The organism is Kribbella sp. NPDC006257, from assembly GCF_040613535.1.
Taxonomy (GTDB): Bacteria; Actinomycetota; Actinomycetes; order Propionibacteriales; family Kribbellaceae; genus Kribbella.
Genome location: NZ_JBEXSJ010000005.1, coordinates 1 through 57,399, shown reverse-complemented (window position 1 = coordinate 57,399; position 57,399 = coordinate 1). Strand labels below are relative to the sequence as shown.

Annotated in this window: 51 protein-coding genes (1 of these 51 only partly in view); 29 read left to right on the top strand and 22 right to left on the bottom strand. The window is 67.7% G+C overall.

Annotated features, from left to right (window positions below; genetic code table 11):
* On the top strand, positions 1-239 hold the 3' end of the coding sequence (locus ABZ004_RS08060) for a hypothetical protein (protein ID WP_355679045.1). Its footprint begins 862 nt before the window's first position; the window shows 239 of its 1,101 coding nt (coding positions 863-1,101); its start codon lies beyond the left edge, outside the window; its stop codon occupies positions 237-239.
* Here ABZ004_RS08060 and ABZ004_RS08055 read toward each other — a convergent pair.
* Complete coding sequence (locus ABZ004_RS08055; protein WP_355679044.1) at positions 227-3,121, bottom strand: BTAD domain-containing putative transcriptional regulator; 2,895 nt, start codon at positions 3,119-3,121, stop codon at positions 227-229. The two genes, ABZ004_RS08060 and ABZ004_RS08055, sit on opposite strands and share 13 nt — an antisense overlap.
* Before the next feature lie 94 nt (positions 3,122-3,215).
* Here ABZ004_RS08055 and ABZ004_RS08050 point away from each other — a divergent pair, with 94 nt between their 5' ends.
* From ABZ004_RS08050 to ABZ004_RS08040, 3 genes are read left to right on the top strand one after another with little or no spacing between them, the layout of a single operon-like run.
* The gene (locus ABZ004_RS08050; RefSeq protein WP_355679043.1) at positions 3,216-5,210 is read left to right on the top strand and encodes a PEP/pyruvate-binding domain-containing protein; all 1,995 of its coding nucleotides are present in this window, start codon (positions 3,216-3,218) and stop codon (positions 5,208-5,210) included.
* Complete coding sequence (locus tag ABZ004_RS08045) at positions 5,207-6,418, top strand: MFS transporter (RefSeq protein WP_355679042.1); 1,212 nt, start codon at positions 5,207-5,209, stop codon at positions 6,416-6,418. The genes ABZ004_RS08050 and ABZ004_RS08045 overlap by 4 nt, the downstream gene beginning before the upstream one ends.
* Positions 6,415-7,761, top strand: coding sequence for an ATP-grasp domain-containing protein (locus tag ABZ004_RS08040; RefSeq protein ID WP_355679041.1), 1,347 nt, complete (start codon positions 6,415-6,417; stop codon positions 7,759-7,761). Before ABZ004_RS08045 ends, ABZ004_RS08040 begins: the two co-directional genes overlap by 4 nt.
* A gap of 6 nt (positions 7,762-7,767) precedes the next feature.
* On the opposite strand, the gene ABZ004_RS08035 is transcribed toward ABZ004_RS08040, so the two are convergent.
* Complete coding sequence (locus tag ABZ004_RS08035; RefSeq protein WP_355679040.1) at positions 7,768-8,361, bottom strand: hypothetical protein; 594 nt, start codon at positions 8,359-8,361, stop codon at positions 7,768-7,770.
* A 15-nt stretch (positions 8,362-8,376) separates the two neighbouring features.
* Positions 8,377-9,390: a LacI family DNA-binding transcriptional regulator gene (locus ABZ004_RS08030; RefSeq protein WP_355679039.1), complete on the bottom strand. Its 1,014-nt coding sequence runs from the start codon at positions 9,388-9,390 to the stop codon at positions 8,377-8,379.
* Positions 9,391-9,562: 172 nt separating this feature from the next.
* Here ABZ004_RS08030 and ABZ004_RS08025 point away from each other — a divergent pair, with 172 nt between their 5' ends.
* From ABZ004_RS08025 to ABZ004_RS08005, 5 genes are read left to right on the top strand one after another with little or no spacing between them, the layout of a single operon-like run.
* The gene (locus ABZ004_RS08025; protein ID WP_355679038.1) at positions 9,563-10,510 is read left to right on the top strand and encodes an ABC transporter permease subunit; all 948 of its coding nucleotides are present in this window, start codon (positions 9,563-9,565) and stop codon (positions 10,508-10,510) included.
* On the top strand, positions 10,507-11,415 hold the full coding sequence (locus tag ABZ004_RS08020) for a carbohydrate ABC transporter permease (protein WP_355679037.1): 909 nt from the start codon (positions 10,507-10,509) through the stop codon (positions 11,413-11,415). Before ABZ004_RS08025 ends, ABZ004_RS08020 begins: the two co-directional genes overlap by 4 nt.
* A gap of 11 nt (positions 11,416-11,426) precedes the next feature.
* Positions 11,427-13,058 (top strand): extracellular solute-binding protein, encoded by a 1,632-nt coding sequence (locus tag ABZ004_RS08015; protein ID WP_355679036.1) that lies wholly within the window; start codon positions 11,427-11,429, stop codon positions 13,056-13,058.
* 10 nt (positions 13,059-13,068) lie between these two features.
* Positions 13,069-14,121, top strand: a complete 1,053-nt coding sequence (locus tag ABZ004_RS08010; RefSeq protein WP_355679035.1) for a Gfo/Idh/MocA family oxidoreductase — start codon at positions 13,069-13,071, stop codon at positions 14,119-14,121.
* Positions 14,118-15,257, top strand: coding sequence for a Gfo/Idh/MocA family oxidoreductase (locus tag ABZ004_RS08005; RefSeq protein ID WP_355679034.1), 1,140 nt, complete (start codon positions 14,118-14,120; stop codon positions 15,255-15,257). Before ABZ004_RS08010 ends, ABZ004_RS08005 begins: the two co-directional genes overlap by 4 nt.
* A gap of 545 nt (positions 15,258-15,802) precedes the next feature.
* Here ABZ004_RS08005 and ABZ004_RS08000 read toward each other — a convergent pair.
* The 3 genes from ABZ004_RS08000 to ABZ004_RS07990 form a co-directional block, all read right to left on the bottom strand.
* A complete protein-coding gene (locus ABZ004_RS08000; protein ID WP_355679033.1) occupies positions 15,803-17,140 on the bottom strand; it encodes an FAD-dependent oxidoreductase in 1,338 nt (445 codons plus the stop codon).
* Between the two features lie 7 nt (positions 17,141-17,147).
* Positions 17,148-18,029, bottom strand: coding sequence for a diiron oxygenase (locus tag ABZ004_RS07995; RefSeq protein ID WP_355679032.1), 882 nt, complete (start codon positions 18,027-18,029; stop codon positions 17,148-17,150).
* Positions 18,030-18,113: 84 nt separating this feature from the next.
* Positions 18,114-18,941: a M55 family metallopeptidase gene (locus ABZ004_RS07990; RefSeq protein WP_355679031.1), complete on the bottom strand. Its 828-nt coding sequence runs from the start codon at positions 18,939-18,941 to the stop codon at positions 18,114-18,116.
* A 248-nt stretch (positions 18,942-19,189) separates the two neighbouring features.
* Between ABZ004_RS07990 and ABZ004_RS07985 the strand changes: the two genes are divergently transcribed.
* The 4 genes from ABZ004_RS07985 (at position 19,190) to ABZ004_RS07970 (ending at position 22,494) form a co-directional block, all read left to right on the top strand.
* A complete protein-coding gene (locus ABZ004_RS07985; protein WP_355679030.1) occupies positions 19,190-20,506 on the top strand; it encodes a hypothetical protein in 1,317 nt (438 codons plus the stop codon).
* A 34-nt stretch (positions 20,507-20,540) separates the two neighbouring features.
* Positions 20,541-20,936 carry a helix-turn-helix transcriptional regulator gene (locus tag ABZ004_RS07980; protein WP_355679029.1) on the top strand — a complete coding sequence of 132 codons (396 nt, stop codon included), beginning with the start codon at positions 20,541-20,543 and terminating at the stop codon, positions 20,934-20,936.
* A complete protein-coding gene (locus ABZ004_RS07975) occupies positions 20,933-21,604 on the top strand; it encodes a hypothetical protein (protein ID WP_355679028.1) in 672 nt (223 codons plus the stop codon). Before ABZ004_RS07980 ends, ABZ004_RS07975 begins: the two co-directional genes overlap by 4 nt.
* Positions 21,605-21,759: 155 nt before the next feature.
* A complete protein-coding gene (locus tag ABZ004_RS07970; RefSeq protein ID WP_355679027.1) occupies positions 21,760-22,494 on the top strand; it encodes a DUF4184 family protein in 735 nt (244 codons plus the stop codon).
* A gap of 1 nt (position 22,495) precedes the next feature.
* On the opposite strand, the gene ABZ004_RS07965 is transcribed toward ABZ004_RS07970, so the two are convergent.
* Positions 22,496-22,855: a YciI family protein gene (locus tag ABZ004_RS07965; RefSeq protein WP_355679026.1), complete on the bottom strand. Its 360-nt coding sequence runs from the start codon at positions 22,853-22,855 to the stop codon at positions 22,496-22,498.
* 1,325 nt (positions 22,856-24,180) lie between these two features.
* On the opposite strand from ABZ004_RS07965, the gene ABZ004_RS07960 reads away from it, so the two are divergent.
* From ABZ004_RS07960 to ABZ004_RS07945, 4 genes are read left to right on the top strand one after another with little or no spacing between them, the layout of a single operon-like run.
* The gene (locus tag ABZ004_RS07960) at positions 24,181-26,841 is read left to right on the top strand and encodes a P-loop NTPase fold protein (RefSeq protein ID WP_355679025.1); all 2,661 of its coding nucleotides are present in this window, start codon (positions 24,181-24,183) and stop codon (positions 26,839-26,841) included.
* A gap of 21 nt (positions 26,842-26,862) precedes the next feature.
* Complete coding sequence (locus tag ABZ004_RS07955) at positions 26,863-28,656, top strand: extracellular solute-binding protein (RefSeq protein WP_355679024.1); 1,794 nt, start codon at positions 26,863-26,865, stop codon at positions 28,654-28,656.
* A complete protein-coding gene (locus ABZ004_RS07950) occupies positions 28,653-29,165 on the top strand; it encodes a hypothetical protein (RefSeq protein ID WP_355679023.1) in 513 nt (170 codons plus the stop codon). Before ABZ004_RS07955 ends, ABZ004_RS07950 begins: the two co-directional genes overlap by 4 nt.
* 41 nt (positions 29,166-29,206) lie before the next feature.
* Complete coding sequence (locus tag ABZ004_RS07945) at positions 29,207-29,704, top strand: GNAT family N-acetyltransferase (RefSeq protein ID WP_355679022.1); 498 nt, start codon at positions 29,207-29,209, stop codon at positions 29,702-29,704.
* Here ABZ004_RS07945 and ABZ004_RS07940 read toward each other — a convergent pair.
* The gene (locus tag ABZ004_RS07940) at positions 29,691-31,406 is read right to left on the bottom strand and encodes a sodium:proton antiporter (protein ID WP_355679021.1); all 1,716 of its coding nucleotides are present in this window, start codon (positions 31,404-31,406) and stop codon (positions 29,691-29,693) included. The two genes, ABZ004_RS07945 and ABZ004_RS07940, sit on opposite strands and share 14 nt — an antisense overlap.
* Before the next feature lie 116 nt (positions 31,407-31,522).
* Here ABZ004_RS07940 and ABZ004_RS07935 point away from each other — a divergent pair, with 116 nt between their 5' ends.
* The 7 genes from ABZ004_RS07935 (at position 31,523) to ABZ004_RS07905 (ending at position 37,150) form a co-directional block, all read left to right on the top strand.
* Positions 31,523-31,903 (top strand): cupin domain-containing protein, encoded by a 381-nt coding sequence (locus ABZ004_RS07935; protein WP_355679020.1) that lies wholly within the window; start codon positions 31,523-31,525, stop codon positions 31,901-31,903.
* Entirely contained in the window at positions 31,900-32,316 is a 417-nt protein-coding gene (locus tag ABZ004_RS07930) for a hypothetical protein (protein WP_355679019.1), read from the top strand. The genes ABZ004_RS07935 and ABZ004_RS07930 overlap by 4 nt, the downstream gene beginning before the upstream one ends.
* A gap of 33 nt (positions 32,317-32,349) precedes the next feature.
* A complete protein-coding gene (locus ABZ004_RS07925; RefSeq protein ID WP_355679018.1) occupies positions 32,350-34,125 on the top strand; it encodes a hypothetical protein in 1,776 nt (591 codons plus the stop codon).
* A 136-nt stretch (positions 34,126-34,261) separates the two neighbouring features.
* On the top strand, positions 34,262-34,972 hold the full coding sequence (locus ABZ004_RS07920; protein ID WP_355679017.1) for a flavodoxin family protein: 711 nt from the start codon (positions 34,262-34,264) through the stop codon (positions 34,970-34,972).
* Positions 34,973-35,042: 70 nt separating this feature from the next.
* Positions 35,043-35,684, top strand: a complete 642-nt coding sequence (locus tag ABZ004_RS07915) for a sigma-70 family RNA polymerase sigma factor (RefSeq protein ID WP_355679016.1) — start codon at positions 35,043-35,045, stop codon at positions 35,682-35,684.
* Positions 35,681-35,914: a zf-HC2 domain-containing protein gene (locus ABZ004_RS07910; RefSeq protein ID WP_355679015.1), complete on the top strand. Its 234-nt coding sequence runs from the start codon at positions 35,681-35,683 to the stop codon at positions 35,912-35,914. The genes ABZ004_RS07915 and ABZ004_RS07910 overlap by 4 nt, the downstream gene beginning before the upstream one ends.
* Positions 35,915-35,929: 15 nt before the next feature.
* Positions 35,930-37,150: a cation:proton antiporter gene (locus ABZ004_RS07905; protein ID WP_355679014.1), complete on the top strand. Its 1,221-nt coding sequence runs from the start codon at positions 35,930-35,932 to the stop codon at positions 37,148-37,150.
* Positions 37,151-37,155: 5 nt separating this feature from the next.
* Here the strand turns inward: ABZ004_RS07905 and ABZ004_RS07900 are convergent, their stop codons facing one another.
* From ABZ004_RS07900 to ABZ004_RS07890, 3 genes are all read right to left on the bottom strand, one after another.
* Positions 37,156-38,085: a GTP-binding protein LepA gene (locus ABZ004_RS07900; protein ID WP_355679013.1), complete on the bottom strand. Its 930-nt coding sequence runs from the start codon at positions 38,083-38,085 to the stop codon at positions 37,156-37,158.
* Between the two features lie 81 nt (positions 38,086-38,166).
* A complete protein-coding gene (locus ABZ004_RS07895; RefSeq protein ID WP_355679012.1) occupies positions 38,167-39,669 on the bottom strand; it encodes a HAMP domain-containing sensor histidine kinase in 1,503 nt (500 codons plus the stop codon).
* A complete protein-coding gene (locus ABZ004_RS07890; RefSeq protein WP_355679011.1) occupies positions 39,669-40,346 on the bottom strand; it encodes a response regulator transcription factor in 678 nt (225 codons plus the stop codon). The genes ABZ004_RS07895 and ABZ004_RS07890 overlap by 1 nt, the downstream gene beginning before the upstream one ends.
* A gap of 115 nt (positions 40,347-40,461) precedes the next feature.
* Between ABZ004_RS07890 and ABZ004_RS07885 the strand changes: the two genes are divergently transcribed.
* The 4 genes from ABZ004_RS07885 to ABZ004_RS07870 all read left to right on the top strand — a co-directional run bounded on the left by ABZ004_RS07885 (position 40,462) and on the right by ABZ004_RS07870 (position 44,463).
* Positions 40,462-40,806: a hypothetical protein gene (locus ABZ004_RS07885; RefSeq protein WP_355679010.1), complete on the top strand. Its 345-nt coding sequence runs from the start codon at positions 40,462-40,464 to the stop codon at positions 40,804-40,806.
* A gap of 104 nt (positions 40,807-40,910) precedes the next feature.
* Entirely contained in the window at positions 40,911-42,110 is a 1,200-nt protein-coding gene (locus ABZ004_RS07880) for an MFS transporter (protein WP_355679009.1), read from the top strand.
* Positions 42,111-42,425: 315 nt separating this feature from the next.
* Entirely contained in the window at positions 42,426-43,367 is a 942-nt protein-coding gene (locus ABZ004_RS07875; RefSeq protein WP_355679287.1) for a DUF389 domain-containing protein, read from the top strand.
* Between the two features lie 136 nt (positions 43,368-43,503).
* Positions 43,504-44,463: a hypothetical protein gene (locus ABZ004_RS07870; protein WP_355679008.1), complete on the top strand. Its 960-nt coding sequence runs from the start codon at positions 43,504-43,506 to the stop codon at positions 44,461-44,463.
* Between the two features lie 5 nt (positions 44,464-44,468).
* Here ABZ004_RS07870 and ABZ004_RS07865 read toward each other — a convergent pair whose 3' ends face one another.
* The 9 genes from ABZ004_RS07865 to ABZ004_RS07825 form a co-directional block, all read right to left on the bottom strand.
* Positions 44,469-44,843, bottom strand: a complete 375-nt coding sequence (locus tag ABZ004_RS07865) for a hypothetical protein (RefSeq protein WP_355679007.1) — start codon at positions 44,841-44,843, stop codon at positions 44,469-44,471.
* 80 nt (positions 44,844-44,923) lie between these two features.
* Positions 44,924-46,573, bottom strand: a complete 1,650-nt coding sequence (groL, locus tag ABZ004_RS07860) for a chaperonin GroEL (protein ID WP_355679006.1) — start codon at positions 46,571-46,573, stop codon at positions 44,924-44,926.
* A 10-nt stretch (positions 46,574-46,583) separates the two neighbouring features.
* On the bottom strand, positions 46,584-47,609 hold the full coding sequence (locus ABZ004_RS07855) for an NAD(P)-dependent alcohol dehydrogenase (protein WP_355679005.1): 1,026 nt from the start codon (positions 47,607-47,609) through the stop codon (positions 46,584-46,586).
* The gene (locus ABZ004_RS07850; RefSeq protein WP_355679004.1) at positions 47,606-48,340 is read right to left on the bottom strand and encodes an iron-sulfur cluster assembly protein; all 735 of its coding nucleotides are present in this window, start codon (positions 48,338-48,340) and stop codon (positions 47,606-47,608) included. Before ABZ004_RS07850 ends, ABZ004_RS07855 begins: the two co-directional genes overlap by 4 nt.
* Complete coding sequence (locus ABZ004_RS07845) at positions 48,337-49,371, bottom strand: amidohydrolase family protein (RefSeq protein WP_355679003.1); 1,035 nt, start codon at positions 49,369-49,371, stop codon at positions 48,337-48,339. The genes ABZ004_RS07850 and ABZ004_RS07845 overlap by 4 nt, the downstream gene beginning before the upstream one ends.
* A gap of 6 nt (positions 49,372-49,377) precedes the next feature.
* On the bottom strand, positions 49,378-49,713 hold the full coding sequence (gene mimD, locus ABZ004_RS07840; RefSeq protein ID WP_355679002.1) for a propane 2-monooxygenase effector subunit MimD: 336 nt from the start codon (positions 49,711-49,713) through the stop codon (positions 49,378-49,380).
* A 2-nt stretch (positions 49,714-49,715) separates the two neighbouring features.
* A complete protein-coding gene (locus ABZ004_RS07835) occupies positions 49,716-50,822 on the bottom strand; it encodes an aromatic/alkene monooxygenase hydroxylase subunit beta (RefSeq protein ID WP_355679001.1) in 1,107 nt (368 codons plus the stop codon).
* 1 nt (position 50,823) lies between these two features.
* Positions 50,824-51,858, bottom strand: a complete 1,035-nt coding sequence (locus tag ABZ004_RS07830; protein ID WP_355679000.1) for an FAD-binding oxidoreductase — start codon at positions 51,856-51,858, stop codon at positions 50,824-50,826.
* A gap of 77 nt (positions 51,859-51,935) precedes the next feature.
* Complete coding sequence (locus ABZ004_RS07825) at positions 51,936-53,573, bottom strand: hypothetical protein (protein ID WP_355678999.1); 1,638 nt, start codon at positions 53,571-53,573, stop codon at positions 51,936-51,938.
* A 140-nt stretch (positions 53,574-53,713) separates the two neighbouring features.
* Here ABZ004_RS07825 and ABZ004_RS07820 point away from each other — a divergent pair, with 140 nt between their 5' ends.
* Positions 53,714-55,423 (top strand): helix-turn-helix domain-containing protein, encoded by a 1,710-nt coding sequence (locus tag ABZ004_RS07820; protein ID WP_355678998.1) that lies wholly within the window; start codon positions 53,714-53,716, stop codon positions 55,421-55,423.
* Here ABZ004_RS07820 and ABZ004_RS07815 read toward each other — a convergent pair.
* Complete coding sequence (locus tag ABZ004_RS07815) at positions 55,405-56,145, bottom strand: NAD(P)-binding domain-containing protein (protein ID WP_355678997.1); 741 nt, start codon at positions 56,143-56,145, stop codon at positions 55,405-55,407. The genes ABZ004_RS07820 and ABZ004_RS07815 overlap by 19 nt on opposite strands.
* Entirely contained in the window at positions 56,142-57,170 is a 1,029-nt protein-coding gene (locus ABZ004_RS07810) for an LLM class flavin-dependent oxidoreductase (RefSeq protein ID WP_355678996.1), read from the bottom strand. The genes ABZ004_RS07815 and ABZ004_RS07810 overlap by 4 nt, the downstream gene beginning before the upstream one ends.
* Positions 57,171-57,399: the final 229 nt, after the last annotated feature.

The following is a 57,399-nucleotide window of genomic DNA, read 5'->3' as shown; positions in this document are numbered from 1 at the left end:
CGCTGATGCTCGGCGAGTGGGGTATCGACGAGCAGTCGATCGGCACCAAGTCGAAGGCCGGCCTGATCTCCGGTATCCAGGCCAGCCTCCGCCAACGCCCCCAGCTCAAGGCCCTCGTCTACTGGAACGAGAGCCGCGTCGACCCGATCGGCGAGACCCGCCTCGACTCCTCCCCCGCCGCCGAGAAGGCCGCCCGCGCCGTCTTCTCCAAAGGCTCGCTCAAACGTCAACTCGGCTGACCGTCAACCGCACCGGCCGATGGCATTGATCGGCCGGTGCTGTGGTGCTCCTCCAGTTCGGCGAGGTGTTGCTGGAAGGCGGCCTCGAACTGGGCGTCTCCCCTGGCCCGCGCCTTCTCGACCACGGCCCGGATGATCTCGCGACCGCTCTCGAAGTCGCCGTTCGCAAACGCCAGACTCGCCTTCGCCGGGCGCAACTGGACCTGGACGGGCCACGGCTCGACCTCGAACCAGCTCTCCACCTCGGCGATGAGCTGAGCTGCTTCGGCCACCCGGCCTCGACGGATCGCGACCCTCGCCAGCACGGCCGTCGGCCAGGCGAGGTGGTAGTAGCTCGACACCGACCGGAAGTTGGCCATCGCCTGGCGAAGCAGCTGTTCGCTCTCGTCCAGTTCGCCGAGTTCCAGCTTGATCTCGCCCAGGATCGACAGGTCCTGCCCCACCGACATGGTGCCGGGCACGGAGATCTCCAGCACCTTCTCGAGGGTCGCCACGGCCCTGGTGTAGTCGTGCAGATCCGTGTAGCCGGAAGCCATGTGACGCAGTACGACGGGACGCATCAACTCCAGCTCGCCCGATGCGTCGACGATGGCCAGCGCCCTGGCGCAGTACCCGAGCGCCTCCTCCGTTGCCCCGGACCACCGGGCGCCGTGATTCATCTCCAGCAGAGCTCGCAGCTGCAGGTCCGGCGAACCCGATCGGTTCGCCAGTTCGAGGAGTCGCTCTCCCTCTCGCAGCATCTCCAGCGGAGGGCGGTGATAGGCGTGTGTCACCGCGATCTCCGTCCGGACCGCGAGCTCGAACGGCCCGGTCACCCGCAGAGCATCCCGGGCGGCCTCCAGCACTGCGATTCTCGGCTCGAGTTGCTCCGACGCCAGGTAGTAGTTGTTGACGTGCAACGCCAGCAGCCCGGCAAGTTCGATCTCGCCGGTCCGGACCGCGGCGAAAGCGGCCGCATTGATCAGCTGCCACGAACGACTGAACCAGGACGTCGGGTCGTCGGCCAGCACCTGCTCGGCCCCGGGCAACGTCGGCCTGTCCGGAACGGAGAGATGAGCAGTCAGCGTCAAGCCGTGGTTCAACTTCTTGTCCGCCAACGCCGTCAGCCGATGAACAGCCGCCAGGTAACGCTTCCGTGGCGCATCCCCGTCACCCGCCTGGGCAAGCCGCTCGGCCGAATAGGACCGGACCAGGTCATGCATCTTGTACTGCTGATGACCAACAGGCTCGACCAGACCGAGATCGATCAGCCGGCCGAAGGTCGCCACGCCGGCCGGTTCGTCGCGGTCGAGCAACGGCGCCGCCACCCAGGAGGGGAACTCCGTGACGCCGATCAGCGACAGGCAGTCGAAGAGCCGACGCGCGTCCGGGTCCGCCAGGGTCAGCGTGCGATCGAGACTCGTCCGTACGGCGAGGTCGCCGGCGACCAGCGAGTCGAGGCGCTGCTCGTCGTCCGCGAGCGCACCGACCAGCGTCTCCAGTGCGTCATCACCGGACAGAGCCAGCCGGGAACCAACGATCCGCAAGGCCAGCGGCAGTCCGGCACACTCCCCCGCGACCGTGTCGACCGTCGCCTTGTTGTCGCGCAGAGTCCGGCCGATCAACTGGGTGAGCAGGCCGCGGCTCGTCGCTTCGTCGAGCGGGGTCACCTGCCGGTGCGAGGCCGTCGTCAACTCGCGCAGTGGCCGTCGCGAGGTCACGATGGCGGCGCACCGAGGGCCTGTCGGCAGCAGTGGTTCCACCTCGTCGACATCGAGCGCATCGTCCAGTACGACGAGGATGCTGCGCTCCGCAGTCCGTTCCTGGAACAGTCGGGCCCTGTCCTCGACCGAGTCCGGAACCGGCTTCACTCCGAGAGAGCGCAACATCCGTCCGAGCAACGTCCCAGCCGGTACCGCTGTCCCGTCCACATCCTGCAGCCGCGCGAACAACTGTCCATCGGGGAAGGCTTCGGCGACCAGATGACCGATCCTCGTCCCGGCCGCCGACTTGCCGACTCCGGCACCGCCCCACAGGCAGTAGACCGGCGCCCGATCGAGGTCGGTCCGCGTGAGTTCGGCGGTGCCCTCAGCCAGCAGGTCGTCCCGTCCGAGCAGCAGCGAGATGTCCACCGGCAGCTCTCGCGGAACGTCGTCGCGAACCTGAGCTGACGCTCGTTGCAGCAAACTCGGGTCGTCCCGGAGGATCGCGAGCCGCAGTCGGCGTACGGCGGGCGCCGGGTCGAGCCCGAACTCGCCGGCCAACCGGTCTGCCAGCTCGGAGTAGGCGGCGAGCGCCTCGGCCTTCCGACCGGCCCGGTAGAGCGCCGTCATCCAGGCGACCACCAGCCGCTCCCGCAACGGAGACGCGGCGACCAGACCGGCCAGCTCGGTCGCCAGCGACTCGTGCCGGCCGGCCGCGAGGTCGGCGGCGATCCGGTCTTCTTCCGCAGTCCGGAGTTCCTCTTCCAGACCGGCGCACAGCCGCTCCCGCGCGTCACCGGACACCAGGTCGGCGAGCGGCTGCCCGCGCCACAGATCGAGCGCCGTCCGCAAACCGTCCGCCCGCTCGACCGGATCCGCCGTACGCCGCGCTTGCTCGGCCAGCTGCCGGAAGCGAACGAGGTCCACGGTCTCCGGATCGACCTCGACGGCGTACCCGGCGGAAGTCCCCCGGATGCGGAGCCCGGCCTTGCGCAAACGGGACACGTACACCTGGACAGCCCCGCGCGCATCGCTCGGCGGATCGTCCGGCCACAGCAGGTCGACGAGCTCCGCGACGCTGACCAATTCATTTGCCTTGAGCAACAAAGCCGCCAGCAGCAGCCGTTCCTGGCGGCGCAGGCCACGCACCTCGCTGTCGCCGTCGGAGATTTCGAAGGCTCCCAGCAGCCGGAATTCCATACGCCGCACTGTAGTGCGCGAGTGGGGTGATTGTGCTCACAGAGGGTTACGCAAACTACCGTGGGTGGCCGCCTTCACCTTATTGTGATCTCTCGTGTCTACCGCCCCTACACACCAAAAGCTGACCGCTGTCGTTCCCTCTCTTCCCGGTGATCGCCTTACCCTGGTTGATTTCTCGGGCCTCGCCACCACCGTGGCGGGCTACCCCTACGTGAAGCTCGTACTGGATCAGGAGACGGCCACTGTCCACCTGATCGACGGTGCCGAGCGGATGCTGCATGTGCAGTACGTCGGGGAGCGGATCCTCGGGATGACCCGCGCCGAGCTGGCCCGGAACCTGGATGCCTTCAACGACTCCGTCTACCGCGCCGACGACCGCCGGTTCCTGCTCGGCACCCTCGCGCTGCACGACCGCCCGGAGTACGGCGGGCTGTTCTTCTCGCTGGAGACCGTCGAGGTCGACACCATGGGCGCCGACCTGCTCCGGTCGTTCTACCGCACGGTTCGCACGCTGGTCGACGATGCCGTGCCGGTGCTGCTGAAGCCCGCGAACCACTTGCAGGAAAGCTTCCTGGTCGACGACATCCCCCGGATCCTCGCGCACGAGTTGTACTCGACCGCGTCGTACGTGCCCCTGAACCCCGGTACGACGACCGGCCGGCTACGCGTGCTGACCTCCGAGGACGCCTATCGCGCCGAGCCCGTTCGCTGGCACGACATCCTTGTGATGGAACGGATGCCGGACGACATCCCACGCGTCTCGGGACTGATCAACGCCCGGCACACCACCCCGCTGTCGCACACCAACGTGCTCGCGGCCGGCTGGGGCATCCCCAACGCGATCCAGCTCGGTGCGCTCACCGATCTCGCCGACCTGGACGGCCGCTGGGTCGAGCTGGTCGTGGACCCGGCCGCCGCCGAGCTCGCGGTGCACCCGATCGACCGACCCGAGTCCGTCGACGCCGGCCCGCCGTGGGCCGTCACGCAGGTCGACATCGGCAAGCCCGACCTGGCCGCCGCGCAGATCCTTCCGCTGGAGCAGCTGCGCTCGACCGACGCCCACCGGTTCGGCACCAAAGCGGCGAATCTCGGCGAGCTGACCGCCGTACTGCGGGACGGATCCCCTGACTGGCTTGGGTTCTACGAGGCGCCCCGACCACCGCGGCCGCATCTGCTCGAGTATCTCGCCCGGCACCTGGGGGTGACCGGCACCGACACTGCCGAGTTGTCCCAGGCCGCGAGCCGGCTCGTCAAGGAGCACGTCGTCGTGCCGCGCGGGATCGCGCTGCCGTTCGCGTTGCAGCAGCAGTTCCTGGAGTCGTCGCCCGCGGTCCAGCAGACCATCGGCAAGCTGAAGATGGCGCTCGCACTCGGCGGCGAGATCGACGAGCTCTGCGCCGAACTGGGCGGCCTGATCCGTAGTACGCCGCTGCCGGCCGAGCTGCGCACGCTGATCGAGGACGCCGTACTGCGGCATCTCACCGGGGCCGGCCGGGTCGTCGTCCGGAGCTCGTCCAACGCCGAAGACCTGATCGGCTTCTCGGCCGCCGGGATCTACGAGTCGGTGCCGTCGGTGGAGTCGGTCGAGGACGTCGTCGAGGCGATCCAACGGGTCTGGGCCTCGCTCGTCACGACCCGCGGCGTGCTGCTCCGCGACGAGGCCGGGATCGGGCTCGACGACTGCTTCATGGGGGTCGTCATCCAGCAGCAGCTCGACGGGCAGCTCGGTGGCGTGATGGTCACCGCGAACCCGCTGGATCGCCGCGACTTCCGCTCGGTCCTGCTGAACCTGGTCCGCAACTCGGCCGACGACAGCTCTGTCGACGATGTGGTGTCCGGCACCCGGGACCCGCTGCAGCACCTCTACAACACGATGGAAGGCGGCAGCCGTACTGTCGCTCTCGGTGCCGAGGCGACCGACGTGGACGACGCGGCCAAGGTGACGCTCGGCCGGCTCGCGCTGATCGGACGCCTGCTGCAGGCGCACTTCGCTGATGGTGATGTCGATGCTCCGGTGGATGTCGAGTGGCTCGTCGACGGCGACCGGATCGTGCTCTTGCAATGCCGTCCTTACCAGCTCGCCGCGTGACCCCGCGGACTCCCGGAGCGACGCGGGTCATTCGTCGCTACAACGCCTTCCAGCTGTTCGCCGGACTGCTCTGGTGGCTGCCGGTCTTCTATGTGTTCCAGCGCTCCGCCGGGCTCTCGGACCAGCAGATCTTCTCCATCCAGAGCATCTTCTACCTGGCGTTCTGCCTGCTCGACATCCCGACCGGGATGATCGCCGACCGGTTCGACTACCGGCGCTGCCTGCAGGGCGGCGCGACCATCCTCGTGGTGGCGAACCTGATCCCGGTCTGGCAGCCGACCTTCGCCGGGTTCCTGGCTCAGTTCCTGCTGATCGCCTTGGCACACTCGCTGTTCTCCGGAGCCGGGAGCGCCTATCTGTACGAGTACCTGCAGCGAACCGGCAACCAGACGGCGTACCAGGGGGCTGAGGGATCGGCCCGGGCGTGGACGCTGATCGGCCGGATCGTGTGTCTGCCCGCGGCCGGCTTCCTGACCGCGTGGTGGGGTCCGTCGGCGTACGTGCTGTCGGCGGTGACGTGTGGGATCGCGACCGTGATCGCCTTCGGCTTCCCTCGGCTTCCGGGCATCGAGTCGCACAAGGTCGAACCGGTGCTGCCCGCGCTCGCCGGTGCGTTGAGGTCGCTCGCCTCGTCGACGCGGTTGATGCTGCTGATGGCACAAGGGATCGCGATCTTCACCCTGGTCAGGATCGGGCAGGCGAACCTGTTCCAGCCGATCCTGGAGTCCAAACACCTGCCACTGCACTGGTTCGGCGTACTGATGGCTGCGACGACCGTCTTCGAGGTGGCCGGCGCGGCGCGATCCGCAGTACTGGCTCGTTTCGGCCAGATCCGCGTCGTACTGGCGCTGACCGTGCTGATGGCGGTGGCGCTGGCATCAGTCATCCCGCTGGGCCTGGTTGGCACGATGGTCTGCCTCGCGGTGTTCTCGCTCGCGTCCGGCCTGGCCTTCCCGGTGCAGCGCAAGCTGGTCAACTCTGCCATCACCGAACCCGCGCGCCGGGCCACGCTGCTGTCGGTCGAGTCGCTCGCCGACCGCGCGGTCTGCGCGCTGGTGGTCTTCATCCTGGGCGGATTCCTCGCCCGCGGCGCGATGCCGGCCTTCCTGGTCCTGCTCGCGGCCGCCGTCACGGTGGCGATGGTCGTCCTCGCCGTACTGATCAATCGGAGCCGCGACCGCGCGGCCGTCAAGGAGAACCTCGCGTGAAGAAGATCCTCTACGTCTACGTCAAGGGCGGCGCTCCGCTCGAGACCGCGTTCCCCCGGATCGCGGCCTGCGGGGAGCTGCACGTGCTGGCATTGTCGCCGCTTCCCGAAGCAGCCAAGGAGCTCTGGGAACCTTGCTGTACGTCGATCACCGTGCATCCCGGCGGCCTGACTCCCGGCGAACCGGTCGTGTCGGCGATCGTGGACTATGCCCGTGAGCTGGGTGCCGACGCATTGTTCACGCTGTCCGAGTTCGCCGTACTGGCGGTGGCGAACGCGGCCGACCGGCTCGGTCTGGCCGGTGCGGGTCCGGGCATCCGGGTGGCGCGCGACAAGCGGCTGATGCGGCAGGCCTGGCAGGCCGCCGGAGTCCCGATTCCCCGGTTCCGCCGGGTGGACTCGGCCGCCGATCTGCACGGAGCGCTCGCGGCGCTGACTCCGCCGCTGTTGCTCAAGCCTGCTTGGGGTGCCGGCTCCGTGGCCCAGCTCGTGCTGACGTCATCTGCTCAGGTGGACGCCGCCTGGGCGGAGATCGAGGAGGCCCTCGAGCTGGGCGGCCAGGTCGGCATGAACGAGCTGTACGAGCAGAACACCGACGCCGACCGGCTGGTCGAAGAGATCATGGACGGCACCACCGAGGGCTGGTACGACGAGCCCGGGTACGGCGACTACCTGAGCGTCGAGGGCATCGTTGCCAAGGGCAAGTACCACGCACTGGCGATCACCGCCAAGCTGCCGACCGTTCCGCCGTACATCGAGGTCGCCAGTACGTCGCCGTGCGTGCTGCCCGAGCACCTGCAGCGCAAGATCGAGGAAGTCTCCCGGCGGGCGGTCGACGCACTCGGCCTGGACACCTGCGGCACCCACACGGAGCTCAAGCTGCGCGCAGACGGCGAACTGGTGGTGATCGAGGTCGGCGCCCGGTTCGGCGGCCTGCTCACCACCCGCCAGGCCGAGATCGTCTTCGGCCTCGACCCGATCGGCATGCTGATCCGCCAACAACTCGGCGAAGAGGTCGAGTATCCGCCGGCCATGCTGGTCGAGGGTGGCCGCGCGGCCGCGTCGGTCGCTGTCGTGCCGGCCAATGCAGCCGGTACGCCGTGGCGGACGCAGCCGCTGTGGCACCCGGAGCGGGTGGACTGGTCCACGTTGCTCTCCCCCGGCAGCACGATCGAACCTGTGCCGGCCTTCATGTTGCCGGCCGGCACGCGGGTGCCGGCGTTCGATCCGTCGGGCGGCTCGCGCAACTGGCTGGGCGTGTTCCTGCTGACCGCCGTGGACGCCGCGACCCTCCAGCGCGACTGCCGCGCCATCCTCGACGGGCTGGAAGACGCCCTTCGCTAGGGGCTGTCAGGGCAGGAACAGGCGCCACACCGGCAGGTACGCCGGGCGACCGGGCTGTCCGGTCAGGTAGCCGGTCAGCCCGGCGTTGTCCGCGGCCGTGATCTCGGTCGGCGTCTCGCCTTCGTAGAACGACCGGCAGGGTGCGGCCGCATCCCGGCCGCGTTCGAACAAGGCTGGTGCCGGCTTGGCTTCCGCCGTACTGCGTGGGGTCAGGATCCGGTCGCCGAACAGTTCCCAGGCGAAGGGTTCCGGCTCGGCCCAGGCTTTGTCGACGTACGCCTTGGTCGCGGCAGCCCGCTCCGCATCGGTGGCACCCCACTCCGGCGGCACATTGGTGATCAGACCGATCGGTACGCCGAGCGCGCGCAGCAGCCGAAGGTGGTGCAGTGCACCGGGCATGTAGGTCATCTGCCCCGGCACCGTGGTGTTCACCAGCGTGTTGCCGAGATCGAACCAAACCACCGAGCAGACCGGTCGATGCTCTACGGCCGTCGCGGAAGCAGCGGCCGTCGCGGGAGCGGCAGCAGTTGCCGGAGCCGCGGGCAGGAGGAAGGTGGCGGCCGCGCCGAGGGCGACGGCCAGCCGGGCGAGGGATTTCACTGTGCCTCCGGAGAACTACTGGGCGGTGGGAGGTGGTGCAGTGGACTCCCGGAAGATTAGCCGGTTGATGTCCCGGCTGGGCGGCTCCGGCAGCGGGTCGCCCTGGATCTCGGCCAGCAGATGGTGGATCGCATACCGCCCGCGCGCCTCGCGATCGATCGCCACCGTCGACAGCGACGGGCTCGAGAACCGGCCGAACTCCTCGTCGTCCCAGCCGAACACGCTGAGATCGCGCGGCACCTGCCAGCCGCGGGCGAGCGCGCCGCGCACCACTCCCAGCGCGACGCCGTCGTTGCCCGCCACCACGGCGGTCACGCCGCAGTCGTCCGGCAGGCTGGTGATCGCGTCGTACCCGGACTGGGCCGACCAGTCGTCGCCGCCGAGGACTCCGAACGAGCGCAACCCGAGCTCCTCGATCGTCTGGAGGTAGACGCTCTTGCGGTTGCGGGCCGACGTGTGGGTCTGCGCACCGGCCACGTGCAGGAACGTCCGGTGGCCCAGCTCGCTGAGATGCTGGATGATCGCCCGGACCTCGGCGGCGTTGGCGAGCTCGCCTTTCCCGCGCAGATGATCGTCGTAGATGTCGCTCTCGACGATCGGCACCCGGCGCGACCGGCGGCCTGTCCGGCCGATCGAGGAAATCGCCAGAATTCCCTCCACCTGGCCGGATTCGGCCAGGTCGTCGATGCGATCGGCGCGCACCTTCGGGCCACCCTCGATGCTCACGACTTCGACCTGATAACCCGCCTTGTGAGCCGTCTCGAAAGCCGCGGCGAGCAATCTCCCGGGGAAATAGGGACCGGCGGCGAGGACGATCGCCAGCCGGTTGGTCTTCCGGGTCCGCATCGACCGGGCGACCAGGTTCGGGCGATAGTCGAGGGTCTTGATGGCGAATTCGACTTTGACCCTGGTCTTCGGTTTCAGGCTGTCCTTGTCCTGCAGATATCGCGAGACCGTGGTGTGCGAGACCCCGGCCAGGCTGGCCACCTGATGAATGGTCGCCGGTCGTTTCGGCGCTGCTCCTGCCACCTGTCCTCCTCGCGGCCGCACCGGTCACCCGGCGGCGTACGAAGGTTAACACCGTCCGGCCCGGCCGCGACGGATCCGGGGCCGAGGGGTTGACACCCTCCGGAGGCTGCGGTTAAGTACCGGCTCAGAAGTGGATCGATCACTTTTTATAAGGATGGTCCAAGGAGAGCCCGTGACCCGTCTCGACATTGCTTCACCGCCACGCGGCAAATTGTCGATGCTCGCCCGATTACGCCGCGACTACCCGGTTCTGTTGCTCGCTATTCCTGGCATGCTGGTGATCTGCGCGTTCCACTACTACCCGCTCTGGGGTAATGTCATTGCTTTCCAGGATTACCAGCCCTATTTGGGTGTGAGCCAAAGTCTCTGGTCCGGTCTCGGGAATTTCCGGACCATCGTCGACGGCGATCCGGAATTCCTGAACGCGGTCAAGAACACCTTGATCCTGACCGCGATCCAGACGGTGATCGTCTTCCCGGCACCGATCGTCGTGGCACTCGTGCTGCACAGCCTGTTGTCGAACCGGCTCCGCCAGCTCGTCCAGACGATCCTCTACGTCCCGCACTTCATGTCCTGGGTGATCGTGGTCGCGGTCTTCCAGCAGGTGCTCGGCGGGACCGGGATGATCAACAACTGGCTGCGCAGCCACGGGTACGACCCGATCCATGTGATCGGCAACGTCGACGCGTTCCGTGCCCTGCTCACCTCGCAGGTGATGTGGAAGGACACCGGCTGGGCGACGATCCTGTTCCTGGCCGTCCTTTCCCAGGTGGACCGCTCGCTCTACGAAGCCTCCGCCGTGGACGGCGCCGGCCGCTGGCGGCAGACCTGGCACATCACGCTGCCCGGTCTGAAACCGATCATCATCTTGCTGCTGATCCTGAAGCTCGGCGACTCCCTCACGGTCGGATTCGAGCAGATCATCCTGCAGCAGCAGGCGGTCGGGGTCGATGCGAGCGAAGTGCTCGACACCTTCGTCTACAACAACGGGATCATCGGCGGCGACTGGGGGATGGCAGCCGCGGTCGGCCTGGTGAAGAGCGTGGTCGCGCTGACCCTGGTGCTGGCCGCCAACAAGCTCGCGCATCGCCTGGGTGAGGAAGGGGTGTACCGCGGATGAGTCACTCCAAGAGCCAGGTCCTGGTCGGCGGGATGCCGATGCCGGGCCGGGCGGAGCGCATCATCAAGGCCGTCTTCCTCACCGTGATCTGCGCGGTGGTGGTGGTCCCGTTCATCGGGGTGATCTCGACCAGCCTGGCATCCCCCGAGGAGGTGGTCCGGGCCGGCGGGTATGTGATGTTCCCGAAGCACGGCATCGACCTTTCGGCGTACCGGTCGATCCTGTCCGGCGGGACGGTGACCCAGGCGCTCGTGGTGAGCGGCTTCATCACCGTGGTCGGGACGACGCTCGCGTTGCTCCTCACCTGCACGCTCGGCTGGGCCCTGAGCCGGCGGGGAACGTTCGGCAACAAGCCGTTGCTGCTGCTCGTCCTGGTCAGCCTGCTCTTCAATCCGGGGCTGATCCCGAGCTACCTCGTGGTCCAGCAGTTCGGGCTCCTGAACAGCTTGTGGGCCGTCATCCTGCCGGTCTCGGTGAGCGCATTCAACGTGATCGTGGTCCGGGCGTACTTCGCCGGGCTGCCCGCGGCGGTGCTCGACTCGGCCCGGATCGACGGTGCGTCCGAGTGGAAGTTGTTCTGGCACATCGGGCTGCCGCTGTCCAAGGCGGTCGTCGCAGTCGTCGGCCTCTTTTACGGCGTCGGTTACTGGAACAGCTTCTTCGGCGCCCTGCTCTACCTCAACGACAGCAGCAAGTGGCCACTGCAGCTCGTACTGCGGACCTACGTCGTGAACGGCGTCGAGATCGGCGCCCAGGACCTTGGTTCCGCGGGCGAGGCACTGCCACCCCAGACATCCATCCAGATGGCGATCCTGATGATTTCGGTGGTCCCCATCCTGTGCGTCTATCCGTTCATCCAGCGGCACTTCGCCAAGGGCGTGCTGACCGGAGCCGTGAAGGGCTGAGAGGTTTCCAGATGACAATCGACAATCCACGGCTGACCAGACGGACTTTGCTGGCCGGGGCCGGCGCGATCGGCCTGGCCGGCTGCTCCAACTCCGGCCGCGGCGGCACCGGCGCCGGCACCGATCCGGCGAGTCAGTCGAAGATCAAACCGACGTACATCCGGTACGCCGGGGTCAAGCCGGACCTGTCGGGCGCGGAGTACAAGATCCCCGACGCGTTCAACCGCTACCCGGCCAACCCGGTGAAGGCCATCAGCCAGGCACCGGGTGACGGCAAGCCGATCAATGTGCTGACCTTCACGAACACGCCGATCCCGCCGAAGCTCGACCAGAACCGGTTCTGGCAGCAGCTCAACCAGCAGGTCGGTTCGCCGCTCTCGATCAGCCTCACACCCTCGGTCGACTACGCGCAGAAGTTCGCCACCGCGGTCGCCGGCGACCAGCTCGGCGATATCTTCCTGGTCGGCGCAGTGCCCCAGGTCGCCCAGCTGCTGGCGTCGAAGGCGGTGGATCTGACCCCACACCTGTCCGGCGACAACATCAAGAAGTACCCGCACCTGGCGAACCTGCCCGAGGTCGCCTGGAACGCGACCATCTTCGGCGGCAAGATCTACGGTGTACCGATCTCGCGCGGAGCCATCAGCTCCCAGGCGCTCTACTGCCGCGGGGACATCCTGGAGAAGCAAGGGCTGAAGGCGGAGGTCAAGAGCGCCGACGACTTCATGGAGCTCTGCAAGCAGCTGACCGACAAGCGGCAGAACCGGTTCGCGCTCGCTGCCTCGCCGACCGTGTTCGTGCGGAACATGTTCGAGATCCCGAACAACTGGAGCGAGAACGGCAACACCGTCGTCAGCTACCTCGAACACGAGGCGCACGAGGAGGTGTTCGAGATCCTCCGCAAGCTGTGGGCGGCCGGCTACATGCATCCGGACGCCTTCTCCGGCCAGAACCAGGACATGAAGGTCAGGTTCACCAACGGCACCAGCCCGTTGGTCCAGGACACGTTCAGCGCCTGGCCGAGCTATCTGCAGACCGCAATCACCAAGGAGTCGCAGATCGCCATCGTCGCGCCGCCGAAGCATGACGGCTCGGGACCGGGCCGGATCTGGCTGGGCGCTCCGGTCATCGGTGCTCCCTCGATGGGCTTCACGGCGATCAGCAAGAAGTCCGAGGCCCGGGTCGAGACGCTGCTGGCGTACCTGAACTTCCTCGCCGCGCCGTTCGGCACCCAGGAGTACCTGTTCCGCAAGTTCGGCAGCCCGGGGATCCATCACACCGTCGTGAACGGCAACCCGGTGCTGACCGAACGCGGTTTCAGCGAGACCCAGCTCGGTCTGCTGTACCAGGCCGATGCGCCGTGGACGATCTTCCTGCCCGAGCGCGAGGGCAACAGCGAGGCCGAGTTCAACGCCATGAAGCAGATCTGCCCGCCCGCACTCGTCGACCCGGTCGCCGGCCTGTACTCGGACACCAACATCCGCAAGGGGCCGCAACTGACCGCCGACATCAACCAGGTCACCAACGACATCATCCAGGGCCGCAAGCCGGTCTCCGCCTGGGCGGCCGCCGTGAAGAAATGGAAGAGCGGCGGTGGTGACAAGATCGCCGAAGAACTCGGCCACGCCCTCGCTGCCTCTCGCTGAAAGGATCATCTTGACCTCCTATTCCACCGTCCGGTTCGCCGCCGTCGGTCTCGACCACGCCCACATCCACGGCCAGATCGCCGGCCTGATCAAGGCCGGCGCGGAGTTCGTCGCGCTGGCGACCGACGACCCGTCGGCGGCGATCGCGGCCGACGTCCGGCAGCGGTACCCCGACGTCGAGGTCGTCGCCGATCCCGACGAGCTGGTGACCCGGGACGGGATCGACCTGATCGTCACCGCCGCCGTACCGGACCGCCGGGCCGCGATCGCCGTCGCCGCGTTGCGATCGGGCAAGGACGTCGTCGCCGACAAACCCGGCTGCACCACCTTCGACCAGCTGGAGCAGATCGAGAAGGCGGTCGCCGAGACCGGCCGGTTCTGGTCGGTGACGTTCTCCGAGCGGTTCGAGGTGCCGTGTGTGCTCAAGGCCGGTGAACTCGTCCGTGCCGGGCGGATCGGCACCGTCGTACAGACGCTCGGCCTCGGTCCGCACCGGATCGGTGACCGGGCGCATCTCGGTGGCGGCGCCGGCCGGCCCGACTGGTTCTACGACAAGTTCCGGTACGGCGGAATCCTGGTCGACATCGCCTCGCACCAGATCGACCAGTTCCTCTGGTTCACCGGCGCCCGGACGGCCGAGGTCGTCGCCAGCACGGTCGGGAACTTCGCCAACCCGGACGACCCGGGGTTGCAGGACTTCGGCGACCTGTTGCTGCGCAGCGACAACGCGCAGGGCTACATCCGGGTCGACTGGTACACGCCGGCCGGACTGGGGACCTGGGGCGACGGCCGGCTGATGATCCTCGGCACCGAGGGCTACATCGAGCTGCGCAAGTACATCGACATCGCAGGGCGCGATGGCGGTGACCATCTGTTCCTGGTCAATCAGGAGGGTACGCAGTACATCGACTGCTCGGACGTCGAACTGACGTACTTCCCCGACCTGATTCGCGACGTGCAGGAGAGGACCACGACGGCGGCACCGCAGGAGCACACCTTCGAGACCATGCGGCTCGCACTGACCGCACAACAGCAGGCCGTACTCCGGGGAGCCGCCAAGTGAAGGTCGCCATCGTCGGTGCCGGAGGCATCAGTCACCGCCATGCCGAGGCGTATGCGAGCACCGGCCGGACCGAGCTCGTCGGTGTCAGCGACATCGTGTTCTCCCAGGCCGAGGCGGTCGCTTCGAAGTTCGGCTCCACGCCGTACGCCGATCTGTCGGAGCTACTCGCCAAGGCCGACCCTGACCTGGTGTCGGTGACGACACCGCCGGGGAGCCATGCCGCTCTGGCGCTCCAGATCCTGGCTGCGGGCAAGTCGGTTCTGCTGGAGAAGCCACCGGTACTGAGTCTTGCTGAGATGGATGCTGTCGCTGAGGCCGAGCGGTCGAGTGCCGGCTCTGTCTATGTGGTCTTCCAGCACCGGCACGGATCGGGTGGCGTCCGGGCGGCCGATCTGCTCAGTCGCGGCGTGCTCGGCGAACCGCGGGTCGCCGTCTGCGAGACCTTGTGGTTCCGCCCCCGCAGCTACTTCGACCCCGAGTGGCGCGGCACCTGGGTCGGCGAAGGCGGCGGCCCGACCCTCGGCCACGGCATCCACCAGATCGACCTGCTGCTCCACCTACTCGGCCCCTGGCAAACCATCAACGCCACCGCCGTCCGGCTGGACCGCCCGGTCGAATTCGAAGACGTGTCGATGGCCTCGGTCACCTTCGAGAACGGCGCCGTAGCAACCGTCATCAACAGCCTCTTGTCGCCGCGAGAACTGAGCCGCATCCGCATCGACACCACCGGCGGCACCCTGGAGGTCAACCACCTCTACGGCTACTCCGACGCCGACTGGACCTTCACCCCGGCCCCCGACGCGACGGTCGCCGCCACCCTAGGCCTGAACCCCGGCGTACCCCGCACCGAAGAACCCCTTGTTTCAGACGTCTGGACCGCCTCCGCAGGCCACGACATCCCCAGCAACCACGAGGCCCAACTAGGCCGCCTAGTAGACGACCTCCTAACCGGCCGCCCCCACGACACCACGTTGTCCAGCACCCGCCCCACCATGGAATTCGTCACCGCCCTCTACGCCTCAGCCCTGACCACCACCCCCATCCACCGCAAAGACCTAACCCCCACCCACCCCTTCTACCCCACCCTCAACGGCGGAGTCCCCCAACCCAAGATCACCGAGGCCTTCTCCCTCTAGACACAACAAGAACGGCGGAAGGTGTACCGGTCGCAAGATCAGCGGTAGCTGTACCCGCCGAGGAGGGCGGTCGGCCCAGCTCGACCCGTGCCGTAGCTGATGGAGAGCAGATGCTCGGCTGCGATCCGCACATCCGCTCGAGTGTCCGGGGACCTTCCGGGGTCCTCGGACACCATTTCGGACCCCGGGTCACGCAATAACCTGTCCGCAACCCCCGGCAAGATGTCCGGACCGCCGGCAAGATGTCCGGAGCCCCGGCAACGTGATGTGAGATGCGCGGTGTCGCGACCCGGGTCAGCCTGCCCGAAGGCCCGGTAAGGCCTACGACCCCCCGCCGAGTTGTGTGAGGCACGCCGACGTTGCTGGCTGGGGTTGCGCGCGAACATGTGTGCCGACGGACAGGTAGTAGCCGGGGGCAACTAGTGCAGCTGAGCCTGAATCGTCGCGAGGTATACACCGTCTCAAGGTGCACTACCTGTCGAACGGCACCAACCAGCAGGCCAGACCCCACCTCGCCAGCCGCCGGGATGCTCAGGCGGACGAAGCTACGAGCGGTACGCCGGCTCGGGGTTGTACGAAGCGAGCGCGTCGGCGAGGAGGGTGGAGACGGCTTGTTCGGCGCAGAGGCGGTTGTGGCCCAGTCCGCCGGTGGAGCCTCGGCGGCTCCAGCCGGTGACATAGGTGCGCTCCAGACCGACCACGCGACCGTCGACGTGGGGGACGAGACCGCGCGCGTCGTCGTACGGGAGACCTGGTACCGGTGGGGTTTGAAAGCCGATGGCGCTGATGAGGGTGCCGGCGCGGATCAGGCCGGTGGAGGTTTCGAGGACGCCGTCGTGCCAGCGACTCGGTGAGGTGGCGAAGCGTAGGACGAGGCGGCGGCCGGGGAGCGGGTCGGTGGTGAGGTCGGCGTCCTCTAGTGGGGCGAGTTCCAGGAGCTCGTGGAGGGCGGCCTCGGAGTACGCCGCAGCTTCCGGGCCTCGGCGGCCGAGGAGGACCACTTCGCGGATCCCGCTGCCGGCCAACGTACGCCGTACCGGATCGCTCAGGTCGGCGGAAGCGAGCCGGGCTGGATCGCTGAGCAGTAGCCGGGCGATGTCGATCGCCACGTTGCCGTTGCCGATGACAACGGCTCGTGGCCCACGCAGTACCACCGGACAAGCGTCGATACGTGGATGACCGTTGTACCAGGCAACAAAGTCCCCTGCCGTACAACTTCCCGCACTCCCCTCCCCCGGAATCCCGGCCAGACGGCTCTCCGGAGCACCGACCGCATAGATCACCGCGTCGTACTCCGCGGCCAATGAGGCATGATCCACGTCCCGCCCGAACTCAACACCCAGCCGCAACCGGATCCGCGGATGCCGAACAACCCGTTCCAGCACCCCGACGATCTGCCGCGTCGCAGGATGATCCGGCGCGACCCCGTAGCGCGCCAACCCGCCGACCTGCGAAAGCTTGTCCAACAAGGTGATTTCCGCCGTACTACGGAACAGCAACTCCCGCGCCGCATAGACCCCAGCCGGCCCGGCTCCCACGATCGCCACCCGCAACGGCACAGCGGCCGCCGCCCAGGCATCGAACGACGGCGGACCCCACGACTCCAATCCCCCGTCGCTGCGAAGTTCCGGATGACGGACATAAAACTCCGCGTTCACCGCGATCCGCGGATCGTCGGCCGCGAGCTGGTCGAGCGGTGAGATCGCGTCGACCGGACACGCCTCCGCACACGCCCCACAGTCGATGCAGACCTGCGGATCGATGTAGACCCCGTCGGTCATCCCGAAGTCAGGCTCGCCAGGAGCCGGATGGATGCAGTTGACCGGACACACCGCGATGCAACTCGCATCGCTGCAACAACCACCACCAACAACGAAGGCCATCGGCGGATCAGATCAGCCCGACGCGCCGATAGACGCGCACAGCCGCCTTGGTCAGCAGCCCGGCCGAGCCGAGAAACTCCATCAACCCAGCGCAACTCGACCGGAGCAAGGCCCGATGATGCTCATTCCCCGCCGCCTCGCGAACAGCCCGTGCGCTGTCCAGGCCGACATTCGCATAAACCGCCGGACTGACCATCGCGTTCACGATCACCGACGCGGCGATCGAAACGACAAGCGCACTCGTCCAGCGTCGCACCGGCCCGGCACCGGCCAGCGCGTCGCGCGTCTCGTCCCGCGCGAACATCATGTGCCGCGATTCCTCCACGACATGGATGTTGTTCACCTGCCGAACCAACGGCAGCACCCGCGGATCGCGCATCCAGTCGCGCTGCATGACATCGAGCACCTCTTCGGCCACGAGAATGGCCGCGTACGCCGATTCGCCGTACGCCAAGGTCTTGAAGAGCCGCCCGAGTTCGCGGGTGAGCATCGACGGCCGGTAGACCGCCGCGCCGAGCTTGCCCGTCGTCCGGGCGAACATGATCGAGTGCCGGCACTCGTCGGCGACCTCGGTCAGCGCCCACTGGAACTCGCTGCTGGCGGGGTCGGTCGAGTACACATCGCGCAGGATCATCTGCTGCAGGATCAACTCGAACCAGATCCCCGTGCTGGCGACCGAGGCCGCCTCGTGCCGGGTCAGCTCCCGCCGCTTCTCTTCACTGAGCTCGTCCCAGTACGACGTGCCGTAGAGCGTGCTCCACTCCGGCGAGAGACCGTAGCGATCGTCCTGCCCGGCCTCCCAGTCGATCTCGGTCATCGGGTCCCGCGACAGCCGCGCCGCCGACGAGAGCAGCCGCGCGGCCCCTTGCTCCACGACCTGGTCAGTCATCGATCTCATCTCCGCCGACTCGTCGACCAATAAGACATTCTCTATGTAACATAGAGGATGAATGATCATTGGCCAACCCTTGTCTCAGAGTTCGCTGACCGCCCGGCTCAGCAACACAGCAGCGATGAAGGTGCGGAACAACTCCAGCGGATCCTCCGATCGCAGCGCGACGAGCCGCTCCTCCCGGCGCTCGACACCTCGGATCGCGCAGATCAACTCGGCCTGCGCAGCGGCGTGGAATCGGATGGTCAGCTCCGCCGGAAGCTTGATGCTCGGCAACTGGAAGCTATCCAGTCGACTCAGCGCGCGCTGCGCTCCCTCTTCGATCAACTCCTGGGCCGCCACGGGATGCAGGGACAACGCGGCGTTGTGCGAGACCGACTCCTTCACCACCACGCCCTCGATCTCGGGACAGAACGGCAGCGCCTCGTCGATCGTCAGCCGGTCCCCCGAGATCAGCACCACCGGAACACCGTGCGCGAGCGCGACCAACGCGTTGATACCGGCCTCGCCCGTGACCACTCCGTTGAGTCGGACCTCGGCGATCGCCCGGGGGTTGTAGGTATGGAAGAGCGCGGACGACGTGGCGCCCGCGGACCCGTGGTACGAGATGAAGAGCGCCGCATCGAAGGAGTCGTCGAGACCTTCCATCATGTACAGCGGCTTGTGCCGGCCGGACAGATAGCTCGCGCGGCCGTGCAACTCGTCCGGCCGGAGATTCTGCATCGTCGAGTGTGAATCGTTGACCAGGAACCCGGTCGCGCCCGCCGCCAGCGCACCGTCGATCGCGGCATTCACCTCCGCCTGCAGCTGCCCCCGGTAGTACTCGTACTCCGCGCCCGGGCCGCGGACCTGACTCCAGTCGACGACTCCCGCGGTTCCCTCCATGTCCGTCGACAGAAACACCTTCACGACTGCCTCCTCATGAGCATCTGCTCATCATCGCGTACACCGCCGCGTGCTCGACGGCGTGCGACAGCGACGAGCCGGAGATCCGAATTGTTGAGGTTTCGTTGCAGCGCGAACCAATCTCCGCGAGGCCACGTCTCACCAGCCATTACCGGGATGCACAGAGCCCGGCACCGGGGCGGTCCATCGGGTGGGGATTCGATGCGTCACCGGTGAATTCGGGGAGGACTGAAAATTCTGGGGGAATTTTCATGAGTACGGTCATGCACGAACGCCCTGCTCTCCAGCAGGAGGTCGTTCTACCCGCCGTTCTGCCTTGGTGGCGGCGGATTCCGAAGCATCCACGATTGATGCAGAGCCATCGGCTGATCTTGCTGGTGATCACCGCCAACCTGGTCGTCTTCGGCTACGGATCGAGCAATCATTGGTGGCAGACAGCAAACATCGCCCTCATTGCCCAGGTCAATTTCGCGCTCGGAATTCTGATTCGCCAGCAATTCTTCGTGAACGCATTGTCGCGATTAGTGATGAAGGTGCCGAAGTCCTGGCCGCTACGGCTGCGCTGGGCGCTTGCCAAGGGCTATCACCTCGGCGGACTGCACGTCGGCGGCGCCATCTGCGGCACCTTGTGGTTCCTCGGCCTGACCGTCGCCGCCACCAGCCAAGTGGGTGTCGGCCTACTAGTCGTGTACTACGTCCAGTCACTCCTGCTCCTCGGCATCGTGATGACTTCCCGGCCGACCTTCCGGGCCAAGCATCACGACTTGTTCGAGCGCGTTCACCGCTTCGGCGGCTGGTCCTTGTCGACCCTGTTCTGGATCGGAGCCCTGCTGCTCGCCGACGAGCGCCGCGGCACCAGTTCGTTGCTCAAGGCATTGGCCGGTACGCCGACCGTCTGGGTGCTTGTGGTGACGACCACCAGCTCGCTCATCCCCTGGCTCCTGCTGCGCCGCATCCCGATCGAGGTCACCCGGCCGTCGTCGCACGTCGCCCTCGTCAAAGCCGGCCAGAGCAGGCCGATGGCCGGGTCGACCCGATCCATCGCGCGGCACCCGCTACAGCAATGGCACAGCTTCGCGGTGGTTCCGACGCCCGGTGCGCCCGGGTTCCGGATGGCGGTGTCGCGGGCCGGTGACTGGACCGCCGACTTCATCGACAACCCGCCGTCGCACATCTGGGTCCGGGGCATCGCCACCGCCGGAATGGCCAACTACGGAACCGTCTTCAGAAAGGTTGTCTATGTAGTCACCGGAAGCGGAATCGGTCCTGTTCTTGCTCACGTCCTGGCAGCCCGGGTCCCGCACAAGCTGGTCTGGGTGACGCGCGACCCGGTCAAGACCTATGGACAGGTACTCGTCGACGAGATCCTCGAAGCCCAACCGGACACCCTCATCTGGGACACCGATGCGCACGGCAAACCCGACATGGTGAAGCTGGCCTACTCCGCGTACGAATCGTCCGATGCCGAGGCGGTCATCTGTGTGTCGAACAAGAAGGTGACCTGGTCGGTGGTGCACGGGATGGAGCAACTCGGGATCCCGGCGCTCGGCCCGATCTGGGATTCCTGACCGCATCGTCCGTCGAACGGAATACTCTGTTCGCATGACGGAAAGAGGGATGCAGGAGCTGGCGCTGCTGTTGCTGACCACACTCGCCAACGAGTCCCGGCACGGCTACGCGATCGCTCAGGAGGTCAAGGTGATCACTGACGGCCGGGTGGCGCCGCGGACCGGCGCACTGTACGGCGCACTGGACCGGCTGCTCGCGGACGGGCTGATCGCGGTGGAGCGCGAGGAGATCGTGGGCGGCCGCGCCCGCCGCATCTTCGCGCTCACCTCGGTCGGCCGCGAGCGCCTGGAGGAAGAAGCAGAACGACTGGCCGCCACCGCCCGCGAGGTCAAACGCCGCCTGGCCGCCGGGGCTGCGCCCGGGCGGCTGGCCGCCATCGCCAGCCAGCTCACGCGGCGGCTGGCCGCCGGGGCTGCGCCAGCGACATGAGCCTGTTGCGGCTGTATCCGGGGGGCTACCGAACCGCCCACGGCCAAGAGATCCTCGACGTCCACCGCGAGCTGACGATGGACCTCTCCTGGCCCGCCCGGCTCAGAGCAGACGCCGACCTCATCGCCCATGCGCTCCGGGTGCGCCTCGGCCTCGACTCGGCCTCGTCCGGCGGCCGCTTCTTCGCCCTCGCGACACCGTTCGCCCTGGCCGTCACCTCGGCGTACGCCGCGATCCAGCTGATGCGCTGGTACGCCGGGATCGCGCTCTCCCCAGGATCGACCTGGAGCCATCTCGCGACCACGGATGCCCGCGAAGGCCTGCATCTGTTGTCCTTGGCAATGATGTGCGCCGGCGGAATCGCCGGCCTGATCCGACGCTCGATCCCCGTCGTCGCTCTGGCGGGACTCCTCGGCTTCGCCCTGGTGTGGACGATCGCGCCCGGCCTGTACACCGACGGCCCACCGGAAGCGATCGCGGCGACCTTGACCGCCGTCGTCATCCTCGCCTGTCCCCCGGACCGACGCGGCGACCGCCAATTCGCAGTACTGGCAGGTGGGACGGCCGCCGTCGCCTGGTTCCCCATCGCCCTGGTCGACACGCGGAATTTCGTTTTCACCACGGACTACGGCGCCTGGCCGCTGCTCACCCTCACCTCGCCGGCCTGATCAGCACCCGTACGGCGGGCCCGCGCGCCCTGGCCGCGATCGCAGCCGCCTCCCCGCTCTTCATCGCCTACGCGACAGCTCTGATTTCTCTATAGTCCGTTCGACGGAGTATTCTCTCTCACGTACTATCCACGCCGAGCAGAGAAGATCCCGAGATGCCCTTCACGCTGGCCCATCCCGCCGCGGTACTCCCTCTGCTGCGCCAGCCCTTCGTCCCCGCCGCCCTGGTCGCCGGCTCGATGGCACCCGACACGCCGTACTTCCTGACCGCCGCCGGCATCACCTCGACCAGCGCCGACGACTGGTACGGCTCGTTCCTCAACGCCACCCACACGCACTCCCTCAGCGGCCTGCCGATCGACCTCCTGTACGCCGTCGCCCTGGTCGCCGCCTACCGGCTGATCCGCGCCCCGATCGCCGCCCTCCTCGGTCTCCCCACCCCACAAAGACCGCAAAACAAGGCCTCGTACCCCGGCTGGCTACTCATATCCGCAACCATCGGCATCGCGACCCATCTCCTCTGGGATGCCCTCACCGAAGCGTCCTTCGTGCCCGCGCCCCGACTGCTCCAATACGCGAGCACAGTCTTCGGTCTCGCCGTCGTCACCCACTTCCTCTGGAAGCACCGCGCCCCACGCAAGTCCCATCGCCTGAGCCCCGCAACGCGACGGACAGTCCTCACCCTCCTGATCGCAGCCCCACTCCTCGCCGCTGCCGCGCTCGCTACCGACGACTACACCAACTACCGAGCCGCCTCGACCTCCTGGACCGCCACCGCCGAAGGCGTCCTCACCGGCGCCACCAAACGAGCAGGCGCCGCCTTCGCCTTCGCCGTACTGATCTACGCCCTCGCCTGGCACACCACCAGCACCCGCCAACCTGCCAAATGAGCTAGTCGTCCGCGTGCGCCTCGGCAACTGACCGCGGAGCACGAACGTCGTGAAACTCAACATTCCCGGCCGGGACCATCCAGGTCATCACTTCGACAGCCAACCGCCCCGCCCGTACTGCGGGGTCGGCGCTGGACAGTTCGCGAGCCGTCTCCGGATCGACCGTCATGATCGAGAGGCCGCGCAGCCGTTCATCATCCTGGTCGACCAACGGGCCACCACCGATGAGATACCCCTTGTCCCGCAGCTCCGCACGAAACGCAAGATGCGCATCCTGCAGCGCATCCGCCTCTTCGTCGGCGAGCTCAGGCGCATCCGCCCGGCGTACCAGAAGCACCAACGTATGCCGATCAAACTCCATCCCCAGAGCGTAGGTCCGATCCACTCACCCAGCCGACAGCCGCCCGCCCCAATCCGGCGAGGGGCTACACGCATTGCGTGCGGCGGGCCTGGTGTGCGTCGCCGGAGGCCGGCCTGGTGCGTCGCGGATCGGAGGGCGGCCTGGTGTGCGTCGCCGGGCTGCTTGATTGTTCTAGTCGGGGTGGTGGGTATCAAGGGCGCCTTCGGCGTCCCTGGGGGATCAAGACCCTTGACACACCACCACACCGACCAGAGAAAGACGCAGCTATCCCGGAGCCGCTGACCCGAGTGACAACAAATCCAGTTCACTCAAAGCAGCCGGCACGCACCGCATCAACCAAACACCCCACAGTTCCCGCCAAGTCACCGGCACCTCAATCACCGCCCGGGCACCTCGATCACCATCCGGGCAGTTCGGTCACCGCCCGGGCACCTCGGTCACCATCCGGGCAGTTCGGCCGCCCTCGGGGACCTCAGGCCACCCTCCGGGCAGTTCGGCCACCGTCCGGGACCTTAGGCCACCCTCGGGGACCTCAGGTCACTTTCGGGGACCTCGGACACCTACTCGGGGGTGGGGCCATGCAATAACTTGTCCACCACCCCCGACGTGGTGTCCGGACCCCCGGTTCCCCGCAGCAAGGTCCGCCTCGACAAAGAAGGCCGAGCCCGCGGCTGCTTCTCCGAACCGCCGGCAGGCCTGCCAAACTCCCGCCGCTCTGTCCGGAACCCCGCCGCTCTGTCCGGAACCCGGCCGCTCTGCCCGGAACCCCGCCAGCATGTCCAGACCCCGTTGCCCCGCAGCATGTCCGAACCCCCGCCTGATGTCTGAACCTCCGCCTGCGCCCGACTCCGCTCCAGATCCGGGCGAGATCGGCGGATGGGGGGCCGCTGACGCGATGTTCGGCCGATACCTCGAAATAAACGTGTCAGTGGGGGAAAATCCCTTCACCGGCTGGACCCAATGCGACTTCGTCGAGCGAACTAAGCAGCGTCCGGCGGGTCGGTCCTGACTTTGCGGACGGTGAGGGTACATCTCGGCAGACGGCCGGCTTCGGGTGTGCCGATTGACAGGAAGTGGCGCCGAGATCGCTCCCTGGGACGGACGGCGTGAGCGTGAAGCTCAGGTGGGCACGCCTGCATTTCCTGTCCGTCGGGACAGACCTCTGGCTGCGGGTGCGTAGGAGGACAGGTTCACCGCGCGGGCGGGGCGAGTGTTTGGTGCCACGCGGGGTGGGGTGAGCGTCCGGCACCACGGGTGGGCCTAGAGCCGACCACCACGCGGGGACGGCAGGCGGTGACGGGCCGGGCGCGCTAGGGTCGGCAGCCATGTCTACTGCTCCTCAGCCGTTCGCCGGGCACCAGGGTGGGGTGCGGGCGATCGCCGTGTTCCCGGACGGCAGCAGGATCGTCACCGGCGGGGACGACAGCACGATCCGGCTGTGGGATCTGCGCACCGGTCTGCTGCTGTCGGTGCATCACGAGCATCGCGACCATCGCGACCAGGTCCTCGCCCTCGCGGTCACCGAGAACGAGCGGGTGATCTCCTGCGGCCGGCTGATCGTGGTCGACTGGGACGTCGCCAACGACACCACCTCGACCATCCCGCACACCACCCGCGTCACCGACATCGCCATCTCGCTGCGCGGTGACGCGATCGCCGCGGTCGACCTGGCCGGCACGGTGCTCCAGCCGACCCGCGGCCAGGGCCGGCCGGGTGAGCACCGGCGGATCGACAGCATCGCGGTCAGCATGAACGGCGAGATCGTCACGGCCGGCATCGCGCCACTGATCCGGATCACCGACCGGTCCGGCAACGAGCTGGGCCGGCTCGACGGCCCGACCCTCAACGACGTCGCGGTCGCGGTCTCCCCCGACGGCACCTTCGTCGTCTACACCGCCCGCGGCCGGGTGCGGTACTGGAACCGCCTGCAGGGCGACCGCGCGGTCGAGCTCCCCGGCTGCGAGGACGCGGTCACCCTGTGCGTGACGCCGGACGGCCGGCAGGTGATCGCCGGTGGGGACAACGGCGGCATCTGGGCCTGGGACCCGGATGCGGCGGCCGATCCGATCACCATGCGCGGCGAGGACAGCCTGGTGCAGGCGTTCGCGGTCACCCCGGACTGCCGCCGGCTGATCAGCGGCACCGAGGACGGAGCGATCCAGGTCTGGGACCTGACCACCGGCGCGGAGGTCTCGCCGGGCACGATGCAGAATCCGCAGGTCGGGCTCAGCAGCGACCAGGAGAGCGCCCTCGACCTGCTCGAGTTCGCCGACGACGTCGAGAGCCTCGCGGCCCTCATCACCGATCGCGAGACCGATCCGCCCCTGGCGATCGCATTGCTCGGCCGTTGGGGTTCGGGCAAGTCGAGCTTCCTGCGCCAGCTCCAGGACAGCGTCGGCCGGCTCACCGAGCAAGGCCGCCAGAACCCTGCGCGCAGTGTCTTCACGACAGCAGTACGCCAGGTGCGCTTCGACGCGTGGCACTACAACGACGACCAGTTGTGGGTCGGTCTGGTCGAGCACCTCTTCGCCGGCCTCGCCGATCCGGCGCCCGCGACGGTCGAGGCGGTCCGCACCGAGCGCGACGCAGTACGGCAGAAGCTTCGCGACCTCGAAACGCTGGCCGATCCGAAGGCGGGCGGCGGCCGGCGTACGAAGGCTCGGCTCCGGTTGTGGTGGGTGGCTCTCAAGGAGTCGAACGGCCGGCTCGCCTGGGCCGGAGTCGGGGTCGTGCTGCTGGCCGCGGTGACCTGGCTGGCTTGGCGGATCTCGGGCAACAACGTGCTGTCCTGGGTCCTCGGCGTCGCCACCGCGATCGCGGCGTCCCCGATCCTCGACCGGGTGATCGCGGCCTGGCGGGCAGTCCGTGGAGTCGCGGGACGACGGACGGCCCGCCTCGACGAGTCCGTCCGGGACACCCGGATGCGGCTCGCGAATCTCGACGCGGCCGAGCGGCTGGCGCTCGCGATCGAGGACGCCCGCACCGGCGGGTACGACCAGTACCGCGGGTTGCTCGGTCATGTGCACGCCGATCTGCGCCGATTGAGCGACAGCGCGCGGCAGGCGTTCGGCGAGTGGGGCCGGGCCGGTTCATCTGGTCCGCCGCCGCTCGAGCGAGTGATCCTCTACATCGACGACCTCGACCGGTGTACGCCGCGCAAGGTGGTCGACGTGCTGGCCGCAGTACACCTGCTGCTCGCCCTTCCGCTCTTCGTCGTGGTCGTTGCCGTCGACCCGCGTTGGCTGCGGCGATGCCTCGACCAGTACTACGCCGAGTTGTTCGGTGGCACCGATGGCGGCGCCTCCCCGCTGGACTATCTCGACAAGATCTTCCAGGTCGTCTTCGCCCTGCGCCCGATGGGAGAAGAGGGCGATCGCTTCGTCGCGTCGCTGGTCCCGACCGAGTCCGGACCGGTACCCGCCGGCGTTCCGGCAGCAGGAACATCCAGCCCGTACGCCGGTACGCAGCCAACCGCGACTACCTCAGGAACCACCCAGCCGTCGACCCGCGCGCCTCGGCAACAGGCGCACCCGCAACCACAGCAACTCCGGCTTCGCGAGGAAGAACTCCGGTTCATCCAGCGCCTGAGGCCCTTGCTGGACACGCCTCGCGCGGTGAAGCGTTTCGTGAACCTCTACCGGCTGGTGCGTTCGGCCGTCACCGACGACGAGCTCGGCGCGTTCATCGGACCGGATGCTCGCGGCCCCTACCAGGCAGTCCTCGTGCTGCTCGCGGTGCTCGTCGCCGCGCCGGAAGACTGCCGCGCGCTCGTCACCGCAGTACGGGAACCGGACCGGGCCGGCCGGATCGCCGATCTGGTCGGCGAACTGGAGCGGAACTCCCCCGCGGGAAGCGTGTGGACACGATTGCAGAACATGCTGCGCGAAGGTGACCCCATCCACGATAATCTGACGACCTATCGTCGCTGGGCGGGCACGGTCATGCGATTCAGCTTCGAGACTTGGGATCTGACCGAGCCTCGCTGACGGACCTGGGGGGCTGAGAACGTGTCCACACGCTTCCACCGCGGCCATCTGGTCGGCGCGCTGGCCGGAGTCGCCCTGGTCGCCGTCACGGCGATCGCTCCCGGTCGCGCCGACCCCGGCAGCGACAGCAGCGGTGCGGCGAAAAGCTCGGACTGCCACCGGACCGACACCATTCAGGTCAGCTCGTCGACCGAGAAGGCCGGCGTGATGAGCAAGCTGGTCGCGAAGTACAACGCCGCCGGCCACGCCGTCGACGGTCTCTGCGGCCGGATCGAGCTGACCTCGCTGACCTCCGGTTCGACCAAGGACGCCCTGGCCAAGGGCATGAAGAACCCGCCCGAGGTGTGGCTGCCGACCTCGTCGATGTGGCTGCGGCTGCTCGAACAGGAGGGCCACGGCAACCTGATCGCGACCGATCCGGCACCGCAGTCGATCACCCGCAGCACGCTCGTCATCGCGATGCCGCAGTCGGTCTCCGAAGCACTCGACAAGCACGGTGCCCGGCTCAAGACGTGGGCGGACGTCCTGCAGTTGTCGAAGAAGGGCTGGTCGGCGTACGGGAAGCGCGAGTGGGGCAAGTTCATCCTCGGCCGCGACAACGCGGAGACGTCCACGTCCGGTCTCGCCGCCACGGTCGCCACGTACTACGCAGCACCCGGCGACCTCACCGAGGCGAATCTCGGCAATGCGGACGTCGCGGCCTTCGTGCACGGCATCGAGTCGTCGGTCACGCGGTACGGCGACGAGGCGGTCCGGTTCATGGGGCAGATCTACGACGCGGAGAAGAAACAGAGCGGTGCGAAGTACAGGCCGTACGTCGACGCTGTCGTGATCCAGGAGCAGATGGCGTATCTTTACAACCGGGGTGCGCCGAGCGGCGATCTCGCGGACATCAGCGACGCCCGGGTGCCGCCCAATCCCTTGCGGGTGGTCTATCCCGAGGACGGCACACTCGAGCTCGACCATCCGTTCGTCGTGCTCGCCTCGGCGACACCGGACCAGAAGACGATCGCGAAGGACTTCTACCAGTTCCTGATCGCCAAGGAGCAGCAGAAGGAGTTCCTCGACGTCGGTTTCCGGCCGCGGGACAACGCTTCGCAGCCGACGCAGCAGCTCATCGACACGCTCAAGGTCCCGGCCGACCAGAAGCTGACCTTCGTCCAGCCACCCGACGGCAAACTGCTGGCCGCGATGGTGAACAGCTGGGACAAGGTACGCCGGAAGGCGCGCGTGCTGCTCGTGCTGGACGTCTCCGGTTCGATGAACGAGATCGTCGACGACCCGACCAGGGTCGACGATCCCACCAAATTGCAGCAACTGATCCCCGCGGCCCAGCACGCGCTCGACCTGCTCGACGACAACGACGAAGTCGGCCTGTGGACCTTCTCGTCGAATCCGACCTACACGCCGGTGATGCCGATCTCGCGCGTCGGCAACGTCCGTGCACAGCTGAAGGCCAAGATCCAAGGTCTCAAGGCACGGGGGAACACGGCCCTGTACTCCGTGACGGACGCGGCCAGCCAGATGATGGACCAGACTACGGATCCCGACCGGATCAACGCCATCGTGCTGCTCAGCGATGGCCAGAACACCGAGCAGTACCCCGGAGGTTCGGCCGCCTTGCTGAAGAAGCTCGACCCGCGCGAGAGCGACACGTCGACCCGGATCTTCACCGTTCCCTATGGCAAGGCCGACAACGCAGACGTCTCCATTCTCGCCCAGATCGCGACCCGCACCAAGGCCGCGCAGTACGACGCGAGCAACCCATTGAACATCGGGACCGCGTTCGTCCAAGTCTTCCGGAACTTCGGGTGAGGCGGCGGTTCCGCGAGCCGGTCGCGCTGACCGAGGCCGCCGTCTTCGCCGTCGCCGGCGCGATCGCCGCCCTCGTCGGCCCCTGGAAATGGCTGGCCCTCGTCGCCGCACCGGTGATCTTCGGCGTCGTCCTGCTGATCGCCAGCTGGCCGAAGCGGGCGCCCAAACGGCCTGCCCCGGTACGAGATGTCCCCTCGCTGGTTCAGCGGTGGGCCGGTCAGGTCGCGGACCACGACCCGGCACGCGCGCACGCCGAGACGGCTCACCAGCTTGCCGACGGCATCGACAAACTGATCTTCCAGTGCGAACGAGCGATCGCCCGCCTCGACGGCCCGGCCCGTCAGTCCGCCGAAGCCGGCTTGACCGCGGTCACCGATTACCTCGCCAGATCCGTCGACACCTACACCGCCACCAAGACCGCCCCCACCCGCGCAGCCGACTGGCGAGCCCTCGCCGACCGTCTCAAGACCGCCCACAAATCCCTCCTCGACGAACTCGACTCCCTCTAACCCTCTTGCGACCTTGTCGCATCTAGAGGCAGGATGGGCCGATGATCGAGGTGTACCGGGCGGGGAAGGAAGAGGCCGCGGAGATCGGGGTTGTGCATGCGGCTTCCTGGGAGGCCGTCTATGCGCCGTTCTTCGACGCAGAGTTCGCGGTCGGGGAGATCGCGTCCCGGTTGGAGCGCTGGCATCAGCGGGTCGCCGAGGACGACGGGTTGATCCTGGTGGGCGCGGTGGACGGCCGGGTGCTGGCGTTCTCCTGGAGTGCACCCTCGACGGAGCGTCCGGGGCTGGCCGAGATTCTCAGCTTTTACGGGCATCCGGACGGCTGGGGCAGCGGCGTCGCGGCAGCCCTGATGGAGGAGACCCTTGGCCAACTCCGCGCGGACGGGTTCGAGCGGGTCCATCTGTGGACGCTGCGCGACACCCCGCAATCGCGTCGCTTCTATCTCAAGACCGGCTTCACCGAAACCGGCGCCACCCGCCCACGCGACTTCGGCGGCCACCGGCTGGCCCAGGTCGAGTACGAGATCACATCCCGCTGAAGCGCAGTTCCATCACGTCCAGGAAGGATTCGACCTGGCGGTAAGTCTCGGAACTGTAGGCGCCGATGCTGCGTTCCGCGATCAGGGCGTCGCGCATCGCGTCGACGTAGCGGCGTTGCACGATCATCATCACTTCCCTGTTGTCCGGCTTGACGGGTGACTCCTGCCGGGCCGCGGCGACGAGGCGCGGGACGACCCGGTCCTTCATCGTGCTGACCAGCTCCGGATCGAGCGGCTCACCGTCGACGGTCTGCTCCTCGAGCGGGCCCAGGGCATCGATCGCCTCCTCCCCTACCCGGCGCATCAGGGCCTGGACCGAATCCCGTTTGTCCGCGGCGTCCACCGCACTGAACTTCATCTTCGCGATCACCGTCGGCAGGGTGAGACCGAAGAGCACCAAGGTGATCAGGGCAACCAGGAACGCGGCCAGTACGACGGTCGCTGCGTGCGGCGTACCGGGCGGGATCGTCTGCACCGCCGCCACCGTGACGACACCGCGCATCCCTGCCCAGGCGAGCACCAGGCCACCGCGGCCGGTGATCGGCTCCCGCTCCTCGAACTCGACGTCCGCCCGGCCGCGGGCAAGTCGCTTCCGCGCCCAGGCCAAGCGGTTCTCCTCCCTCGCGTCCGCCGGGTTCATCGCATCCAGCTTCTCCTCGAACTGACTCAGCTGCGCACGAGCCTGCTCGTGCCGCTCGGCCCGCCGGAACCGCGCGATCAGCACCGGCGCTGCCAGTCCCACGAACCGCAACGCGACCAACAGGCCGACCACCAACAGCACCAGGCCGGTCATCTCCTGGCCCGTCGTCTCCGACCGGGCCGAGTCCACCAGCTCGGGCAATTGGTAGCCCATGGCAACGAACACGGCACTCTCCAGGATGAAGCTGATCGTCGTCCAGGTGGTCGACTGGGTCTGCCGGTCCCGGCCGCTGAACCACTTGCCGCCGAGCGCACCGGTCACCAGACCCGCTGCTACGACGGCGAGAACCCCGGACGCATGCAACTCCTCGGCCGGGAAGTAGGCGAGGAACGGAACGGCGAAAGAGATCGTGGTGTTCAGCACCGGGTCGTCGAGCCGGCGCCGCAACGCCGAGGTCAGCCAGCCGACCAGCCACCCGATGACCGCCGCGCCGGCCACCGCCCAGGCGAAGTCACCGATCGTCTCGGGAAGGCTGAACTCCGAGGTCGCCGCGATCACCGCGATCGCCGTCCGCAGGACCACCAGTGCCGCCGCGTCGTTGACGAGGCTCTCCCCCTCCAGCACCGTCATCAGCCGCGGTGGCAGCCCGGCCCGATGCCCGATCGCCGTCGCCGCGACCGCGTCGGTCGGGGCGACCACCGCACCGAGCGCGGTCGCCAAGGCGAACGAGATGCTCGGGAAGAGCGCATGGACCAACCCACCGATCGCCAGCGCCGAGGCGATCACCATCACCACCGACAGCCACGAGATCAGCGCCAGATTCCGCCGGATGTCCAGCACCGGCAGCTGGACCGCGGACGAGTAGAGCAGCGGCGGCAGCACGCCGGCCAGGATGATCTCCGGCTCCAGGTGAATCGCCGGCATGCCCGGCAGGTAGCTCGCCCCGATCCCGAGCGCCACCAGCAGCAACGGCGCCGCGATCCCGGTCCGCCGCGCGAACACCGACGCCGCGATCATGATCGCCAGCCCGGCCCCACCCACAAGAACAATCTGATGATCCACGCGACAGCACTCTAGAAGGCCTCACCGCCGCGGGCGGTGAGGCACGGCGTCACGGTGTTCCCTCGATCGTCACGCCTGAGGGGTGTCAGTTTCAGAACCCTTTGGAGGAGGACACCATGCCGAGTGCCAACAGCAGGACAACCCCGGTTTCGGTCGACGAGCCGGAGATCGTCGGCCGCTATGCACCGCTGGGCGCGTACACGGTCGGTTTCGAGACGTTCAAGCAGGACATCGATCCGGCGCAGCTCTTCGCCGGGCTGCCCGGGGACCGGTGCCCATGTGAGCACTGGGGCGTCGTGACCGAGGGCCAGGTCACCTTCCGCTGGCCCGATCACGACGAGACCTACGTCGCCGGCGACGCGTACTACGCACCGCCCGGTCACCTGCCGCTGCTGACGGCGGGCACCTCGATCGTCGAGTTCAGCCCGAAGGACGCACTGGACTCGATGATGGCCGTCGTCCAGAAGAACCTCGCCGAAGCGGGGGCCCAGGCATGAGCACGCAGACGGTCGGGACGGCGGCGGCGACCGCGGTCGCGGGGTTGATCCGGTTTCTGGAGACCAATGCTGCGCCGGACGGGTTGTTCGCGCCGGACGTGTTCGCCGATGTGAGCCTGCCGCAGTGGCGGTTGCAAGGCGCGACGGCCGAGGACCTCGTTGCGATCCGGGTCGGGGGGCACCCGGTGACCGGGCAGGTGCTGGTCACCCGGGTCGATCCGACCGATCGCGGGTTCACGATGGAGTTCGAGGAGCGGTGGCAGGACGAAGGGCAGCACTGGTACTGCCGCGAGATGATCCGCGCCGACCTCACCGACGGGCGTATCTCGGAGCTGTCGGTCTACTGCACCGGCGACTGGGACGAGGCGAAGCAGCGCGAACACGCCGCCTCCGTCCAGCTCCTGCGGCCCTGATCACACCCACCGGGCCGTCCTACGATGAGCCTGATGGTCACCTCGTCGACGGTTCGCGACCTCCTCGACCGCGCCGGTGCCGCTCGCTCGGCCGGTCGGGGAGACGCCGCGGCACGCCTGTACGACGAAGCGGCGACCCGCAGCCGCGACGCCGACGACCTCCCCGGCTGGACCGAGGCGGTGCTCGGCGCAGCCACCGTCTACCTGTTCGGAACCCAGCCCGGAAAGCTCCCGGCCCAGCTGTACGACGTACTGGTTCGCACCACCGATGACGCAACGCGCGCCCGCGTCGCCGCTGCGCTTGCCCGGTGCTGGGCGTACGCCGGGGAGTCGCGCCGGGCAGTCCAGTTCGCGACCGAGGCCGTCGAGTGCGCCGAACGAGCCGGTACGCCGGAGCTGCTCGCCGACTGCCTCGACGCCGCGCTCGCCGCGAACTGGGGTCCCGACGACCTCGCCGTACGCCGGACCCTCACGCAGCAACTCGACGATGTCGCGGCCCATGTCCTCGACCCCGATGCCCGCCTGCAGGCACACCTCTGGGGACTGCAGGTCGCCTGCGAAACCCTGGACATGCAGGCGATCCACCGGCAGCTCGGCGCGCTCGAACATCTCGGCGAGGAGTCACCGCGCGCGCTCTTCTTCGCCGCCACTCGCCGGCTGATGCTCGACCTGCTCCACGGCCGGACCGACACCTCCGACGGGCTGATCGAGATCGCGACCACAGCGGCGGACCAAGCGGGGCTGGCGGACTCCTGGTTGGTGCTGAAGGCAATGACTACCTACAGCGCGGCGCTGGCCGGTGACACCGAAACCTGCGCGACCGGAGCGGCAACCGCCGAGACCTTCGGGCTGTCCGAAGGCGTCACCGTGCTCTGCGCCGAGGCCGCGTTCCTCTGGGCCTGCGCCGGTGACCTGTCCCGGACCCGCGCCCTCGTGAACACCTTCCACGGCAGCACTCTCGACGATCTCCCGCGCGACATGAACTGGTTGCTGACCCTCCAGTGCGTCCTCGAGGCAGCGCTGGCTGTCGACGATCGCGAGGTCGTCACCAATGCGGCCAAGCTGCTGACTCCCTACGAGGGCCGCGCGGTGATCAACGCCGGGGCGGTCATGTTCCACGGCGTCACCGACGACACGCTCGCCCGCGCGGCCGCGGTACTCGGCGATCCCGAGACTGTCGCCCGGCTCCGTCCCCGCGCACTCGCCACGTATGAACGCCTCGGGGCCACCTGGTGGCGAGACCGCCTCGCCGCCTGGCAGCTCGTTGCCCTCAACAACGATCTGGTGCACTTCCATCCAACCGGCGGTGGACTCTGGCTGATTGCCAGTACGCCGGTACGCGAACTCCGCGGCTTCGGCTATCTCCGGGAGCTCCTGCGTCACCCCCACCAACCGATCGCCGCACTCGACCTGATCGGCGGCGATACGGTGGTGGAGTCCGGACTCGGCGAACTCGCCGACCAGCAAGCACTACAGGCCTACCGCCAACGCCTCCATGACCTCGACCAGGAGCTCGCCGAAGCCGAGGACTGGTCCGACCTCGACCGCCTGAGCGCCGTACGGATCGAACGGGACGCCCTCCTCGACGAGCTCTCCCGGGCCACCGGCCTCGGCGGCCGCCCGCGCACCACCGGCTCCAGCCAGGAACGCGCCCGCGTCGCCGTCAAGAAGGCCCTCACCGCCGCCCTCGACCGCATCGCCACCGTCGACGCGCCCCTGGCACACCACCTCCGCACCACCCTCCAAACCGGCCTCACCTGCACCTACACCCCCGACCCAGCCACCACCCCGAACTGGCAACTCGACTGAGCCACTAGCCATGCTTCCAGTCTCCTCGTGTAACGCCTGACGGCCCCGCGGCACTGACCCTTCAGACACATCCGTGCCACTGCGGCGAAGTACGCGAACTGCTGTGAATCCCCTGACCACACAAGGAGAAGGCGCTATGACGGAGACCCGGTACGACGACCTGCGGGCGTTGTTCATCAACTGCACGCTGAAGCGTTCGCCCGAAGTCAGTAACACGGAGGGCCTGGTCGAAGTCAGCCGGAAGATCATGGCGAAGCACGGCGTACAAGTGGATGTGGTGCGCGCGATCGACCACGACATCGCCACCGGGGTCTGGCCGGACATGACCGAGCACGGCTGGGAGGTCGACGCGTGGCCGGCCATCCAGGAGCAGGTGATGGCGGCCGACATCCTGGTGATCGCCGGGCCGATCTGGCTGGGCGACAACAGTTCGGTCACCAAGCGGGTGATCGAGCGGCTCTACGGCAACTCCTCGATCCTCAACCCCGCCGGGCAGTACGCGTACTACGGTCGCGTCGGCCGCTGCCTGATCACCGGCAACGAGGACGGCGTGAAGCACTGTGCGATGAACATCCTCTACAGCCTGCAGCATCTCGGGTACACCGTCCCGCCGCAGGCCGACGCGGGCTGGATCGGCGAGGCGGGTCCGGGTCCGTCGTACCTGGACGAGGGTTCGGGTGGCCCGGACAATGATTTCACCAACCGGAACACGACTTTCATGGCGTGGAACCTGGTGCACCTGGCCCGGATGCTCAAGGACGCGGGCGGCATTCCGGCGTACGGGAACCAGCGGTCCGAGTGGGACGCGGGCTGCCGGTTCGACTTCGAGAACCCGGAATACAGGTAAGGCGGGCGTAGAATTTTTTTGTAAGCCAGGGATAATGGCCGGGGTGCTGTGCGGCGGCTACGTTCGGCTTGTGGCTACCGCGCTGCCTCCGGACGAGGCCCTGATCGCCGGTCTGCGGGCCGGTGACGAGGAGTTGTTCGCACGGCTCCTGGACGACTGGTCGACGTCGATGCTGCGGCTGGCGCGGAGCTTCGTGTCAACCAACGCGAGTGCCGAGGAAGTCGTCCAGGACACCTGGCTGGCGGTCTTCCAGGGGATCGATCGCTTCGAGGGCAGGTCGGCGCTGAAGACCTGGATCTACCGGATCCTGGTCAACACAGCCCGCAAGCGCGGCGTCCGCGAACACCGCACGGTGCCGTGGGCCAGCCTGGTCACCGAGTGCGGGCCGACCGTCCACGCCGGCCGCTTCCGTGGTCCTGACGATCTGTACGCCGGCGGGTGGCTCGTGTTCCCCAAGAGCTGGCCGAGCACCGAGAGCGAGGTGCTCGCCCGGGAGGTGCGCGAGGTGGTCGCCGCGGCGCTCGAAGGGCTGCCGGTGCGTCAACAGGTCGTCCTGACGTTGCGCGACATCGATGGGCAGAGCGCGGACGAGGTCTGCGCGCTGTTGCAGATCTCGACCGCGAACCAACGGGTGCTGTTGCATCGAGCAAGAGCTGCCGTCCGCAACCACCTCGAGCAGTACTACGAGGCGTCGGCGGGAGGCAGCTCGTGACGTGTGCGGAGCTGGTCGAACTCGTCACCGCCTTCCTCGAAGGCACCTTGGACAGCGAGACCGAACGACGTTTCGTCGAGCACCCGGCGCTCTGCGAAGGCTGCGAGATCTACCTCGAACAGCTACGCCGCACGATCGACGAGGTCGGCCACCTCCCACCCGAGCCCCTCGCCCCCGAAACCCGCAACCGCCTCCTTCACACCTTCCGCACCTTCCCCCGCAACAGCTAGAAGGGGCTCGTCGTCGTGCCCGATGTCCATTTCGGCAATCTCTTCGCGGTCGCGCTGATTGCTTTGCTGGCTCCCTTGCTGCTCGGGCTCGCGCCAGCTCTGCGGGTCCCGGCCGTGGTGCTCGAGATCGTCGCGGGCATCGCGCTCGGGCCGCACGGACTGGGATTCATCGACATCGACCTGCCGGTCCAGATCGTCTCGCTGCTCGGCCTCGGTTTTCTGCTCTTCCTAGCCGGCCTGGAGATCAACCTCCACCAACTGCGCGGACGCGTCCTGCGGCTGGCCGTTCTCGGCTACCTGATCACCCTGGCACTTGGCGGTCTCGCCGGCGCCGGATTCGCCACGGCGGGCTGGGTGCACAGTCCACTCCTGCTGGCAGTCACGTTGTCGGCGACCTCACTCGGCCTGGTCGTCCCAGTGCTCAAGGACTCCGGACGGCTCGACAGTGCGGTCGGGCAGTCGACTATCGCCGCAGCCTCGGTCGCCGACTTCGCGGCGGTGCTCGCCCTCTCGCTGCTGTTCTCCGCCGAAGGAGGGAGCACCGGCGAGCGACTCGTGATGGTGGCCCTGTTCGCTCTCCTCATCGCGGCGGCCGGATTCGTCGTGTCGACCGCCGGCCGCTCACAACGGATCGGCGCAGCGCTCGTCCGGCTTCAGGACACCACCGCAGAGATCAGGGTCCGAGCGGCCGTCGTGCTGTTGGTCGCCTTCGTGGCGCTGGCCGATCAGTTCGGCCTGGAGACCATCCTCGGCGCCTTCCTGGCCGGCGCGGTCGTCGGGCTGGTCGATCGCGATTCCAGTTCCCATCCGCAATTCAGGGTCAAGCTGGCGGCCATCGGCTACGGGTTCCTGATCCCGGTGTTCTTCGTCACCAGTGGCCTGCGGCTCGACCTCGGCGGGCTGGTGGGTGATCCGACGGCGCTGGTTCGCGTCCCGCTCTTCCTGGTCGCATTGCTGCTGGCGCGCGGCGTACCGGCGTACCTGTCGGTCCGGACGCTCGGCCGTCGCCCGACCACCGCCATGGCGTTGCTGCAGGCAACTTCTTTGCCGTTCATCGTGACCGCCACCCAGATCGGCGTGACGACCGGACTGATGTCACCGACCACCGCCGCCGCCCTCACCTGCGCCGGCCTCCTGTCGGTGCTGATCTTCCCCGCAGTCGCCCTGACCCAGCTCCGCAAACCGCAATCGTCACAGGACGCCCGAGCGATGCCGGCCACACCGGATAACGGCTAGCTGGTTCAGCCGTTTGCGGGGGCTGTGCGGTCGGTGGCGGCCAGCTTGGCGGCGGCGCGGAGCGAGTCGACGACGTACGTCGGGACGCGTAGGCCCTGCTTCATTGCCCAGAGGAGTTCGAGCTCGACGCGGCCGACCTGCTGGGCATACCGGCTCAACCCGCGTTCGCCCTCGGCCGTGATACCGAGCAGGTGCATGACCGCACCGAACTCCGCCCACTGCTTCTTCGTGTACGCACCGACCGGCTCGAAGGTGTGCCGGCGCAGCGTCCGGACCAGCCACTTCTGCCAGCCGGTCATCTCGGTCCACAACCCTTGGGCCGCGATCTTGTAGTAGGCGAAGTGCCCGGGCTCCTGGCGGCGGATCGGCGCGATCACCGTCATCGCGACGGCCTTCTCGCCCAGATCCAGCAGGCCCTGGTGCAGCCTGTTGTAGGCAAGGATCGCCGACTTCTCGGTCGCCACCCCGGTCAGGTAGTAGAGCATCCGGCTGACGTCCTGGATCGCGCTCCACCGACCGAGGGCGCCGAGCAACTTGTAGCTGAACTCCATCGAGGTCAGGTCCGGCTCGGCCTGCCGCAGCCCCGCCTCTGCCTGCAACCGGTCCAGCAACAACCCGTGGTGGACCTCCTGCGGAAGCCACACATCGGCATAGAAATGCCGGTCGACGGGCGGCGGATCCGGGAGCAGCAGGTTCAGCTCGAGCACGTTCCGCTCGACTTCCAGCTCGACCCGTGCCATGTAATTGAGCACCGGGCCGAACCGTTCACCGAGCAGCTCCGGCCGTGCCATCGTGTAGTCGGCGCTCTCGACCGGGATCGGCGGATGCTCCTCACCGAGCCGGTCCACATGCTCGGCCAACTGCGCCTCGACCGAGAACTGCCGACGACGCCTACGTCCTGGTTCGACGACGATTTCACCCACCCCCGCAGGCATCAAATGACTCCGGCCGGGACCGACCGTGAGTAAGTCTCACCTTACTTCACCGGACCCTGCCGACCCCAGTGACTTTCGCCATCACCGCCCGATCGGGAGGCGGATCTCGAAGGCCGCACCGCCGCCCGGCGCAGCCCCGACGGTCAGCGTCCCGCCACTCGCCCGCACCACATCACGAGCGATCGCCAGTCCCAGCCCGGCGCCACCGTCGTCGCGGCTGCGGGCATCGTCCAGCCGGACGAACCGCTCGAAGATCCGCTCCCGATCAGCGGCCGGCACCCCAGGCCCGTCATCTATCACCTGTACTACGGCCTCGGTCCCCTCCGACTGCACGACAACCCGCACCTCGTCGCGCGCATGCCGCTCGGCGTTGTCCACCAGGTTGCCCAGCACCCGCGCGAGCCTGGCCCGGTTTCCGAGGACAACTGGTTCGCCAAGAATCTCCACCACCGGACGCTTCCCAGCAGGCCGCCGGGCGATCTCCTCGTGGACGAGCTGCGCGATCTCGATCCGCTCCGGTGGCGGTCGCTCGCCGGCATCCAGCCGAGCCAGGAACAAGAGGTCAGCGGTCAACTGCTGCAATCGGATCGTGTCGGCGATCAGCTCGTCCAGCTCCAGCAACTCCGGATGCGCGGCCGCGATCTCCAACTGGGTCCGCAGCGACGCGATCGGGTTCCGTAGTTCGTGCGAGGCGTCCGCGACGAACCCGCGTTGCTGGGCGACGGAGGTCTCCAACGCGACCAGCGTCTCGTTCGTGGTCCGCGCCAGCCGGGCGACCTCGTCCTTCGATTCCGGCACCGGCACCCGCCGGCTCAGATCCCGGGCGGCGGTGATGCGACCGAGCTCACCGCGGATCGCCTCCACCGGCGCGAGCGCACGCCGGGTCACCGTCCACGTCACCCCAGCGATCACCAGCAACAGCAACGGCAGCCCGATCAGCATCGCCCGAGTCACCGTCCCAACCGCATTCTCCGCAGTAGCCAACTCGGCCCCCGCCTGCACAGTCACCTCACCGTTTCCCCCAGGCAGGGTCACGCCGAGCGAGGCAAGCCTGTACTCCGCGGTTCGCCCCTCCACCGTCGCAGTACCGGTCGAGTACGCCGCCTCACCCACCGCCACCTTCCCCGCCTGCCGCCCGTTGTCGTCATCGGACCCGTCATCCGGGTCCTGGTCGTCCGAATCGTCACCATCCGTTGCCGTCGGCCCCGAGCTCACCCCCGGCGACACACCGGACGTCGGCAAAACATTGGAGGACGGCGAAGCACCCGGTGTCGGGCTCGGCTGTCGGCGTACCGGCTGTCCGTTGATCGCCGTCAGGCCGTCGCTCGCCGCGAGCACCTTTCCTTTCGCGTCGGCGATTCGGACCGGTTGCCGGTCGTCGTCCGGGAGGTCGAGGGCAGCCGGCGCAGTACCACCGGCCAAGCGAGACGCGAGCTGCCGAGCAGTCACCTCCGCCTGCAACTCGGCCTGGTTCGACAGGTTCGAACGCAAAAGCAGCACCACCGCCAGCCCCGCCACCACCAGCGCGACCGCAACCACCGCGGTCGCCGCCACGGTCGTCCGGGTCCGCACCGACCCGCGCATCAGCCGCCGTCCCTCGCCAGCCGGTACCCGGCCCCTCGTACGGTCGTGATCGTCTTCCGCCCGAACGGCGCATCCAGCTTGCGCCGCAGCGCGCTCACATAGACCTCGACAATGTTCGGATCCCCGTCGTACGCCGTATCCCAGACGCCATCCAGGATTTGCGTCTTCGACACCACCTGGCCCGCATTCGTCGCGAGATGTTCCAGTACGGCGTACTCCTTCGCCGTCAGCTCGATCTCGTCCTCGCCCCGGAACACCCGTCGCGCGGCCGGCTCGAGCCGCAGGTCGCCGAGTTCGATCACCGGTGCCGCTCCCCTGGTCCGGCGGCGCAGCAGCGCGCGGATCCGGGCCACCAGGACGACGTACGAGAACGGCTTGGTCAGGTAGTCGTCGGCGCCGGTGTCCAGCCCCTCGGCCTCGTCGTACTCACCGTCCTTCGCGGTCAGCATCAGGATGGGTGTCTCGTCACCGGCAGCGCGCAGGTCGGCGCAGACCCGGTAGCCGTTGCGGCCGGGCAGCATGATGTCGAGCAGGATCAGGTCATAGTCGCCGCCGAGCGCCCGGTCCAGCCCGGTCAACCCGTCGTACGCGACATCCACCACGAATCCCTCGGCGGCCAGCCCCTTCGCCAGCGAGGTGGCCAGCCGTCTCTCGTCCTCGACGATCAGCAGCCGCATGCGTCCCAGCCTGACAGATCGACCCTGAAGACGACTTCAGGTTGCTTCAGGCATCGTTCAGCTCCGGTCGGCAGTGTCGGGGACATCGAAGATCCCCGACTGGAAGGAAGTTCTGATGAAGCGCATCGTTCTGACGCTGGCCACTGCCGCCGTACTGACCACCGCGGGTGTCGCCACCGCCTATGCGGTTCACGCCGACGACCACCCGTCCGGCGTGACTGCTGAGAGCCCGGTTCCGACCGGTTCGCTGACCGCGGCCAAGGCGGCGGAGCAGGCCGTGAAGGACGTGCCGGGTGGTGTCGTCACCGATGTCGACTGGGACGACAACACGTGGGAGCTCGACGTCCGGGCCGGCTCGACCTGGCGCGAACTGACCTACGACCCGAACGGCAAACTGCTCTCCAACCACCCCGACAACACCCGCTCGGACGACACCCGCGACGACCACGACGACGACTGACCGCAGGCCGAGACGGCAGGGTTGTCAGGAGGAACCAGCCGATAGGGTCCTGACAGGGCCCGAGGGGTTCGCCGACAATCCTGCTCGTCTCGCTGAGGATGCTGATGCTCGACCGTTCCGGGTCCGCGGTGAGCATCGTCATCGGCTCGAGGGTCTACCGATCAGCCTTCCTGTCCCTCCTGATCGCCGGCATCGGCACCTCAGCCGCCACACCCCAACTGACCCTCTTCCTCATCCGCGAACTCAACACCCCGCTACCGGTAGCAGGCCTGTACTACGTAACGAACCTGGCTGCCCCGCTAGCCGGATTCCTGATCGGACGCCTGTCGGACAGGACCCCCGAGCGGCTCCTCTGGTTCCGGATCTGCGCGCTGGTCGGCGCGCTCGGCTGGATCGCGATGGCAGCCGCCCATGCGGTCTGGCTGCCCTTCGTGATCAGCGCAGTAGCACTGAGCATCGGCGGTGGCGCAATGGCCCAGCTCTTCGCCGCCTGCCGCGACGAACTCAGCCGGCACCCGACCAAGGCCGACAACCGGGTCGTCGCGATGATCCGGATGGCGTTCACGATCGGCTGGATGCTCGGCCCGGTCCTGGGCAGCTGGTACGGCGGGGTCTTCGGCCTCCGCTCGTTGCTAGTGGCAACCGCCGTCTGCGTTTTCGGACAAATTCTTCCGTTCGGCACGCAACGGGTCCAGCGCTACCAGAACCCGGTCCCCCGGCCACCATCCGATCGACGGCAGATCGACCACATGATGCCGCTGCTGGTCTTCACCGCCGTCTGCATCCTGGCGATGACCGGCGACACCATCAAGTTCGGCTACCTACCGATCTACATGGCCGACGAACTGCACGTCTCCGACTCGACCCGCGGGCTGGTGATCGGGATCCAGCCGCTGCTCGAACTCCTGCTGCTCCCCGTCGTCGCCCGCCTCGCCGACCGGTTCGGCTCGCTGTGGGTGATGACCGGTGGCGCCGCAATGGGCCTGGCCGGGAATCTCGCCTACGCGACGGGCACCTCGGTCGGCATCCTCTTCCTCGGCCAGGCGCTGACCGCCGGCCTGTGGGCCTGCGTCGGCGTACTGGGTGTCTCGATCGCCCAGCACCTCTATCCCGAAGGCGTCGGCACCGCATCCGGTGTCTTCCTCAGCGCGATCCCGGTCGGCTCCGCCATCGGCGGCACGATCGGCGGCCTCGGCGTCGCCGCCATCGGCCTCCCGCACGTCTTCTTCATCCCCGCCGCCCTCACCACCCTCGCCACCATCTCCTTCGCCATCCTCAGCACCCGCCTCGAACACACCCACTAGCAGACCTTTCTCGGCGCACCAAGTTCTCGCGTTCGACGTCAACGAGACTCTGCTGGCCGCCAGCGCCACCCAGTTCTACTGCTCCAGTGCCCGCTGGACCTATCCCAACTTCGTCATCCCCAAGCACTCGAACAAGGCCACCCCGAGATCGGTCTGCCAGAAGTCCCGGGTCGCCAAGGGCGGGAGGGCCTACCAGTCCGATGCTTACGTCGAGGACGGCCCCGACAAGACCGGCATGCTGAGCCCGACCCTCCAAGTCCAGGACTAGCCCGGTGCCGGAGCACAGCGGGGCGCACCGGCATCATGGCCCTTGTGATGCATCTGCGGCTGATTGTGCCTGGGGATCGGACTGAGTTGGTGGTGGGGACGCTCACCGGGGACGAGCGGGTTACGAATGTTGTGGTACTGCCGGGGGCGGCGAAGCGGCCGGCTGGAGACGTTGTGTACTGCGACGTCACCAGGGAGGCGACGTCGGACATCCTCGGCTGGTTGAAAGCACATGGCCTGTACGACGAGGGGTCGGTCGCGCTCACCACCGTCGACGCCTCGCCGTCGCGCAACGCCTGGCGGACCGAGGAGGCGGCTCCGGGTGCTCCCGACGATGCGGTGGTCTGGGATGCGGTGGTCGGTCAGGGGTACGCCGAGGCGCGCGGCTCCTGGTCGTTCTACGCGTTCCTCACGCTGGCCACCATGATCGCCGCGATCGCCGTGATCACCGACTCGGCGATCCTGGTGGTCGGTGCGATGGTCGTCGGCCCCGAGTTCGGCGTCGTGGCGGCGCTGGCCCTCGGTATCGCGCTGGGCCGGAAGAGTCTGGCCTCCCAGTCGCTCGTCCTGCTGATCAAGGGCTTCCTGATGGCGATCCTGCTCACCACGCTGGCCGCCTTGCTGGGCCGGGCGGCCGGCTGGATCGACGTCGGCGACGTGACCGCGGCCCGTCCGCTCACCGGTTTCATCTGGCGGCCGGACCACTGGTCGGTGGTCGTCGCCGTGCTGGCGGGCTGCGCCGGCGTACTGTCCCAGACAGCCGGCCGGTCGAACGCCCTGGTCGGCGTCTTCATCTCGGTCACCACCGTCCCCGCCGCCGGCGACCTGGCCCTCTCGATCGCCGTCGGCGCCCCGGCCCAGATCGGCGGTTCGGCCGCCCAGCTCGGCATCAACCTGGCCGGCATGACCTGCGCCGGCGTCGCCACCCTCCTGCTCCAACGAGCCCTCTGGCGAGCCCTGACCCAGAAGCACCAGCGCGAATCGCCCTGAGTGTTCACCTGAAGTAAGCGTTCCGGCGCGCGGACGGCCAGGTGCGAGGGTTGGACGCGCCGGTTATGGTCTGAGCGACAGTGGGCCGGTGTTTGGCTCCCGGCGACCACCCCTCGGTCGCCGGAAGGAGGCCGTCGTGGTGGTGAGGCGAGAGCAGCTCGAGTTGGTCTGGCGGGGAGCGAAAGCGGTCGTCACCCATCGGGCCGTTCAGGTCGGTGCGTTGGTCGGCGCCGTGATGTTGTCGCTGTGGAACGTCGAGCGGGTGCCGCATACCTCGGTACTGCCGGCCGCGATCGGATTGCTGCCGTTCGCGATCGGCAAGTACGTGCTGTGCCCGTTGCGGTGGCACGCGCTCTCGGCCAGCGGCCGGACCCGCGCCTGGCACGTCCGGGCCTACGCGGAGAGCGAGATCCTCGGGCTCATCTCACCCTGGCACGCCGGCGCCGACCTCTGGCGGGTGCACCGATTGGAGGCCACCGGCGTACGGCGTACGTCGGCGATCGCTTCGGTCGCGCTGGACCGGTTCGTCGGTGCTGTCGGACTGATCGTCGCCGTGGCGGTCTGTGGGATCACGATGCCGCCGATGGTGCTCGTCGTCGCGCTCGGTCTCGCGGCCGTGGTGCTGGTGGCCGCGATCCTCGTACGCCGACGGCGACCCGGTCTCGCCGGGAGCTGGCCGTGGCCGTCGCCCAAGGTGTTCACGGCCGGCGTCGTGCTGTCGATCGGTTACCAGGCCACGATTCTCGGCCTGCTGATCGGTGCGCTGCAGGCGGTCGGCGACTCGGTGTCGGCCTTCCAGCTGGTCGCCGTATTCGGAGCAAGTCAGCTCGCTGGTGTGCTGCCCGGCGTACACGGTGCCAGCCCGCGCGAAGGAGCGTTGGTCGCGGGCTTGGCCTCGATCGGGGTCTCCTGGACTGCTGCTTTCGGAGCAGTCGCCCTCACCGCATTGCTTTACTGGGTTGCGGCTTTGCTCTTCGGTGGTGGCTGCTTCCTGTTGCGCTGGCGCGGCTGGTTCAAGGATCCGAGACCGATGGCCGCACTGTGCGCGGGTGGCACAGGCGCCGGGCTGATCGCCGCGGCACCTGTGCCCGATTAGCTAACTCAGAAGCTGAGCTTCCCGGTCACCAGGTACGGATCGCTCTTGGCCTTCGACTCGAACAGGATCAGGAAGCACTGACCCGCTGGTACGTCGGTCGCCAGCACGTGACTGGGGGACTTCTTCGTAAAGACCTGGACGTCACCCAGGTCGCCGCCGCTCTCGCACTCCTCGACCAGCACCTCAGTTGCCTTCGGCACGGTGGTCAGGTTCAGCTTCACATCGCCTCCCTTCGCGATGTAGGTGCCACCCGAACTCCAACTGTGCCCCTGAACCAGGTGGGTGTAGTACTGACCAGCCGGTGCCGCCTGGGCGGCCAGCGGAGCTACGGCCAGGGTCGACACTGCCAACGCCGCAACAGCGGCCACTCGAACCTTCATAGTTGTCCCTCCATCGACGATACATACTCAGTATCTAGATACTAAGTATGTAGAGGGTCATCCTGTCAACAGCGTTCTTCTCAGTAGATGTTCGACGGCCGGACCATGCCTTCGGCCAGGTCACCGAAGCCGGGGGCCATGATCGTGCCGGGATTGCCGAGCAGTTCCTCGACGACCGCGGTCTCCGTCGTGATGATCAGGGCCGCGATCGACGCGGCGCTCTCCAGGGCCGCCCGGGTCACCTTCAGCGGATCCATGATCCCTTCGTCGAACATGTCGCCGTACGAGCCGGTCAGCGCGTTGAAGCCGTGTCCCAGCGGAAGCGAGATCACCTTGTCGATCACCTCGTCCCCCTCGTAACCGGCGTTGATCGCGATCCACCGCATCGGCTCCGGGAGCGCCCTGCGGACCACCTCGCGGCCGACCGCCGCGTCGCCGGTCAGCTCGACCCGGGAGACCGCGTCCATCGCCTGGACCAGCGCCACTCCCCCGCCGGCCACCACGCCCTCCTCGAGCGCCGCCCGGGTGGCGGCCAGCGAATCCTCGACCCGCAGCATCCGCTCCTTGAGCTCGACGCTGGTCGCGCCACCGACCCGGATCACCGCGACTCGCCCGGACAGCCGGGCCATCCGTAGCTGCAGGTTGTCCTGGTCCGCGTCGATCTTCGCCCGCTCGAACTGCGTCTCGAGCTGCGCCAGCCGGGCCTCCACCAGGGTGGCCGCGCCGTGCCCGCCGACGATCGTCGTACCGTCCTCGGTGATCGTGATCCGGTCGCAGGACCCGAGCCGGTCGAGGGTGACCTCGGACAGGTCGAGTCCGGTGTCCGCGGCGATCACCGTGCCGCCGAGCGCCACCGCGAGGTCCTCGAGTTCGGCGAGCCGGCGATGGCCGAAGCCCGGTGCGCGGACGACGACCGACCGCATCGTGTTGTGCATGTTGCCGCCCACCAGGAGCTGCAACGCGGGTCCGTCGACGTCTTCGGCCAGTACGACGAGCGGCCGGTCGGCGCGCTTGGCCACCTCGACCGTCGGCATGATGTCCTGCACCTGGGAGATCTTCTTGTTGGTGAGCAGGATGACCGGGTTGTCGTAGACGGCCTCCATCCGCTCCCGGTCGGTGACCATGTACATCGAGATGTAGCCGTGGTCGAAGTCGATGCCGTCGACAACGTTCACCGACAGCCCGAAGGTCTCCGACTCCTCGGTGGTGACGATGCCGGTGCGGCCGACCCGCTCGACCGCCTCGGCGACCACCTCCCCGATCGACTCGTCGTCGCTGGCCGCCAGCGTCGCGATGTGCCGCAGATCCTGCGCCCCACCGACCTCGGCCGCCCAAGAACGCAGGGTCTCCACGACCACCGGCACGGTCTGCTCGATCCCGCGCCGGACCCGCATCGGGTTGGCGCCGGCGTCGACGGCCCGCAGGCCCTCGCGGACCATCGCCTGGGCCAGCACGGTCGCGGTGGTGGTGCCGTCGCCGACCACGCCGTTGGTCTTCATCGCGACTTCCTTGACCAATTGCGCACCCATGTTGGCGAACGGGTCACGCAGCTGGATCTCCTTCGCGATGGTGACGCCGTCGTTGGTGATCGTGGGCGGGCCGGTCAGCTTCTCCAGTACGGCGTTGCGCCCCTTGGGTCCGAGCGTCACCTTGATCGCGTCGGCCAGCGCATTCACCCCGGACTCGAGCAGCCTGCGTGCGTCGGAATTGAACCTCAGTTCCTTTGCCATGATGTTCCTTTCAGGGGATGAGAATGGCACGGCCGCGGACCAGGCCGGCGTCGAGGTCGTCGAGCGCCTGCTGGAAGTCGGCCAACGGATATTTCGTGGTGTGCAAGGTGACGCTGCCCTGCGCGGCGAGCACCATCAGCTCCTGCAAGTCGTTGTACGAACCGACCAGATTGCCGAGGAAATTGATCTCGGTCGAGATCACGTCGATCGTCGGGACGTCGAGGTCCTCGCCGTACCCGACGACGTAGTAGTTGCCGGCCCGGCGCAGCATCGCCACGCCCTCCGCGGTAGAGCCGCCCTCGCCGACGAAGTCGATCAGCGCCTCCGCGCCGTGACCGCCGGTCAGCTCCAGCACCTGCTCGATCTGGGTGCCATCGGCAACGATTCCGTGGTCCGCGCCGAGCTCGACGGCGAGCCGGACCGCCGCCGGGTTGCGGTCGACCACGACGAGCCGCACCGCCGAGATCGCCTTCAGCACCTGGATGCCGATGTGGCCGAGTCCGCCGGCCCCGATCATCACGCAGACGTTCCCCGGCCGCAGCCGACGAGCTGCCTTGGCGACGGCGTGGTACGCCGTGAGGCCGGCGTCGGCGAGCGCCGCGACATCAGCGGGTTCCAGACCGTCGTCGATCCGGACCACGCTGCGCGCCGTCGTACGGAGGTATTCGGCGTAGCCGCCGTCGGTGTCGATGCCGGGGAACCGGCTGTTCTCGCAATGCACGTCGTCACCGGAGCGGCAGGCGCGGCACAGGCCGCAGGTGATCAGCGGGTGCAGGATCACCTTGTCGCCGACGGCGACATTGGTCACCGCATCGCCGACCGCATGGACCCAGCCGGCGTTCTCGTGGCCGATCGTGTATGGCAGCGCGACGCCGCTCTTCTCCGCCCACTGCCCTTCCAGAATGTGCAGATCCGTCCGGCACACTCCGGCGCCACCGATCCTGACCACCACGTCGAGCGGCCCGGTGATCTGCGGCTCCGGTACTTCGGTGAGCTGCAGCTTGGTGTGATAACCGACGACTTGTACCGCCCTCATGACGCTCTCCTCCTCGTGTCGGTGATGCGGGTGGACAGCGGTTCGCCGTCGTACCGGGTCGCGAGCAGCCCGCGGCAGAAATGCGCGTTGCCCTCGACCGAGACGCGGACCGCCTTGGCATACCGGAGCCGCAGCGGGACGGCCGCCTGCTCCACCGGCTGCCCTTCCTCGTCGACGACGACCAGCTCGTCCGGCCTGATGCCGAGCCCGATGTCCGTACGCCGTCGCAGCAGCGCCTCCTTGTGCGGACCACCGGGGAGCTCGCCGAGGGTAAGGCGATCGAGTTCGTCGAGATTCCGGTCGGTGGTCCTGAGCAGCGCCATCACGCACCGCTCCATCGCCGCGGTGTGCGCCTTGCGCTGGAAGATCCGCCGCAACTCGTCCAGGCTGTCCTCGGCCTCGGGACCGAACGTGCCCCGGTAGCCGGCGTTCAGGGCCAGGCCGGCGTTGATCCGGTCCGAGTCGTGGTGATCGTCCAGCAGCACCATCACCCGTCCGGTGCCCGGGACGCGCCGGAGCGCGTCCTGGGCGTCGGCCGCCATCAGGTAGGCGAAGTTCGGTGCGCAGAACGAGGTCGGCAGCCGGAGATGGACAGTCACCCCGGCATCGTCGAGCCGGATCGACCGGACGAAGCCGAGCTCGGTGATCGGCTCGTCGAGTTCGGGGTCGACAACGGTCGCCAGGGCCGCGGTCACCTCACTCGCCAGACTCGCTGGGGTGACCGTGCTCATGACGCCACAGCCCCAGCGGCCACCTCGACGTCGGTGTCACCGGCATCGGTGGGCAGCCGTAGCTCCGCCGGCACCTCCAGGCCGTACAGCGCGGCAGCGTTCAGCCCGAGGATCTTCTTCTTCTGCGGGACCGTGATCGGCCCGTACTCCGTCTGGCCCGCCGGCAACTGGAAGTCGACGAACTTCTCGACCAGCCACTTGGGCGTCCAGATCGCGTAGTCGCTGGAGAACAGGATCTTGTCCTCGCCGATCCAGTAGAGCAACTCGCCGAGGATCTGGGCGAAGTACCCGGGCCGGGTGTGGATGAACGGCATCGCCACCGCCAGCCCGCCGTACACGTTGGACTCCTGAGTGGCGATCCAGCAGAAGTCCTCCAGCCTCGGCAGGCCGACATGCTCGACGATGAAGTTCAGGTCGGTGTAGTCGGTGGCCACCTTGTCGATATCGGCCACATCGAAGGCGTCCCGGTCCAGCGGCCGGATCGTGGGGCCCTTGTGGACATGGATGTTCTTGATCCCGAGCTTCAGGCACTCCTCGAGATAGCGGCGCGCCCAGGGGTCGTCGAGCTTCCAGCCGCGGGAGTCGCCGTGCCACTCCGCGGTGTAGAGCTTCACGCCCTTCAGATTCATCCGCTGCGCATCCTCGCGGAGCTGTTTGAGTCCGGCCTCCTCGAACCGTGGATCCCAGGCGTGGTTGTAGGTCAGCCTGCCAGGGTTCTGCTTGGTCAGTGCGAGCGCTTCCTCGGTCTGGCCGAACCCGGTCCGGTAGAAGTCGCCGAGGATGGCCGGCTGGAAGATGGCGTGGTCGACGTACCCGTCCTCGAAGATGTCCTTCAGCAGCCGGTCGCCGCCGTAGTACGTGTAGGTGTCGTAATCCCAGACGACTTCTTCGGGACTGAGGTTCTTGTGGTAGTCGTAGAAGCAGTCGATGAACTGCTTGCCGTGGATGTTCTTGTGGTTCGAGGCACGGCCGTCCCACAGCGCGATGTGCGCGTCGACGACGTAGTACTTCTCACCGTTCTTCTCGTACATCGGGCATCACTTCCGGACCAGGTCGAAGCCGATGTACTCGGCGGCGTCCTCGGGGCTGGCGAACAGGATGGTCTTGTCGTCGAGGTGCACCATCCGGCCGTAGTGGGTGGAGCTGATCTCCTCGAACACCGAGCCGTCGAACTCCGAGCCGAGCGCGTCGGTCAGTTCGGCGTAGTCGAAGTCGAGCAGCCCGGTGCCGTCGACGCGGATCATCGACGGGTACTCGGTCAGCTCGACGCCTTCCTTCGCGCCCATCACGTCGGCGACGACCCGGCCGATCGGCGTGTTCATCAAGGTGACGCCGCACTTGTTGGAGAACTCGGCGTCCGATCCGAATGTCATGCTCACTGGTCCAGCTCCTTCGGTGAGTCGAGCCCGAGATCCTCGAGCAGCGAGCGGAACTTCTGCTTGGCCGCGTCAAGACTGACCGCGAACGTGATCGGCTTCTCGGCCGGCTGCGACCAGATCGGCTGCAGCGCCTGCGCGGCGGTCAGGCAGCGCGGCACCCAGACCGAGAGCCACTCCCCGAGCAGCACCTTGTTGGTCTCGCCGAACTCCTCGTCCCGGGTCAGCAGCCGGAACAGGTTGCGGGTGTAGTTCAGGTCGCGGTCGTAGTCGTACTCGCCGGTGCCGACGATGGTCGGGGTGATGTAGTCGCCGTTGCGCGCCGCGATCTGCATCACCAGCTCGCTGCGCAACAACGAACCGACGAGCTGCTCGAAGACGATGTTGGTGGCGAACAGCAACTCACACCAGTCACCGACAGCGGTCAGCCGCTCGACCACCTCACGGGTCGGCTGCCACTCGGGCGCGTCCTTCCAGACCTCGATATGCGCCGACCCGTCGAACGGCACGTCGGCCTCCGACAGATCCAGGTTGAAGAGCGCGAGGTCCTGGGCGAAGCGCATCTTGTGGGCGGCGTTGACGGCGACCGCGGTGTTGATCATGTTGGTCGGGCCGGATCGCTGAATGCTGGTGAAGACATGCAGCGCCAGCCCGTTCTCGGCGTGCATCCACGCACCCAGGTTGCGCTCGATGAACTTGAGCCATGCCGGGTTCCACGCGTCGTACACCCTGGCCCGCTTGGCGTTCTGCAGACAGAGGTCGACCTGGCGGACGACCGCGGAGTTGTTCCGGTAGATCGTCTGGTTCCACTCCTCGTTGGGGTCGAGGAACGCGTGCCAGTTGGACGACTTCGCTGCCGTCCACTCCTTCGGGTAGCCGCCCGGGCCGTCGCCGAAGCCGTAGATCCAGCCCTGGCTCAGGTGCCGCTCGGGGTCCGGCTGGACGTCGACGGTGACGTCCTCGTACATCGTCGCGCGCAGCTTGGCCGGCTTGTAGTAGTTGTACGACCGGCTCTTCGAACTGGGGAACTCCAGCGCGCCGGCCTCGGAGTCGGTGAACTCGATCTTCGGGAAGCTGCGCTGCTTCGGCACTGCGGATTGCGTCATCTCAGACTCCATCGGTCGCGGGGCTGGTGAACTTGTCGTAGAAGACCTGGTCGTTCGGAACGTTGCTTGCCTCGAGCAATGCCAAGGCGGCGTCCACCATCGGCGGCGGTCCGCACAGGTAGACCTCGCTGCGGTGCAGCTCCGGCTCGCGGCGCTCGACGATCTCGGTGACGTTGCCTTGCTCGGCCGCACTGTCCGCGCCGTCCATCGACTCCGACAGGCAGGCGATGAACTCGAAGTCGGCGAGGTCCGCGCCGAGCTCGGCGATCAGGTCCAGGTAGAACAGGTCGGCCGCCGTCCGGGCGCCGTAGTAGAACCGGACCGGCCGGGTGCTGCCGGTCTCCCGGAGCTGGCGCAGGATGGACAGGATGGGCGCCATCCCCGCCCCGCCGGCCACACAGACCACCGGGAGCACATGGCCGTCCTTGAGGGTCGACGACCCGTACGGACCGGTCAGCTCCAGCACGTCGCCGGCCTTCAGCTCGCCGTCCAGCAGCGCCGAGAACCGGCCACCCGGGTACTTCTTGATCAGGAACTCGATCTCGCCGGCGGCCGAACCGGTCGTCGCCATCGAGAACGACCGATGGTCGCCGGTTCCGGGGATGGTGATGTCGACGTACTGGCCGGGCTTGAACTCGAAGGCCTGCCCCGCGGTCAGCCGGAGCGAGACGATGTCGCGGGTGACCGGCTGGATCGAGGCAACCTCGGCGCTGACGGTCTGGATCGGGATGCCGCCGAGCAACTCGTCCTCGTCGAAGTTGAGCAGCTCGATGGTGCAGTCGCTGTAGGCGTGCGCCCGGCAGAGCAGCACGTACCCCTCGGCGACCTCGGCGTCGTTGCAGGCGAAGGTCGAGTAGCGCTCCATCTGCAGGTCGCCTTCGAGGACGTACGACTTGCAGGCGGAGCACTGCCCCTCCCGGCAGCCGTGCATCAGGTGGATGCCCTGCCGGAACGCCGCGTCGAGGATCTTGTCGTCCTCGGTGACCTCCATCTCGATGTCGACCGGTTCGAAGCGGATGCGATGACTGTCGGCCATCTCGACCTCCTCACAGTGGGGGTGATGGAACGGCTGGTGGCGCCGGACGACAGGGCTCCACGGCGCCACCAACCGGGTCAGACGGCGGCCTTGGTGCCGTTCGCCTTGTACGCCGCGATGTGCGCCTCGCGCTCGGCGTCGGACATCTGGTTCAGCAGCACGTTCGGGCTCATGAAGGTGTTGCCGCGGACGTCGTCGAGGGTCCACATCTTCTTCGGGTCGTCGAGGTCCAGGTGCGGCTGCCCGATCAGGGTCTTGCCGTCGTCCCGGACGTATCCGAGGTCGGAGACGATGTCGGCCAGGTCCTTGTTGTGGTGCAGGGTCTCCCACTCGCGGAACCCGGTGAGCCGGCCCATGTTCGGGGTCGGGCGCCCGTCGTACTCGCTGCGGAACGCGACCGCGTCGGTCCAGTAGCAGGTCTCCGAGCAGTAGGTCCGCCACTGGTCGTCGACCTTCTCGGTGACCATGTCCTCGCGGATCAGCGCCGGCACCATGCAGGTCCAGCAGCGGTGCGGGTACTGGTAGCCCACCTCTTCGAAGGCGATCGGCTTGTTCCGGCCCGGGTAGGCGAGCCGGTTGTAGTTCTCCCACCACTTGCCGTACTTCGAGTACCAGCCCGGGTACTTGCCCTCGAACCACTCGAAGTCCTTGTCGGTCATGGCGTCGATCCGCCAGTAGTTGACCGGCCATCCGGTGGCGAAGAACCGCGCCACCTCGTGCACGTAGCCCTTGTTGGTGATCCGGTTCCACGCTTCCTCGACCAGATCGTGCGGGATGGTGAGGCCGTACTTCTCCAGCGGCAGCAGGTAGCTGCGGTAGTAGTCGTCGTAGATCCAGCGACGCCACATCTCCGCATAGCTCTCCCGGTCCTTGCGACGGTCCTTCGTGCCGTACTCGATGAAGGTGCCGATCGCGGCGTCCACCACACAGTGGTTGTTCCACCAGGCGTACCGCAGATCCCGCTCGAGCAGCGGCCGGTTGCGCTCGTCGGCCAGCGCCATCAGCAGGATCGAGTAGCCGTTGCTGATGTGCCGCGATTCGTCGGACTGCACCGAGTGGAAGACGGTCGGCAGCAGGTAGTCGCCGTTGGCCGCCGCCTCGTCGGGCATCGCGACGAACAGCGTGTTGGTGAAGGCGGTCTCGGCGACCACCGTCAGGTAGATGTTCGCGGCGGTGATCGCGTCACCGGTGATGAACCCCTCGCCGAACTGCCGGCCGATGGTGCCCGCGTAGTTGTTCGCGAACGCCTTCTCGGTCATGTCGAACCCGGCCGGGTCGATGTAGTTGTTCATGTACAACTTCTTCAGGTTCATCTGGATCGTCGAGTGCCGGACCTCGTCGATCATCTGCACCGCGAGCCCGTTGTGGATCTCCGGGTTCGGTACGGCGTCGATCGCCATCGGCATCGCCCGGGCCGCGGAGATCTCCGGGAACGGGATGATGCTCAGGAACAGCTTCTGCCACTCCAGCCAGCGCTGCTGCACCTGGCGGAACATGTTGCCCCGGATGGCGCCGTCCATCGCGCCGTAGACCCGGTTGTCCTTCTCCTCCTCCATCGGGAAGTAGGACCGCATGATCTGCTTCAGCGGGTCCTTCTTGGGCGCCTTCTCGAACGTGTAGTCGGTCCCGAACCGGGTGGCCGGCGTGGCGAAGGTCGGCTCCCAGGAGAGTTCGGTGATCTTGGCATGCGCCTTGGTGAGACTCTGCCTGCTCATGTCTGCCTCCAGAATCGGCTGTGTTCCAGCGATGAAAGCCGCCTGGAGGCGGTGGCTCTGTCTCAATGTGAGACGCGGCTTCTCTCCTTGCGGATTACCGTTGGCCGTGTTCCGCTGTCCCGGAGTGAAGGGAGCTGACGATGGCCATCGACCTACCGGCCCGGAACACGATCCGGATGTCGTGGCAGCGCTCTCAGGCGTCGCTGGTCGACACCGACCAGCCCGCACCGGCGTACTTCGCCGGGGTCGACTACGACACCACGCTGACCAGGGCCGCCCGGCCGGTGATCGACGCGCTCTCCTCGGAGCTCACCAACGAGCCGGTCTGCATCATCCTGACCGACGCGAAGGGGATCGTGCTGGACCGTCGCGGCGGCGACCGGTCGCTGATCCGCCGGCTCGACTCGGTCGACCTGTCCCCCGGATTCCGCTATGCGGAGTCCGAGGTGGGCACCAACGGCATCGGCACCGCGCTCGAGGTCGGCGGGCCGATCCTGATCCGCGGCGACGAGCACTACACCGGCGTACTCCGGAGCTTCGCGTGTGCCGGTGCGCCGATCGCGCACCCGGTCACCGGCGGCCTGCTCGGCGTACTGGACATCACGACCCAGGCCCGCAACTCCAACGCCGTCCTGCTGTCGTTCGCCAAACTCGCCGCGCGCCGGATCCAGGAGCGCATCGTCGAGGAGGCGAACGCGCTCGACCAGGCCCTGCTGAGCGACTACTACGCGGTCTGCCGGCACACCGGCGGCTCGGTGATCGCCCTCGGCGACGAGGTGTTCATGATCAACGCCCACGCCCAGCAGCACTTCGACTCCACCGACCAGGCCGCGCTGATCGACCGGACCCGCGACGCCCGCGGCGGCACCAAGCCGGTCACGTTCATCGCCGACCTGCCGAGCGGGACGATCGCCCGGCTCGCCTACCACCCGACGTTCCTCGGTGACACACTGGCCGGCGGCGTCGTCCAGATCAAGGAACAGCGCCCGGCCCCGCGAACCGCCGGCGACGGGCGAGTGCCGGCCCTTCCCGGACAGGCCGGTACGAGCCCGCTCTGGCGGCACACCATTCAGGAGGTGCTCGACGCGAGCAGCCGAGGCGATTGGCTGGTCGCCGAGGGCGAGGCGGGCGTCGGGAAACTGACCCTGCTGCGCAGCGTGCGCGACTACACCGCACCGAACCGCCGGCTGGTGGTTCTCGATCCCGCCGGCCCGACCTCCCCGGACGCCTTCCTCGCCCAGGCTGGCGCCGAACTCGGCTCCGGCGCGGACCTGATCATCCACCACGCCCACCTGCTGCCGGGCGAGGTGATCCAGGGCCTGACCGAGCTTCTGCAGAGCGTCCGTGACGGCGCGCTGGGCGGCGACCCCTGGGTGGCACTCACCATGATCGCCGGACTTGCCGACAGCCCCGAGGAGCTTGCGACCCAGCTCCTGCATTTCTTCCCGCGGACCGTCGCCGTACCGCCGCTACGTCATCATCTGGAGGACGTCCCGGCCCTGGTCCGGCATCTCCTGAACAGAGCCGGTATCACCGGGGTGACGCTGTCGGCGCCGGCGATGAACCAGCTGATGAGGCTTCCCTGGGCCGGCAATGTGAGCCATCTGCGCAGGGTGCTCACCGCGGTCGCCCGGCGCCGCCGGGCCGGCGTGGTGGAGCTCGACGACCTCCCCGCCGAATGCCACGCAACGACCCGGCGCCAGCTGACCAGGATGGAAGCACTCGAGCGCGATGCCGTCGTCGGTGCGCTGGCGAGCCACCACGGCGACAAGACCGCGGCGGCAGCTGCGCTGGGCATGTCCCGCGCGACCATCTACCGCAAGATCCGCGACTACGGCATCGTCAACTGAGCCGTTGCCGAGGGCAACTGGTACTGGACCTTGGCTGAATAGTTCGCCTTGTCGTTGCGGGCTTCGGCGATGAGGCGGCCGCGTGGGGTGTGCGGGAAGCGGTCGAGCATCGCGCGGACCTCGGCGGCTTCGACGTTGGCGCCGAACAGTTCCGTGTCGAGGCCGAAGCGGACGCCTTCTGCCAGTGGGCCGGCGATCACCGGGTCGAAGCCGAGGGCGTCGACGATCATCGCGACGGATGCGGCGTCCTCGGGCTCCCCGGCGACGGCGATCGCCTTGCGGTTCGGCGTACCGGCTGGGCGGGCGCCGTCTTCGAGGTCGTGGTAGCCCATGTGGTTGAACGCCTTCACCACTCGGGCTCCTGGCAGGAAGTCCTGGACGAGCTCGCTGGACGAGGTGCGCGGGTCGGTGAGGTCGTCGCGGTGACCGTCGATCTCCCACCAGTAGTTCATCGCGTCGATCACCAGCTTGCCGGCGAGCGCCTCGGCCGGGAGGTTGCGGTATTTGCCGAGTGGCAGCGCGAGGATCACCACGTCCGCCTGCGCGGCAGCGTCGGCCGCCGTGGTCGCCACCGCTCCGGGCGTGACGACCTCGACGATCAGCGCGATCTTCGACACGTCCCCGGAACCGGCGATCAGCACGCGATACCCGGCGGCTACGGCGAGGCGGGCAAGCACTGTGCCGACCTTGCCGGCGCCGAGGATTCCGATGGTGGGCTTCATGCGACGAGCTCCCGGACCATCGGGATCACCTTCGCGCCGTACAGTTCGACGGCTTTGAGGCGAGCACTGGCCGGCACCGAACCGGCGCTGTAGATCAGGTCGAAACGGCCGACGTCCAGCTTCTTCACCGCATCGGCGATCCGATGCGCGACGGTCTCCGCCGACCCGACGTACAGGGATCCGTGCGCGACCTCGGCGTCGAACTCGGCCCGCTTCACCGGCGGCCAGCCGCGCAGCGCGCCGATCCGGTCGCGCATCACCTTGTACCGCGGCCAGAAGATCTCCTTAGCCTCCTCGTCGGTGTCGGCGAGGAAGCCCGGCGAGTGCATCCCGACCGGCAGTGCCTCCTTCTCGAACTGCTCGGTCGCGCGGCGATACAGATCGACGTACGACGCGAAGCGCTCGGGCGAGCCACCGATGATGGCGAGCATCAACGGCAGGCCGTAGTACGCCGTACGCACGACGGACTGCGGTGTGCCGCCGACCCCGACCCAGGTCTTCAGGCGACCGGATTCCGTCTTCGGGAAGACATCGGCGTTCTCCAGCGCGGCGCGTGTGGTGCCGCTCCAGGTGACCGGCTTCTCGTCGAGGAGCTGGGTGAACAGCTGCAGCTTCTCCTCGAAGAGGACCTCGTAGTCCTGCAGGTCGTAACCGAAGAGCGGGAACGATTCGGTGAACGAGCCGCGGCCGAGGATGACCTCTGCGCGCCCTTCCGAGATGGCGTCGACGGTCGCGAACCGCTGGTAGACCCGGACGGGATCGTCGGAGCTCAGCACGGTCACGCCGGAGCCGAGCTTGATCCGCGAGGTCTTGGCGGCGATCGCGGCCAGCACCGTCTCCGGGGTGGAGATCGAGTACTCCGGCCGGTGGTGCTCGCCGAGCGCGACGGCGTCGACGCCGAGTTCGTCGGCGAGCACCGCCTCCCGGATCACCTGGCGGATCGCCGCCGCACCGGTCACGAGGTTGCCGTCGTCGTCCTCCGGAATATCCCCGAAGGTGTCGAGCCCGAACACCAGGTCGCTCATCACACGTCCCTTCCCATCTGGTCCACAGTCAATGAAAGTCTAGGTTGACATGTCAACACAGATATCGGCGGGTCCATTCCCCACCCGAGGCCACTGCCATGATTTTCGCCCGCTGACGGGTTAATATCCCGTCAGCGGGCGAAATAAAGGCGTTGGACGGTTATTCAGCGGGGCGTGCGTGTGGAAGGTGATCTCTTAGTCGCTCTCGATGCATTAACCCGCATCGACC

Bases quoted from the DNA above. Each gene is read 5' to 3' on its own strand.
- ABZ004_RS08055 (WP_355679044.1), bottom strand. From the start codon at position 3,121: ATGGAATTCCGGCTGCTGGGAGCCTTCGAAATCTCCGACGGCGACAGC.
- ABZ004_RS08020 (WP_355679037.1), top strand. From the start codon at position 10,507: ATGAGTCACTCCAAGAGCCAGGTCCTGGTCGGCGGGATGCCGATGCCG.
- ABZ004_RS08015 (WP_355679036.1), top strand. From the start codon at position 11,427: ATGACAATCGACAATCCACGGCTGACCAGACGGACTTTGCTGGCCGGG.
- ABZ004_RS08000 (WP_355679033.1), bottom strand. From the start codon at position 17,140: ATGGCCTTCGTTGTTGGTGGTGGTTGTTGCAGCGATGCGAGTTGCATC.
- ABZ004_RS07995 (WP_355679032.1), bottom strand. From the start codon at position 18,029: ATGACTGACCAGGTCGTGGAGCAAGGGGCCGCGCGGCTGCTCTCGTCG.
- ABZ004_RS07985 (WP_355679030.1), top strand. From the start codon at position 19,190: ATGAGTACGGTCATGCACGAACGCCCTGCTCTCCAGCAGGAGGTCGTT.
- ABZ004_RS07980 (WP_355679029.1), top strand. From the start codon at position 20,541: ATGACGGAAAGAGGGATGCAGGAGCTGGCGCTGCTGTTGCTGACCACA.
- ABZ004_RS07975 (WP_355679028.1), top strand. From the start codon at position 20,933: ATGAGCCTGTTGCGGCTGTATCCGGGGGGCTACCGAACCGCCCACGGC.
- ABZ004_RS07970 (WP_355679027.1), top strand. From the start codon at position 21,760: ATGCCCTTCACGCTGGCCCATCCCGCCGCGGTACTCCCTCTGCTGCGC.
- ABZ004_RS07965 (WP_355679026.1), bottom strand. From the start codon at position 22,855: ATGGAGTTTGATCGGCATACGTTGGTGCTTCTGGTACGCCGGGCGGAT.
- ABZ004_RS07960 (WP_355679025.1), top strand. From the start codon at position 24,181: ATGTCTACTGCTCCTCAGCCGTTCGCCGGGCACCAGGGTGGGGTGCGG.
- ABZ004_RS07945 (WP_355679022.1), top strand. From the start codon at position 29,207: ATGATCGAGGTGTACCGGGCGGGGAAGGAAGAGGCCGCGGAGATCGGG.
- ABZ004_RS07935 (WP_355679020.1), top strand. From the start codon at position 31,523: ATGCCGAGTGCCAACAGCAGGACAACCCCGGTTTCGGTCGACGAGCCG.
- ABZ004_RS07930 (WP_355679019.1), top strand. From the start codon at position 31,900: ATGAGCACGCAGACGGTCGGGACGGCGGCGGCGACCGCGGTCGCGGGG.
- ABZ004_RS07925 (WP_355679018.1), top strand. From the start codon at position 32,350: ATGGTCACCTCGTCGACGGTTCGCGACCTCCTCGACCGCGCCGGTGCC.
- ABZ004_RS07920 (WP_355679017.1), top strand. From the start codon at position 34,262: ATGACGGAGACCCGGTACGACGACCTGCGGGCGTTGTTCATCAACTGC.
- ABZ004_RS07900 (WP_355679013.1), bottom strand. From the start codon at position 38,085: ATGCCTGCGGGGGTGGGTGAAATCGTCGTCGAACCAGGACGTAGGCGT.
- ABZ004_RS07895 (WP_355679012.1), bottom strand. From the start codon at position 39,669: ATGCGCGGGTCGGTGCGGACCCGGACGACCGTGGCGGCGACCGCGGTG.
- ABZ004_RS07890 (WP_355679011.1), bottom strand. From the start codon at position 40,346: ATGCGGCTGCTGATCGTCGAGGACGAGAGACGGCTGGCCACCTCGCTG.
- ABZ004_RS07885 (WP_355679010.1), top strand. From the start codon at position 40,462: ATGAAGCGCATCGTTCTGACGCTGGCCACTGCCGCCGTACTGACCACC.
- ABZ004_RS07880 (WP_355679009.1), top strand. From the start codon at position 40,911: ATGCTCGACCGTTCCGGGTCCGCGGTGAGCATCGTCATCGGCTCGAGG.
- ABZ004_RS07875 (WP_355679287.1), top strand. From the start codon at position 42,426: ATGCATCTGCGGCTGATTGTGCCTGGGGATCGGACTGAGTTGGTGGTG.
- ABZ004_RS07865 (WP_355679007.1), bottom strand. From the start codon at position 44,843: ATGAAGGTTCGAGTGGCCGCTGTTGCGGCGTTGGCAGTGTCGACCCTG.
- groL (WP_355679006.1), bottom strand. From the start codon at position 46,573: ATGGCAAAGGAACTGAGGTTCAATTCCGACGCACGCAGGCTGCTCGAG.
- ABZ004_RS07855 (WP_355679005.1), bottom strand. From the start codon at position 47,609: ATGAGGGCGGTACAAGTCGTCGGTTATCACACCAAGCTGCAGCTCACC.
- ABZ004_RS07850 (WP_355679004.1), bottom strand. From the start codon at position 48,340: ATGAGCACGGTCACCCCAGCGAGTCTGGCGAGTGAGGTGACCGCGGCC.
- ABZ004_RS07845 (WP_355679003.1), bottom strand. From the start codon at position 49,371: ATGTACGAGAAGAACGGTGAGAAGTACTACGTCGTCGACGCGCACATC.
- mimD (WP_355679002.1), bottom strand. From the start codon at position 49,713: ATGACATTCGGATCGGACGCCGAGTTCTCCAACAAGTGCGGCGTCACC.
- ABZ004_RS07835 (WP_355679001.1), bottom strand. From the start codon at position 50,822: ATGACGCAATCCGCAGTGCCGAAGCAGCGCAGCTTCCCGAAGATCGAG.
- ABZ004_RS07830 (WP_355679000.1), bottom strand. From the start codon at position 51,858: ATGGCCGACAGTCATCGCATCCGCTTCGAACCGGTCGACATCGAGATG.
- ABZ004_RS07825 (WP_355678999.1), bottom strand. From the start codon at position 53,573: ATGAGCAGGCAGAGTCTCACCAAGGCGCATGCCAAGATCACCGAACTC.
- ABZ004_RS07820 (WP_355678998.1), top strand. From the start codon at position 53,714: ATGGCCATCGACCTACCGGCCCGGAACACGATCCGGATGTCGTGGCAG.
- ABZ004_RS07815 (WP_355678997.1), bottom strand. From the start codon at position 56,145: ATGAAGCCCACCATCGGAATCCTCGGCGCCGGCAAGGTCGGCACAGTG.
- ABZ004_RS07810 (WP_355678996.1), bottom strand. From the start codon at position 57,170: ATGAGCGACCTGGTGTTCGGGCTCGACACCTTCGGGGATATTCCGGAG.